This window comes from Pseudoalteromonas sp. SCSIO_11900, assembly GCF_000576475.1.
Classification (GTDB): Bacteria; Pseudomonadota; Gammaproteobacteria; order Enterobacterales; family Alteromonadaceae; genus Pseudoalteromonas; species Pseudoalteromonas tetraodonis.
This window is the reverse complement of sequence record NZ_KK070025.1, coordinates 168,618-226,288: the sequence shown is the minus strand read 5'-3', so window position 1 is coordinate 226,288 and position 57,671 is coordinate 168,618. Positions and strand designations below refer to the sequence as shown.

Genomic DNA, 57,671 nt, shown 5'->3' with positions numbered 1-57,671 from the left:
CTGCCTAGGGGTCATTTACTCTTTGTTGCCTACATGGATGTAGGTAAGGGGCGTGAGCAGGACGCGGAAGCTTTGCTCGGTTTTTACTAATTCTTACATGGATGTAAGCCAGTAGAATAACGCAGGAGCAGTTATCGAGCCCACTAGGTTACAAACCTCGCGCCGCGATTAAATGGCCCCTAGATTGAACAAATTTTAATCCTGAAAGGTCAACAGGCCCTAACATAGTTATTTTCCACAAGGAGCTGGTGCTTGATTACGTATAAACGCTGGTATGTCAAAAATATCAGAAGCTTGAGGTTTAGCTCTTGCAGCTGGCGACTGTTCGGTTTCGCTACTAGGCGCATTATCGAAAGGTTCAACAATTATCTTAGCGCTTGCTCCTGTGGCGATGATCAACAGTTCATAATTCATTGCTAAATTTTCAATTTTAGAAACACCACAAATAACTAACGCGTTTGGGCTGACCCGCTGGCGCACTGTATCGGTAATGAGGTTATAACTACCGAGTGAAATTTCATCTTTGCAATTTACTTGTATTATTACACCCGTACTTGATGACATATCTACCTGATTAACAAGTGGGTTATTGAGTGCACTATCAAGTGCAGTAGTAAGCTCGTTTTCTTCATCGCATTTACCAACACCTAGGACTGCATCACCCTGGCAATCCATAATTTTAGCAAAGTCATTTAAATCAACATTTATAAGCCCTTGAAAACAAAGCATATCGATGAGTGATTTTATCAGTGAGTGGAGTATTTGGTTTGAGTGTTTAAACGCATCAAATAATCCTATATCGTTACCAAGCACTTCAATAAGTTGATCGTTAGGGAGCGTAATAACCGCATTAGCATGCTCTTTAAGCTCATTTAAACCTGCTTGCGCTATATTATTTCTAAACTGTCCTTCACTACTAAATGGCAGTGTAGCAACAAATATAATGGGCTTACCTTGCTCACTAGCAAGCTCTGCAATATACGGGCTAGCGCCAGTCCCAGTACCGCCACCCAACCCTGTTGCACACAGAATTATATCGCAGCCATTAATAAGCATTAAAAGCTGCTCTTTACTCTCTTCCGCCGCTTGCAGCCCAACTTTAGGGTCGGCTCCTGCACCATACCCATGAGTGAGCTCTGCACCTATCAGTACTGCTTCATCACTCTGTGTATGCTCAAGCACTACTTTGTCGGTATTAACGCTGTACAAGTGCGCCTGCTCAGACTCGCGTTGTTCAAAAATACTATTAAGCGTATTACATCCACACCCACCAATGCCAAATACACCAATCGATAAACCATCATTTTGCTGAATTAATTGAAACATAACCACTCCTTAACTTTTAAAGGAGCATAACAAATAGGTGCGTCAAAAATTGACGCACTCAAATTAATTAGCGTTATTGATAGTTACTAGCAGCCGCTTTAAGCTTTGTGGTAATTCTTTTTCTAATGCGCTCAGGTTTAATAACTTCCAGCCAATGAGCACATTTAAATAGCTCATCGGTTAATTGTTCAGTATCAATAGTTTGATAGGTAAATAATACATTTTTTTCATCAATATGTTGCTTGTCAGTCAGCTCACCAAGCTCAATAAACCCTTGATTAACCGCCGAGTCGCTGGGTACTTTCACAACTAACTCAATCGTTTCTTGCTTCATACCTTTATTAATCGCACTGCGTAACGACTTTAACTGCTCAGCAGTTGGCTCTCGTCGTGTTTTTTGCAGGATATGAACATTGCGAATGCGATAAACCGGCATCTGGTAACATTTATCGTGAAGCGACCCCACCATAAACTGCGCCATTAACACGCCGCCTTGCTCAACTAAGTTATAAAAACTCAGCTCAGTAAATTTTAACCAATGTGCCTCATCGTACAGCACTCTATAAAGCTCAGCGCTCACAGCACGCTTATGCTTAATCGCATGCTCAATTTGCGCAACTAATTTGCTATCAATATTCACTTTTAACGACGGTTTTGGCAGAGTTGAAAGCCAGTCAGGCACATGCCCATTAACACGTTTAAGCGCCTGCTCTGCTTTAATATGAACTGAGCGTTTAACATCGCTCGGTATAGATTGCGGTAGTAATTGCTCTAGCAGCAAATAATGCTCTGCAACTTCGGTACTCATTACTCTTGAGTTGCTACTTCGCCACTGCGCATTGATAGACCAGCCATAGGGCTTACTGCGGCTATCTTTTTCAAGCCCAAAGCAACCTTGCTCGTAAAGTGATTGTAGATCGCGTTGCAGCATACGAATTGAAATATCAAAGCCACGTTCAAGCAATTTTTGCTGCAACTGGTGGGTCGAGATAGAGCCAGGCGCTATTGGCACAAACTCTAAAATTAATAAATGGCGGTGTGAATTCATTATGCCTTACTCAATATATAAAGGTGAGATAGAACATCATGGCTTTTTATCTTCCACAAAAAATTAAGATGCTGATTCAACCTAACAAATTACACCCATTAAAATTCCACGCAGTTAGCCTAAAATAGCTGCTTAAAAAAGATTTATTACCCAAATCGGGGCTTCTATTTGCTTTGGCAAAGCACTTAACGCTTAACTCTCATGGCAGTGGTCAAATTCACTTGCTCTACAAGCTTTAATCGCATAATTATTCCGTGTAACCATAATGCTCTGCTAACGCTGTTAACATTTCTTTCTGGTGTTGTTTTATTTGCTCCTTTTGCCAATCATTTTGCTCTTTCAACAGTTTAAACATGGCTTTTAACTTTAAAGAGTCATATTGCGGTTTGGCTTCAAAATCAACCCATTTTTTCTTAACCGCCTGGTTGCTGTATGACGAATTTTCACCAGGGCTTAATAAAACTAAATTACCAAATGCATCTAAAAAGTCTCGCTCCAACACATTTTGATGCTCTTCACGCTGTGGATATACGTGCTCAACAGAATTTTTAGCTGTTATACGATACTTTTTAAACTGCTCTAGCTGCCTATCTGGCTCTTTTTTCCACAAAACATATTCTAGTTTTTGAAACCAATAATGTTCAAAACTGGTTCCTCTCGCTTGGGCAAAATAACCAACTTTTGCTTGCCAAGAATCTACTTCTGGTTGCTGTTGTTTAGCTTGCTTGAAACTGGCTATTTTTTGAGTTTCAGACTCACTAGCCATTGATAAATCGTTATCAATTTTTTCAAGCAGCGCTATAGCTTGCGCATCTTCAGTAATATTACCTTTTATCAAGCCTGCAATAAATGGTGTGATCCAATACTGTGCACTGCGTTCACCGGTAAAGTTACGTACGCTTTGCAGCATAACTAGTTCGTTTAACTCTTTTTGGCTACGATTAATGTACCACTTGCCACTTGATTCGCTTCGTGTCAGGTAGGTTAAACGTAATTGTTCGTCATCATTATCATCACGTTCAACCCATTTAACTACCCAACGATCAAATTGATAACGCACTTGCCACAACGTTTTAATAAACTCTTTAACTTTGTCTTCACTGGCGTTTGTTAATGGCTCAAAGGTTTCTAGTAGCTTATCAGCATGTACACGAGGAATAACATCATTAGTGTCTTCACCTAACTCTACAGCACGGTTAGCCAAATAAATGCGGTAAGCGTGGATAAGTAATAATGGGAAACTAATAATGGGACGACAATATACGGTTTCGGTTTCTAAATCGTAGGTGCCAGCGTCCTGCTCATTGTCAGGTTTGCAGCCTTCATCTTCTTTGCAACTAGTCTCTGTACTTGCTTTTAATTGCTCTGCTAGTTGCATAATAGTTAAGCCCTGTTTTTGCGTAGTGCTGCTAGCATTTTTTACAAATAACGTTTCGTCAAAGAAAGCTAAATGCTCTGCTTTAATATCATTCCACTTTGCGTTAGGAAAAACTTTACGTACATTACGTTCAAAGTAATTTTCCATATGTTCGCATGCTAACCACATGGCATCGAATAAAGGCTTATCTGTAGAAACTTGTTTAAGCAGTTTTGATTTTAATATATCAGCCTGCTCAAGCTGTATCCCGGCAGTATTCATGGTGGCGAATAAGCGGTTTAAATCCATTTGCTTAGGTACAATATTATTTACCCATTGCACATGATTAAAAATGTAATCGCCTAATAAAATGCGATCTTCGTGCTTAAGGGCTTTTACTTGTTGTTCTAATACTTGTAACGCTGCATATATGCGCTTTAAATATGGGTTTTCACCGATGGCTTCTAGCCCAGGGAATACGTAATCATCTAGACCAGCCAAACTACCTAACAATTGTTGAACTTGATCACGAATAGTAAATTGCAGTCTCGGCTGCTTTTTAAATGCCGCAATACCTGCAATGGCGGAATCAACTTTTGCCATTTTAAAAGCAAGCGCAATAAGTATTAACGTGGTGGTGCGTTGCTGGCCATCAATTAGCTCATAAAAGCTATTACCATCTTCATCTTGCTCAATTGAAGTAAGCACTGTACCAATAAAGTAATTAGCTTCTTTAGCCACTCGTGCATCATTAATATCTTTAAAGAGTTTTAATACAGCCTCATCAGGCCAAACATAAGGGCGTTGATAACTCGGTATACTAAATTGATATTCATTCGTTTGAATGTAATTTAATGTCAGCACCTGCGTTTCAACGCGATCTTGTGTCATTTGGCATACCTTGTCTTTAGTGTATTCTTTATTAACAACATTACTAAATGAGTTATCCATGTAGCACTCCATCCATTTTACGCTTGCTTAATACTAAAATATAATCATCTATCTTTGCGGTATAAGTATCAGCAAGCTCTTGTGCAGCAAGGCTAGTAATAACTTTTATTCCAAAATATTCACATACCTTAAATATAAAGCGTTTTTTAACGCTGTTTTTATCAACCGCTAAATTGGCAGGATCAGTTTTAAAACTAAAACGATCTAAATAATCAAAACACATGTTTGGTGTGTAACTAGCTGTAATCCAGTCAAGAACTGGATTATCGCGAACAAACGCTGATATGGAGTTTTCTCTCACTGCTTTTTGGTTGCTTACTCTTAGTGAGTAGATAACTCGAAACAGTTTTTTCGCGGCAATATCCAGTTGCTGTTCGCCAAATTGGCTAATGTAAATAAGCAATGCGGTGTCGTATAATCCTTTAACGTAACTACAACCGTCGAGTTGGCAGATCAGGTTTTGATAAAAATGGAAAAAGCGTGCAAGGGGGCTCCCTACTTGCACGGTATTATTTGCAGTTACCTGATTATTCTTAATAACACTGGTTAAGTACTTGCTTCTTAATTGCTCAAAATAGCTTAAATAATGAATGGTATTTATACCGCTATTTAACGGCTGCCTTAGCTCATAACCTTGTTGCGCTTGTTTGTCTATTTGGCCACCATCAGTTAAGTAAATTCGTTCAAATCGACCAAAAGCAATATCATCACCTTTACCGGTGCTTTCGCCAAGTTCATGTACTACAGCGCTTCTAACTAAATGTGGTTGACGGTGAGAAGGCACACTTCGGTTATACAATTTTTGCCAGTAGCGACCTTTAACTAGTAAGGCAACAACTGGGTTTAAATCGCCCAACGCTTCCCACTTAGCGGCAAACTCATTTTGGTTTTTCCGTGCAATAGCCCTAAGATGATGCGCTTTAATTATGTCTGGACCACTTAACCTTACCCCACCGGTATTCTGAGTTTCAAAAAAACGATAAGCATCATCTTCTGAGCGCGTAACAACAAGCGTCAAATTGATTTTATTTGCATCAAATGTAGCTATTTGGCTAGCATTACTGCTTTTCAGGAATTGCTGTAACCAAGCAAGGTTTTTAATGATTTGTTGTTGCGATTCTGGTGAGTCGTAGCTTAGGTTAAGTTCAAATACATCTAGTTCATTTTGCTGATTAGCCAAACTTTTCACATAGGCAATCAATGCTAAAGTGGTTAAGCGTTGCTGACCATCAATAATATTTAACTGTCCATTCTCTGCTGACTGATGCAAAATCACGCTGCCTAAGTAATACCCATAAGCAGTGTCACTTTGTGCTAAATCACTTAAAAACAGCTGATAATCACTAAGCAGTTTTTTTATTTGCACTTCCCCCCAGCGATAAGGTCGCTGATATTCAGGTATGGCTAACTTACCATGAATTTCAGTTCCATTAGCACTGACAATACTTTTCTTACTGTACAACTGAGCTAAAGTACAACTTGCAACTTCAACCGCCATGTCATCTCCTTGTAGTTAAAAAATTGCCAGATAAAAAATAACCTTATCCAACCTGTCATCACCCTTTCAATTCTAAAACTTATACTCGCAACAAAAACGTTACTAATGTTCAACAATCATCAGCAAAACAAACGAATCATCATCGGCTTTACACCTCTTTATTCGCTTTTACATTTTGCGCTTGCTCAAATATTTCTTTGTATACTTCATCGCGGCTGATTGGTGGGTATTTAAATTTAGCGAGTATTAAAATCAGCTCGACTTTTAGTGATGATTTAATATCGTCGCGGTGATTCCAATCAACAAATTTAACTTTATCGTCTACAATTACTTTTACTGCTTGAGCAAGCTCAATGAGCTTGTCTTCGGGGTAGTCAAAGTCGTATTTAATGGCGAGCATTTTTAAGGCGTCGTAAAAGCCTTTTTCTTCAATATCAATGCCTAGCTCGTCGCCGGCGTTCATTTCGTCGCGTACGCTGTAAATCATATCAACCATACTGTCTGAAAATTCATCAAGTACGCTACTTACCAGTACGTCATCTTCTTTTCGTTCGTTGTAGCGCTGTACCAGCGATTCAAAGCGTTTAGTAAAGTCGATACCTTGGGTTTGGTTTACTTTTTTAAGCTCGCCTATGGCTTTAGCTAGCATTTGTTGCAGTATTTTTATTTTGGTATTGGGGAGTTTTATTTTTTCTATTTTAGCGATGTAGTCGTCATTAAAAATATCAATTTCGCCGCCGTCTTCATTACCGAGTTTAAATACTTCTTTTACGCCGTCGCTTTGTAGGGCCTCGCTTATCATTTCACGTACTTTGGCGTTCATTTGCGCGGTATCGGGCGCTTCGCCTTTGGTTAACTTGTAAATAATAGAACGAATGGCAAGGTAAAAGTGAATGTGGTTTCGCTCGTTTTCGTTTATTTTTTCACTGCCACAACATACATCGTAAGCGGCTTTTAAACGCTTTACTAAATCCATAAAACGCTTTTGGCGTTTTTCGGTAATTAGCGCAAACTCAGCGGCGTGGTTTAAACAGTTTAGCTGGGCAACGGCTTCGCCTGTAAAGTAGGGGCTGCTGTCAAATTTATGAAATAACTCGGCAAGTAACGCCAAGTGGTTTTTTACCTCAATAACCGAGGCGGTAATGTCTTCAAAATTGGTTTCGTCAGTTTTTGAATACTGCGCTAACGCTTTATTCATTTCAGATTTAATACCAATGTAGTCAACCACTAAGCCTTTATCTTTGCCTTCAAACTGGCGGTTAACCCGCGAAATAGTTTGTATTAAGCTGTGCTTTTGCAATGGCTTATCTATGTACATGGTATCTAAAAATGGCACATCAAAACCGGTTAGCCACATATCGACCACTATGGCTATTTTAAAGTTTGAGTTTTTGTTTTTAAATTGCTTATCAAGCTCTTTACGTTCGTCTTTACTGCCAAGTAAATTATATAAGCGTTCAACGTCGTCTTTACCACGGGTCATCACCATTTTTACTTTTTCAGAGGGGGCTGCAATACGGCCCTCGCTAATAGCGCGCTTTCGCTCGGTATCTGATAGTGTTTGCGCGTCTTCGGTATCTACTACATCAAACCACTGTGGGCGTAATTCTTCTAGCTCTTGATACAGCTGATAGGCAATGCCACGCGAGCTACACACAAACATCGCCTTTCCTGCAATGGTAGAACCTTCCTCAACGCGTTTTTCGTAATGTTCAACAAAGTCCCTTGCTAATACACGTATGCGGTCAGGATCGCCTAAAATGCTATTCATGTTAGCGGTGGCTTTTTTACTGTCTTCTATTTGCAGTTCGTTACTGCCTGCATCGGCGCACTCTTTGTAATAAGCTTCAATTTCGGCCAGCTTGCTATTGTTTAAACACACCTTGGCGGCGCGGCCTTCGTACACAATGCGTACGGTTATTTCATCTTTAACCGACTCAGTCATGGTGTACGAGTCAACCACTTCACCAAACACATCAAGCGTGGCGTCTACTGGGGTGCCGGTAAAACCAACATAGGTAGCGTTTGGCAGTGAATCGTGCAGGTATTTAGCAAAACCAAAGGTCTTTTTTACGCCTTTGTCGGTAATGGTAATTTTTTGATCAAGATTTACTTGGCTACGATGCGCCTCATCAGAAATACAAATAACGTTAGTGCGGTCGGTTAATAACTGGGTATCTTCGGTAAATTTATGAATGGTGGTTAAAAATACCCCACCACTGTTACGCCCTTCAAGTAACTCACGTAAGTGAGTACGGCTGGTCACTGTTTTTACCGTATCGTCGCCAATGTAGGTTTTAGCATTGCCAAATTGCTGCGAAAGTTGATCGTCTAAATCGGTTCGGTCGGTAATTAAAATAATGGTGGGGCTTTTAAGCTCAACGCTTTTCATCAACAAGCGTGTTAAAAATTGCATGGTGTAACTTTTACCGCAACCCGTTGCGCCAAAATACGTACCGCCTTTACCATCGCCTTGTGGCTTTAAGTGGCGTTTTATATTTTCGAACAGTTTATTAGCCGCATAATATTGCGGGTAACGCGGCACAATTTTTATCTCTTTTTTGCCTGCGTTTTTATTATCAGAATCCGGGAAAAACACAAAGTTGCGCATTACATCGCGCAAACGCGCTTTATCAAACAAGCCCTGCAATAAGGTATGTAACGAGTTAATCCCCTCTTGCGCGGTTAGCTCTTGCCCCGTTACTTTTCCCCACGAGTAAAAAAACTGATACGGCGCAAATAAGTTACCCATTTTATTGTTTACGCCATCGCTTATAACGCACAAGGTATTAAACACAAATAACTGCGGAATAGCGCGCCTGTAGCGTACCGTTAACTGCTCATACGCTTCAAAAATTGGGGCTTGTTCGCGTATTGCGCTTTTAAATTCAAACACCACTAATGGCAAGCCATTCACATATAAAATGCCATCAGGAATACGCAGTTCAATGTTGTCGTAACTGGTGGGGCTTTCTATTTCTAACTGGGTAACAAACCGGTAAATATTGTCGTCTTGCAGGTAAGTAACGCTGGCTTCACTTACTTTATCTAAAGTAGCCATAGCACTGCCTGCTATTATGCTACTTTTAATACCTTGCTCAACGTTATCGTAATCTAGCAGCTGAACATACAAATCTTTTTGCGCTGCACTGCCTGCAACCCTGCCTCGCTCGCGTGTAAGCAAAAAGCCATCACTCAGCCACTTACAAAAGGTTTTATTACTTTCGTATAAATCACTGGCAGGGAGTTTTTCGAGCTTTGCAATTATTGAGTCTACTTCACCCGTGGTAATATTATTTTTAGCATAACGCTTGGTTAAAAAAGCACGGAGGTCGTCTTTAATTAATACTTCGCTGTTACTACGAGTAAGCTCACCACCTAATAAATGCGGGTAGCCTTGCTCGCCTAATAACTCAACCACCGCTTGTTCTAATTTGGCTTCAGTAAATTTCATCAAACATCCTTATTCTTTTTATTTTGCCTTTAAACGCTCAGCTAAGGTTATTAATCGACTACTTCTTCATCTGTGATTACATCGGGTATTTGTAATTCGCCAGAGATGAGCTTGGGTAGTAGCGTGTCACGGAGTTTTGTTAGCTGAGTCGTAGACTTATAATTCTGAACAATTTTATCTTTAATATCTTCAAAAAAATCAGAAGATTGCTTAAGAATCGAATTTGAAGGCATTAGAATTTCGAAACGATCAATTTCTTTTTTACCCAAGTGCGCAACAGTTGTACCAACTTGAGTATGTTCTTGAAATGCTAAAAGTGGAGCTAATGAGTATTTAATGAATAAATTACTAATATATTTTTTTCTTCCTTTAGCTAAAAATAAGCGCTGGTTTAAAAAACCATCTTCTCCTGACCAGACTGTCGCTCTAAATTCTGCATCCATTCCAACAACAATGTCCCCTGCTTTTATTAGCGTCCGCTTTGGATGTAGTTCATCACTCCAATTTTGTGGAGACCCTGTTTTTAAATCTCGAATACGAATAATAGGATACCCTATAGCATCATTGTTGAATTGCTTAGATTTGAACGGAGCACCGTATACTATATCAATTGATTCATAAATTGACTCCACTTCCCAACCCTTTGGTATCCAGCCTAGTTGTTCGTTGTGCTCGAACTCATTGGGGAAGTGGGCGTGGGTGTTTGCGTGTTGCGCTAATATTGTAGGGTTGGCGTTAAAGTTTGCTTTAACGGGTGTTTCAGCGGCTTTTTCTGATACTTGCACTGCTGATTGTGTTGCGTCTTTTGTTGCTTCTTTTGTAGGTAACTGTGCTTGTAACTCGTGAGCAAGCGCACTGAGTGAGGTTTTTATTTCGGCCGCATTGTGTAAGCTGTTCAGTGCCGCTAAGCGGCGCTGTGCTTTTTGTTTTAACTCGTCAGGCAGACTAGTTTCAAGGTTTTCTAACTTAAAATTAACGCTCGCAAGTAGGTTGTCGAACACGGGATCAAAATCAACAAACCAACTCTTAAATAACGCCTGCGCCATCTGTTCTAAGGTTTGGTTGGTTTGGTTGTTTAAAAATATTTTATCGTCAAGAGATTCAAGGCAATCCGCAATGTTTTTTTGAATTATTAAAGGTGGTTTAGAAACCTCTAATGTTTCAATCATCGTTTTAGTTAAAGCATTTCTCGTAGCCCCTGCACTAGCAAGATTTAATAAAACCTTTTGCATAAATGAGCTTGAAATCACATAACGTAAATACCTCGCATCAAACTCTTTGGGGTTTGGTCTGATAATAGCGACATGTTGATTTACCCTTGCAGGTAAATAGCTCTCTACTGCAAGACATACCCTAGCAACTGAATCACCTGTAATGTTTAATAAAATATCATTTTTTTCGATTACCACATTTTTTAATTTTTTTGCAGCATCTTCATCTATGTAAACAAGTCCTTGAGGTTTAAACCCATCGTTGTAGATGTTTTGACTTCGTATCAAGCATATTTCACCGTACTCTTTATAGACACTACTTCCGCCTCTTGGTGTAGCACCACTACCAATTTTCACACAATAATCACCTAAAGAAACCAATGGCCAATCACTCCCCATAACCCAGCGCCTCCAAGTTTTTACGAATGGCTTTATCAAGCTCATCGCTTTGGCTCATTTGGCTATAAAGGGTTTGGCTGAGCTCGGTCATTTTAGTCTCAAACGGAATACCGTCGTCTGCAATATCGGCAGCACCGACATAGCGCCCTGGGGTCAGTACGTAGTCGTTTGCTTTAATATCAGCAAGGGTGGCTGATTTACAGTAACCGGCGATATCTTCATATTTTTGCTCGTTATCTGTTACAAGCTCTTCGCCGCGCCAAAGGTGGTAGGTTTGGGTAATTTTAGCGATGTCGTCGTTAGTTAGCTCTTTTAAGGTACGGTTAACCATAGAGCCCATTTCGCGGGCGTCTATAAATAGGGTTTCGCCTTGGCGGTCGCGGCGTTTTAGTAGGCCTTTTTCGTTATTACCGCGTTTATCTTTACTTATAAACCATAAACAAACTGGAATTGTTGTGGTGTAAAACAGTTGCCCTGGTAGGGCTATCATACAATCGACTAAGTCGTTTTCGATTATTTTTTGGCGAATATCGCCCTCGCCACTGGTGTTTGAACTCATTGAGCCATTAGCTAGTACAAAGCCTGCGGTGCCATGCTCGCTGAGTTTTGAGATCATATGCATGATCCACGCATAGTTGGCATTACCGGTAGGCGGTGTTGGGTAACCTGCCCAACGGGCATCGTCGACTAATTCGTTATCGGCGCGCCACTGTTTTTGGTTAAACGGTGGGTTTGCCATGATGTAATCGGCTTTTAGGTCGGGGTGTTGATCTTTAAAAAAGGTATCGCCTGCTACATCGCCTAAGTTGCCCGAAATACCGCGCACGGCAAGGTTCATTTTAGCCAGTTTATAAGTGGTGTTAGTGTACTCTTGCCCGTAAATAGACACATTTTTTTGGTTGCCGTTATGGCTATTAATAAACTTAAGCGATTGCACAAACATACCGCCCGAGCCACAACAAGGGTCGTAAATTTTGCCTTCGAATGGCTCTATCATATCGGCAATAAGGGTAACAATTGACTTAGGCGTGTAGAACTCGCCCCCGCCTTTACCTTCAGATGCGGCAAATTTACCTAAAAAGTATTCGTAAACACGACCAACTAAGTCTTCTTCTGTTTTTTCGTTTTGGTTGGCAATGGTGTCGATATTATTAATGGTGTCGATAAGCGCTGAAAGCTTACTGGCATCAAGCCCTAAGCGTGAAAAGTAGTTATCGGGCAATGCACCGGCGAGTGATTTATTGTTTTTTTCAACCGCGTGTAGTGCGGTATCTATTTTAACGGCTATATCGCCTTGCTTAGCGTTGGCTTGAATGTACGACCAGCGTGCGTCTTCTGGTAGGTAAAACACGTTATCCATCGCGTAAAAGTCGACCATGTCGATGTATTCGTCGCCGTACTCGGCAATAATGGCTTTTTTACGCGCTTCAAACTTGTCACTAATAAATTTAAGAAAGATTAAGCTTAAAACAATGTGCTTATATTCGGCTGATTCAACACTGCCACGCAGTTTATTGGCGGCATCCCAAAGGGACTCTTCAAACCCGACTTGTGTTTTTTTTGCGGTTTTTTTTGTAGCAGGCTTTTTTGATGCAGCGTCCATGTGGTCTCTCTTTGCAAGAATATCAATATAATTTATTGGCTTATCATACAGCAAAGGTCGTGGGTTTTTGAGTTTTAATTATAAAATATATGAGGAGGTTTTTATCGATAACAATACGTAATATGCGAGCAGTTTAATTGTTGCGACAGTGTCGCAACTTTAGCTTCGTAACCCGATGAAACATAAAAAACCAATCAACAAACTACCCCGTCAATTTGACATATTTCTCAGCCAGTTCATCTAAGCTCTCACGATGATTAGGGTCGGGCTTTATGCAGTCAATGGGGCATACGCTCACGCAGGTCGGCTTGTCGTAGTGGCCCACACATTCAGTGCATTTTGTAGGGTCTATTTGGTAGATTTTGGCGCCCATATAAATGGCTTCATTTGGGCACTCGGGGTCGCACATGTCACAGTTGATGCATTTGGCGTTTATCAATAAAGCCATATAGTTGAATTCTCTATGTAAAGTTAGTAAAAACCTGGCTTTCAGCCCTGTTACGCTAATCTAGGGGCTGAGATATAACCGACTATTAGCGAAGCTATTTTACAATAAATGGAGATAATTAGTAACACAGTTAGTCACACAACTTTGTGTTTAATTGTGTTTCCAGTTTTTTGGAAATGTCTCTTCTCATACAATTTACCACGTGTGTGTAGGCCAAAGGCCAAAATTAGTTGGAGTCCTTTAAATTAAAGCCTCACGGATAAATTGTTATGAAAAAAAATAACCAAAATAAAGTCACTTTAGAAGAGTTTGAGAACGCTCAGGCAGAATGGAAAAGTGTAAAAGGCATTGGATCGATGTTAGACATTGAAAAGTGTGTGACTTTGCATAAAACCATGAGTCAATATCTTGTTGAGCAACACCAGTTAACCCCAAATAGTAAAAGGCCAGACTTAAGACAGAGCAAGTATTGCAAGGTGCACTACGTTAGAGTGCTCTTCACAAATAAAGCCACACACTTTTTTACTGACTTTCCTAAAAAGTTTGGGTTAAAAAATAGGAAGATTGGTACTTTGCCTCAAATGGACTTTGAATTAGCCAAAGCAAAAGCTTTAGAACTAACGAATACAAACAGAGATTATAATGTTAGCCCTTTAGCTGCATTTGATGCCTATGAAAAAGATTTAGAATTACGCGTATCAGCAGGATCATTAAAGCGAAATTCAGCCAATACCTACATTAGTCGTATCAACATTCTTCGTCCTTATTTTTCTGAAAAGCAAAGGTTTTCCGAGCTTACGTTGACCTCTATGGTTCAAATTATTAACCAGATTATTGAAGATTTCGAAGGTAAGGCTTACGTAAGAGAGCTTGTAGATGAGCTAAAGCGCGTTTGGGATGTTGCTAGCCAACAATTTAATGATGGTGAGAATCATCTATCAGGTCTAAGTAAAAAATACGTTATAAACAAAACGAAAAAGCCACTTCCTTCTAAGGCTCATACCGATAGAAAGTCGATTGCTGAACTTTTTGTAAATATGGGAATGGCACCTAGCGTTAATCAAAAAAACGCTGTTCGTTACATGATCCTTCAAGGTGTTCGACCAATTAATGTTTGCAATGTAAAGCTGGAATACATTGATTGCTTAGAATCGCCTAGCAAGATTACATATCCTGATGGTATTTATGAAGGCGAGGAAGCAGATATGAAAAATGGTGAAGAGTTTGTGATGCCTGTTACCGATACTTTGAAGGAGCTATTGTTAGATCAAATTAAGTGGCATAACGATAATTTCTTTAACTTTAAATCTGAGTGGCTATTTGTACAGCCTTCAGATCCAACAAAACCTTTTTCTAAAAGAAGCCTCGATAAGCTAGTAAAAGACTACAGCCCAATTAATTGTATTAAAGGAAAGATTAGTGCTGACGCTGTAAAAGGAAAATCAGGAGCATTTAATACTATGTGCCGTAAACACCTAAAAACAAACGTTAAGTCTTTGGTATATTTAGCATCAAATAAAACTGATTTAAGCCGCGCCACGTTAATTTCTAAACTTGTTATGCATCACTCGGTAAACGCAACTGATGGAGAATCCAGTGAACTAAAAGATTTTATGGACAATTTGAAGCAGCATTATGATTTCTCAGAAGAAGAGTATGGGTTTGAATTTCTTCTAAAATTAGAAGGCTTTAAGCTTCACCACCAGAGTATATTAGATGATATAGACACTTTGAAAGATACGGGATTAAGAGAGACTGGCCGTCAAGCGAAAGACCGTATGAGAAAGGCTGAAAACGATGAAAAACAACAATTGAGAAGTGAGATCATGAAGATCTTTGGAAAGCCTGACTATGCAAAGTTTATTAACTCGGTATTGCCTGGTGCGACACGCGTTGTTAAAGATATAATTCACACAGAGCAAGGTCGAAAGTTAATACGAGATTTTCTTGATTTGGGAGATAAACAGGCCGCATAGAGCCACATGCAACAAGCCTCAATTAATTGGGGCTTTTAAACTCAAACAGCAAAAAGAAAGCCCCGAAGTCGGGGCTTTTTTCCTATTTATAGCTGCTAAATTATCTAACGTGGCAGGCGTCGCGAAACTTTATGATAGAGTCTGGACAAAACAGTACATTCTTACGTGAAAACTTATAGCACTTTATAAGCTCTTTAAACGGGTGAGATTTACGGTATTCACCTAAAGTTTTTTCACACACACGCAATGCAGCACAAGTTTCTTCGATAGTCATTAATGGTTTCATAAATACTCCAAATATATTAGTAAGTTAATTTAAATATCTCTTCAAAGAAGATAAGAGTATTTTACCGAATTTCACGTTTCCAAAAAAATGTAAACACAACAGCCTTCGTCGCAAGATAAATTTTGGAAGTGAGAAAAAAGGATGCAGCTACTGAATAAATCTTGCATAACCACCCACACACCCGACAAAAACAGGGCGGGTAATAATTTGTTATAAATTCATGTTCAAAAAACAAGCAGCAAACCAGTAAGTTTATGAATTTAAATTGTTTTAATGAGACGGGTATTATTTTGTTAGGTTTATCTTGCACATGAGTTATGTTTCACTGAGAAATCATTGGTTAAAAATTTTAACATGATGAATTTAAAGCGTTTACGTGGGTATTAATTTGTTATGTTTAACGGGTACTATTTTGTTATAAATAACTGAAAAATACCCAACCAATATAACTAAAAAATACCCGCGTAAGTCATTGATAAAAAATGTATTCATTGAAAAATATGATTTCTAAACATAACTGAAAAATACCCGCATAACAAAATAATACCCACTTTATTTTATCAAAATCATGCAGTTAACTCGTAAGTTGTCATTTTTTAGAAACTCCCTCTAGATCTAGATAGAGATATTAGAATTAGATAGAAAGAGAGAGTGATGATTTTTGATCTAAAAATATCATGATGCTAATTTAAGTTAATAGTCTTGTTTTTAAGTAGTACATCAAAAATAACAAACCTATAAACCTCTCTAACGAGTTTTAATTGAAAATTTGATTGTGGTGCCATTGATTTAATTTAAGCATCTCAAAATCCCATTGAGGAGCTTTTATTCGAATTAACGTTGTGCATCTCGAAAATGAACCTTGAAATGCATAACTATGCAAAAACTATTCACTTGGGTAAAAAAAGCCCACTATGTGAGTGGGCAAATGAGAACACTAACTAACGAGGACTTGTGAGTTTTCATACTCATCTTATTGTTCAAATTTTTTGTAGAGCCATTTGGCAACGGTTGGTATGAGCCAAGCTCCTTGCAAACAATATTAACTTTGCAAATAAGGCACATTGAAATAACGTCATACCAGCGCTCGCGTGTTCACAGCACTATACAGACGGCGTTTTAGAATCATAAATACAGCCATCGATTAGATTACTAATACCAGTTTTAGCGCTATGTGAATAATCACAGGCATATTTAAAACTCCGCGTTCATCGACATTGAGATGTCATCACCCCAAGAACAAGCGCCGTGGTCATCATCAAACGTAACGAAGTTATCTTCGATTAGCATAAAACCAGAGCCACAATCAGAGCTAGTATGTTCACTAGCTGACGAAAAATCATCCGATATAGCCGTAATTTCAAAATCATTGTTTATCAACTCAAAATCAGGTGTTTCAATACAGCTACTGTCAATAGGGCAGGTAGACAAGTCTGTATCCAGAATTACGTTAGATTCAAGAGCACTATTGTTTTCAATACCAATTGATATTGGTTCATTAACTTCAAAAGAAGAAAGACTCTCATTTTCAGCTGGAACTGAGCAATGGTCGAACAGAGTTAAACTTAAAAGTGACATGATTTAATCCTTGTGTTTCTGCTGTCACCATTTGACGTTAATGAATTTCATATTGAATGCAAACAAAAAAAGCGCTCAATGGAGCGCTTTAGATTATGGTCGATACTTTTTCTTAAGTTTGAGTTTGAAAATCCTCAGACTAAGTTCCAATAAGCTTGTTAAAAACCAAGCTATGAGGGCATATCCACCTTGAAATGGATACGATTCATGTAGCTCCATACCAACAACTCGTTCAAGAACGATGGTGATTAAAATCACAGTTGATAATATCTTGAAGATCGTTGCCAATTCACTAATGAAAAACAATTTAAGCCTTTGATTTGAAGTCATGCAGTCCTCCTATTGTAATGTCCTGCATGACTAAATAGCTTCTTGAAGGGGAAAGTTTGGCTCTTTGTTTCTAAGGTAGCTGTCTCAATGCTATGGGTAAATTAAGTTGTGCTTAGTATATAAGAAGTTGACTACACCGCGAGAATTTAGCAATCCATGAAAAAATATCGAGTACCAATTGTTTGGAGTTTCAAATTTCCTATCATATTTTGATAACGCACTATTCAGGTAACGCTCAAACTCTGCAACGGATGCTATGTTTTCATCTGGCAAGGTATGAATACTCAAACTTGGATCTTTAACAAGCGAGTCCCATTGTCCCTCTAACCAGCCAATTAAGCCTGAAGGTAATATGACTTTTTCTGCATGAAACTTGATACTGTCAATTTCAGGGAGATTAGGCTGTGCATACTTAATTTTAATTTTTGCCATTGGAAATGCTGGATCTTGAGATATATCACAAGATATAAGCCTTTGACTTAATACATTGTCATAATACGGGTGTAATACTCGCCTATTTCCATCCTTTAAGTTGGTGCGTCTTTTTATATTGCAATCACAAGCGGGCACTAGATTTTTTGAATAAACAGCAAATTCTGGATAATCCTCTTTTGGAAACAAATGATCTAGAGTTCCAGTGCCCAAAGAGCCACACATTGGGCAAACAATAGGTGATGATTCTCTTAGGTCATTTATAAACTTTAAATCTTTAGGTGGCGATTTATAGTTCTTCTTTAAACCATCCGCTAGAGCATCAGTGATGTTGACTGGAGCAACATTAAACGCATTGCCATTGTTTGCATCATAATCTACATATCCATTGAGAATATCTTGCAATTCGTTTTTTAGGTAAGGATAGCTTGTTTCACCTAAGAGGTCGTTGTTGGAATTTGCTGTAGTTTTTTGTCTGTCATCCGTTGCTGGTAAAGGAAGCTTTTTCAAAATTAAGCCTCCATCATGCGCTTCAATCGCATTAAAGCTGATAGTGATATTTCATTACCAAGTTGTTCTTCTATATCAGCAAAGTTCTTGTCTTTCACTTTCTCGTAGAGCTTTTCTGAAAGTCTTATTTCAGTATCTTCCTGAAAGATAAACTGTGAAATAGAATCTACCGTTGCTCCAAATGTTGGTAGCCTTGGTTTGTCGGTCACTAGTCTATTATCTGATAATGAGAGCACTGCTACCTGTTCATTAGGTACTTCACGAACAAAGTAGGCTGAATGAGTAGCGATAAGTGCCTGAGAGCCTGTTTTTTCTAGTAAGAAGTCTAGTAGCCCTATGAAATCAACAATCATGTTAGGGTGCATGTGTGTTTCTGGTTCATCCATTAGTACAAACGTACCGTTTTCAATGAACAAGCAACTCAGTAATGCAAACTTAAAGAAAGTTAACTGACCACTACTAAGCGGATAGAGTCCGTCCCCTCTTTTTAATTTAGGGTCGAGGTTGTGCTCAATACTAGCCCAACGCATCAAGGAATCTTGTTCACCACCGCCATATAAAAAACTACTTACACTTACGGAGCGTTCAGATTTTAATTGCACTCGAATTGCTCTTGGGTCTAAGCCAGCTTCAGCAAGGGCATCTAAAAAAAGCTCTTTTCGCGAATATTCCCCAATCTCATCTTCACTTCTTGCTAATTGTACTAGGCAATCGCCAATATTATGTGTCCCTTTTCGAGTCAGGTTTAACCGTCTATAGTAAAGTTTTTGAGTAGTTCTTCTCTCTGGTGGAAACGTATTCGTTGTTTCTCCAGGTGTCGCTATCGCGATAATGCGGTTAATAAGAGGTCGTTTGCCGTCATCATCAACTAGTGACAAACCTTTATCTTTGTATTGAAGCGCACCACGACAAAATGCCTTTAGAGATTCGCTTTTGCCAACCCCATTTTTGCCAATAAGTACAAATATTCGCTTTGGTATAATACTTTGGTGATTGTATTCTAATGACAGCTGGTGAGGCTCATCAAAGCCATCCAGTTGGAACTTAAGTTCCAACGAATTGGATATCGCACTATCAATTTTTAGTTCTTCACCAATAACAATACTGTTGGCATTATGATAAGCAAAGAACGGTTCCGAGTTACGCATAAAGCCGAGTTTAAACACTTCAGTATCAATGGCTTTTTTTACCCACTTTTCATCAGTCTCTTTATATTGAGAAAGGTCGTTTACTGAGCGCAAAAATAGTTCAACTCCTTCACGGCCAAACTCGTCGTATAGGTCTCGGTAGCTTTGCATGTCAGGTAGCAAGGTAAAAAATGGAGGAAGGTCTTCCGAATAAACAACCTCTTGTTTGGTCTTTTTCAGGTGCTCAGATAAGGTTTCTCTTTTTTCATAAAATAGAGATTCCTCCTCTTCTTCAATATTGTCTGGTGCCATAAAACCAATGAGCATACTCCCTTCCATCGGTCTATGATTTTTAGATATACAAACCTTGAATTCGCACTTAATTTTATACCCGAAGTCGTTCCAAGACGTTTCAGCGGGTGAAATGATCACTTGACCTTCCAGAGGAACATGCTCAGCAGTTTTGTTTAGGCTAAATATAACCTGTAGTAATTCCATTTACTTTCCTTAACTAGGCCAACTCTTCAAGCTTTAAGCTGTCAGCTAAATTACTCTTTATTTCTTTAGAAGAAAGAATCTCGTTATTGAGACGGTCACAAATAGCAAATAAGCTATCTACCATTTCACAAATCTTTTTCTGTTCATTAAAAGGTGGCAATGGAGTAGGTATAGAGCTTACTTGCCCTTGGTTTATTGACGCTTGACCAATCGCTTCTTTAGCAAATGAAGCGATTTCTTTCGTGGCAATCGCGCTCATCATAAATATGTTAAGATACTCAGAAGATAAGTGACTTTTGAAAGGTTTAGCTCGCATGTTCATGCTTTCATACAATAAATCTTCTGAGTGCTCTGGAATAATAGCTGTTTTTCCTACTAGCTCTTTACTGTTGACTCGGTTGATCAACAAGTCATTAGCTTCTAATTTATAAGTCTCAAGCTCTTCTGAAGTTACTTCTACCCTTCGAGCATCGTCAAACACGATTTTACCTTGCTGAATATTATACATTCTCAATGATATGCAGCCGTCATCAGTATAAAATTTACTTGGTTTATACAAACCGTTGGCAAATGATTGAATTAAAGTACCAAACGGAGTCCATTCCCAACTGTCAGGTAAGTCAAAAGGTTTGTCAGCTTCTGTTATAGGCGCAGGTGTTTTTTGTTTTTTTATTTTCTTATCTTTGATTAACTGTTCTTTTTCTTCAGCGATCCTTTCTAACAATGCGGATGCTGGTTCATCGTTAGGGTCTTGTTTTACTAATTTACCTATTACAGCGAGTTGCAGGATCGTTTGTTTTAGTTGGTCGATGCTGTCTTCGGTGGAGAACAAGGTGTCGAAGTGTTCGCTAATACGTTGCCAGCTTTCGTTTAGCTCATCAGCGTCTTTGGCGTTGGTAAGCGTTGCCAATAATGTTTCAACCAATGTTTTATGCGCTTCGATACTTGATTCTGTTTGTGATTCAAGTTGATCACACAAGTCCATAAGTTCTTTAACTTTAGTTATTATTCTTTTTTGTTCACGAATAGGTGGTAAAGGGTAGATAATCGAATTCAGTTTAGCTTGATTTAACTTTGGAACTGTTATTCCAGTAATGTATTCGCTTAAATCTTGTTGAGTTAGGCATATGATCAAATAATCATCTAAAACAACTGTTTTGAAAGTTCTTAAAACATGGGCATGGTTGTTTACCCATGATTTGCCTGATACTTTAAAAGCCGTTGAATCACCAGCGCCCCATTTAGCACCATCTTCACCCACTAAGACTATATCTTCATCGAAGATATATTGATTTATGTAATCTACAATACCTGAAGCGCCGTAATACGGATATTCACCTTCTACCCGATTGTTTTTAGATATTGGTTTTCTCAATTTATCCAATACCTCTACCGTATTACCTAAACGCACGAATTCCCAAGAAGCTGGAGCTTGCACTTTTAATTCATCTTCAGTAATTGTTGGTAACTGCGGCGCTTTCTTTAATTTCCCACTGGAAAGGAGTTGCTTTTTTTCAACTTCAATATTCTGTAACAGCTCACTAGCACTACCATCTTCTGGATCTTGATTCGTGAGTTTGCCTCTGACAGCCAGATCTAAAATCAGACTTTTAAGTCTTCTAATCCCATATAATTCATGCTTATTTGAGCTGCCTCTGCCTGATACAGATTTGGTCTTAATTGCCGATGTCCAAATATCGAGATTTTCAGTAATAACGCTTTCTACAGACATTAAGCTTTACCCTCATCATTTGATGAAAGTGCATCAGCCAGAATACCTTTTAGTTGGTCACGTAGTTGTTGAATCTCTTTTTGTTGCGTTTGATATTGCTCAAGCAGCTCACCTGGATCATGGCTTATTTGCTCACCGACATGTGGGTTTTTAATATCTAAGTTGAAGTTACGTTCAATCACTTCTTCAATTGACACTTTCCAAGCTTGTTCATTTTCAACGCGGCCAGAAAAACCATTACTTTCTTCACCCCACCACTCAATTTCAGTTTCAAATTCTTCAAACTTCATTGGCTTAGTTTTAGAGTAGTTTTTAACGCCTTCTGGATATGGGTGTTCATAGAACCAGATATCTTTTGTTGGCTGGCCTTTAGTGAAAAATAGGATGTTGGTTTTAATACCCGTATACGGGTTAAATACCCCATTCGGTAATCTTAAGATAGTGTGAAGATTACATTCTTCGGTTAATAACTTTTTGATTTTGGTCTTAACACCTTCGCCAAACAATGTGCCGTCTGGTAATACTACTGCTGCACGGCCACCGTCTTTTAACACCTCGACGATTAGCTGTAAGAATAAGTCTGCCGTTTCACGAGTTTGCATTTCCGCAGGGAAGTTTTGTTCAATACCGTCTTCTTCCGTGCCACCGAATGGCGGGTTGGTCACAATAACGTCGAAGTCGCTATCCCAGCTTGAGAGTGGTTTGTTTAAGGTATTGCCATGCTTAACTTGCACAGGTACTTCGATTCCGTGCAGCATCATGTTGGTTGTGGCTAATAAATGCGGTAGCTGTTTCTTTTCAACTCCGTGAATTTGGCTTTGCAGCGTTTTGTGATCAGCACCTGTTTTCACATAGTTATTTTTTACGTGATCCACCGAGCAAGCAAGGAAACCACCCGTACCACAAGCTGGGTCGAACACTTGCTCACCTAACTTAGGATCAATACGGTTTACCATAAAGCGTGTTACCGCACGCGGGGTGTAGAATTCACCTGCATTACCTGCACTTTGCAGGTCTCGCAAGATTTGTTCGTAGATATCACCGAATAAATGGCGCTCTTTAGAATCAGTAAAATCTACTTCATTGAGTTTATTGATGACTTGACGAAGTAACGTACCATTTTTCATGTAGTTAAATGCATCAGAAAATGCTTCTCTAACAACGAAACCACGTGGATTTTTGTCAATTGGCGCTGTGAAGTTTTTTAAAGTTGGAAATAAATCGTCGTTAATAAATTCTAGTAATTCGTCACCTGTGATCCCTTCAGAATTAGCCGCCCAGTTACGCCATAGGTATTGCTCTGGAATTGGCTCACGATAGTCGTCCAATTCAAATTCAAGCTCTTCTTCTTGTGCGTCGAAAATCTTTAAGAAGAGTAACCAGGATAACTGACCTAAACGCTGTGCATCACCATCAACACCTGCATCTTTGCGCATGATGTCTTGAATCGATTTTATAACTGTACTAATTGACATTAAATTGTATTCTCTAATTCTGGGCTTCTTGTACTACTAGCTAACTGAATTCCCTTTTAGCCTTTGTAAGGCGACACTTTAATATTTAGTGTTAGGCTTGTTTTTCAGGTATAGCTTCGTAAATTGCTTTTTCTAATTCGGTAATTGCCGCTTCGTATTGCTTTGCGCCGCCGAAGCCTTTTTTGGCTAGTTCTAACGGGCGGCCAAGCTCCACCACTTTTCCTGTTTTAAGGGCATCTTTACTTTCAATGGCTGTAACGCCTTCATCACTGTACTTGTTTAACAGTTCATCAAGCACAGTTTGGGCTAGGTCGCCATATTTGGTGAAGTAATTGCGCTTTTTAACATTGTTTGCGCGTTCTTTGCGCGTTAGAGGCGGTTGGTCAAAAACAACGTGGCAGATCATATCAAATGGGTCTAATTCTTTCCCTACTTCTTGCTCTAAAACTTCCCAAATAATGCCTTCAGCTGCAAGTTCGTCAATAATAGCTTGTTTGCGCTCGGCTTCATCCCAGCGTTTTACAAACTCATCAAGAGAGCTAAAGGTTTTAGTGAGGGTTTTACGTGTGTAATCTTTAAAAGATTCGGTAACGAGCTTACCGTCTTCATCATAATATTGAACACGTTCACCCAGTTTTTTAACCGAAACGCCGTTGACGTGGTATCTGTTTACCTTTTGTTCTTCTTCGCCCCAATCATCACCACCCATTTCACCTGATGGATAATCGGTTTCAACCTCATCTGAAGATGAATCATAATCGGCATCTGATTCTCCAATTCCGTCAAGTTCATCACCAATGGTTGGTTCAGTATCTTCAATCACATTATCAAAGTCTGATTCGGGATCGTTAATATCGTCAGGTTTTGTTGATATTACTTTTTCTGGAATACCGTCAAATCGTTCGTCGGCAAATAGTTCAGTTGCTTTCTTAAAATCTAAGATTGTAAACCATAACTTGCCAAATCGGTCATCAATACGAGTACCGCGCCCGATAATTTGCTTGAACTTGGTCATGGATTGAATGTTTTGATCGAGTACAACTAGCTTGCAGGTTTTGGCATCAACTCCTGTTGTCATTAATTCAGAGGTAGTAGCAATAACAGGGTACGGCTTTTTAGGGTTAATAAAGTTGTCTAGCTGTGCTTTTCCAATTGCGTCATCGCCTGTGATTTTCATCACATACTTATCGTTTTTAGCCACTTGCTCTGGATTACAGTTTACAAGTGCTCGGCGCATTCGCTCAGCGTGATCTATGTCGTTACAAAACACGATGGTTTTAGACATAGGATCCGTTCGCTTAAGGTAATTGGTGATAGTTTCTGCCACTAACTGCGTGCGCTCATCTATTACCATTGTGCGGTCAAAATCTTTTTGGTTATAGATACGGTCTTCAATTACATGGCCGTTTTTATCGACCATCCCCTTAGTTGGTCGCCAACCTTGTAGATCGACATCTATATCAACACGAACAACTTTATATGGTGCTAAAAAACCATCTTCAATACCTTGTTTTAATGAATATTGATAAACAGGCTCGCCAAAGTAATCGATATTAGAGACTTCATCGGTCTCTTTTGGTGTTGCTGTTAATCCAACTTGGGTTGCTGAGCTGAAGTATTCGAGTATTTCTCGCCAAGCGCTATCTTCTGATGCACTCCCTCTGTGGCACTCATCGATGATGATGAGGTCAAAGAAATCTGGGTCAACTTGCTTGTATGCTTTTTGGCTTTCTTCTGGGCCCGTTAGCGCTTGGTATAGTGCTAAATGAACTTCGTATGCGGGGTCTACCTTTCTCCCAGTGATTTTAGTCATCGCTTGACCAAAGGGCTGAAAGTCATTGATACGAGTTTGATCGACTAATACGTTTCGATCGGCTAAAAACAATATTCGTTTTTTTGCTTTTGCTTTCCATAGTCGCCAAATAATTTGAAAAGCCGTGTAGGTTTTACCTGTGCCTGTTGCCATGACCAATAAAATACGGTCTTGGCCTGATGATACGGCTTCAACTGTTTTGTTTATCGCTTGTAGCTGATAGTAGCGTGGAGATTTTCCCGAACCATCATCATAGTAATCTTGTGTAATTATCGGAAGTTGAGCTGGTTGGTAGCCTTTGTATGTGCAGTATTTATCCCAAAGCTGTGCGGGGGGTGGGAAGTCTTCCAGAGTTATTTCTGACTCTAATTGTGCTGGATTGGTTTTATCGTGAAATACAAAGCCGTCGCCATTACTGGCAAATATAAATGGCACATCTAGTAAATTGGCATAATCTAAACCTTGCTGCATTCCTTTGCCAATCTCGTGTTTATTAGCTTTGGCTTCAATTACAGCTAAAGGGATAGAAGGTTTGTGATAAAGAACAATATCAGCACTTTTTACTGTTTTACGTGCAGCAGCCATACCACGAACGATGACTTTACCGTCTCGCAGTTTCACTTCTTGGCGAATTTGCGTCATATCATCCCAACCTGCTTTTTTAACAGCAGGCATAATGAATTTAGATATGATATCTGTTTCGCTTAGTGCTTTTTTGTTAATTGGACTCATACGAATACCTTTTCAAATCCATTTGTTCGTGAGTAAAAGTGCTTCGCGTATTACCAATAAGAGACTGATGCTTTCTTTTCTTACGAACGGTTTATTTTCATAGTTTTGCTTATAACTATGAAATTGCCCAACTTAAATTTATTACAAATAAACTAACAAAACGATTAAGGTTTGTCACTTAGAAAACAAGCAGATAGCCTTTAATATATTACTCTTGATGTATTGTTCTGCAACTGATTCTAAATTTCAGCAAAAGATTATATATCGCGTATTAGTTTTTAATGTTGAGATGATTGTATAGCCTAAGAATGGGAATAAATTAGCGAAGTGACCAACTACTTTTTCAAACATGAAAAAGTTAATAAAAGCTTGAGCGAAGCTCAACAGCAAATCGCGTAGCATATAGAGCAATGAAATTGCTCTGGATGTGAAGCCGGAGTCAGCATCGCAGATTAAGCGCGTTCGAATTTTGCTTAAGCAAAACTGGTTATCACTGCGAAGCTAAGTGGTAGCCAGCCAAGCCGCAAGGCGGCACCGAATTGGACAGGTGCATTTATGCCTCTCCCCCTGGACAATGGCGGGTGAGAAGGCGCTTAATCAGCGGTAGCTGACTCCGAGTAAATCTAATACCGACAAACGAAGTGCGAAGAGCTAGTGTAGCGACAAGTCGCGTAAACACTGGTGTGTAAGAGATTTACTGAAAGAGCGAAGTTCTTCTCAATTTGGATAAATTGAGTTTGTTAAGCAGATTGCTTAGCAAGGCAAAGCCCTAGCATGATGCAAGGCATATGCTTAGCCTATGCTGATAATTGGCATGGTTTGAACCTTGGTAATTGAGCTTCAATAAAGCAAGGATAAAGCATGAAACAAATCGAAAAATACTTACAACTTCCGTTAGCCTATTTTAAAACATCAGACATTACTAACCCAGCCCAACTCGGTTCTATAAGAGAAGATGCTGTTATTACCTGGATTGGTCGATTCGGTCTGAGCAGTAAAACAGTAGTTCAACAGTTACTGTCATTAACACGTGAAGCGGTTAACAAGCTCATAAATAGAATGAAGAGTAAAGGGCTTTTACATGTTCACCAAACGTTTGGGAATACCGACCAAGCTTTTATAGTTTTAACGAGCGAAGGTATTCGACGCACTGAGTTTTTATTACAGCAAGAATTACATTTAAAGTCAGATGTAAGCCGAATCAATGAACGTAACTTGGTTCATGATCTCAGTATACAGCTTGTGGTGATAAACCTAATTCGTGATAACAAAATAGATGGTTTCACAACTGAGCGCGAGTTAGCATTAATTCTGGAACAGCGTAAGAATGACGATCGTTTGGTAGATAGTATTGTTAGGCTTGCAGAGTCAAAGACCTGTGTCGCTATTGAAATGGAAACATCGAATTCAAAAAACAAAGGAAATGGTGAGCTTCGCAAGCGGATATTAGATAAATACTACCAACAACTTCAGCTAAGTGATGGACTTTATAGCCAAGTATATATGCACAGCCATCGTCAACGGTTCCTCACTCAAATTGAAAAAACGCATCAACGTATTTTTACAACAACTAAGTTTGCCTTCACAGACCAACAAGTTGCTATTTTAAAAAATAACATAAAATTCAAAGCCCATGAGTGCAGCCATATTTATGAGTTAATGTTTAACTCGGATCGAAAACTCACCGACGAAGCAAAGGCTCCAGAAATCAATGTTAAAGGCTATTTAGAAAAATTAGATGAACTGACAGCATTGGCAGAGTCGTCATCAGACACTGTTTTGCGGCTGCGTTTAGATGGATTTAAAGATGCTGGGGTAGTGCTTGGTCTTATTTGATAGCTTATACTCAAATAGCACTTGCCACGAAATATGTTTTGTCTTTTTGCCTGAAGATCAGATATGTGGCAATTAAATTAATACAGGAGTTTTTAAGTTGAACCAAATCAAAATAAATACATGGCAAGAGTGGGAAAATATATGTACTTATTTGGCGTCAGAGAAAGTCAAAAGTGTATTATCTGAAAAGACAGGCTTCATTCATTATGGCTCCTCTGGTCAAAGTCAGTTTGGTGTAGACCTAGTGCCAAATTCATATATTAGTAAAAAGGTTGTTGTTCAATGCAAACTTTTAAATGGAATGTTGACTGAAAATATTGTTAAGGGGGAGCTAAGGAAGACTGATAAATACTCTAACGATATAGATGTCTATTTAATCTATACGACGGGAAAAAGAGATGCTCGGCTTATTGACAAACTAGAGCATGGTTATAAAGGTATTTATCAAAGAGCTAATGGAAAAAAGTTTAATTATTTCATTTTTTATTGGGACGATATGAACCCTCTAGTTGAATGGAGTGACGAAGCCCTTAGGTGTTTTTTTCCTAACTTATTTCAACAACGGCACGACGCGCAACGAGATGCCTACTTAAATTCTTTGAAGTCCTTGAGAGATTACATTCCTACTGTGCTGACAAAAAAAGATTTAGAGTGGCTTGAAAAATGGGATTTTTATAAAGGGTGGATGTATGAGGAAGATATCAACCCATTTTTAGAATTAAAAGATGATGTGTATCAACTAGGTAATGTACTACGAGCACCCAACATCTTCACATGTTCAGATAATGTTTTAAAATTACGAGAAACGCTTCCAGCTGGTTATGAGTTTTTTGGTTCCCTGTCTGATTTTTGTAACGCAATTACGGGACAAATAATATCTAAAGGAATAGATGTGGAAAAACCAATCTTAACTATAACTGATCTCCCTTCATATAGAGGGATTTGTAAAAATTGGAAGTATTATGCAAATACACTATTACAGGTGTACAGGAGACAAATTCTTGGTGAGCAAGTTGGATAGCTAGTAGTTCGGCCTATAATGTCATTGTCCTTGGGAGCAATGCTCCCTTATTTTTGACCTAAGCTTCAGTATTCAAAAATGCTCATAATGAGCAACCCTTCATACTTAACAAGTTACCTCGTGACTTGTCGAACCAATGTAAAAATTCGATATGAGGTTTATCAAATTTTCAATACGTTCGCCGTTACGTTAAAGCATGGCAACGACATAGTGAAAAAGTTAAAGTTTTGGTTCCTGCATTTAACTATAACTAGTACCGTATTAAGAGGAATTCTATTGGAATTTTCTAATTACAAATTGTAAAAAAAGCATCAGTAACATGCGCTTTTGCAATCTAGGTAAATACCTTAAACAGCTATCGGATGCGCAACAATAAGCAAGAACAAGATCTTCGCCTAATTTGTTTTCGGTTGTTAATCTAAAAGTTACTTGAGTGTTCAGGAAAGCGAGCAATGTAGTCGTTTTCATCCTTAATAAATTTTAGCTTTAAGGATGAAAGCTAATTATAGCAATAAGTTATCTGTTATGATAAAAGCTCTCTAAGTAAAGTTCCAAGCGGTTTAAGGTAGGAAAATGACCGAATCGCTTATAGGGTAAGATTGTTATATACAAGTAGTTCATCAGAAAGTAATGCTTATCAAATGAAAATACAAATCAAGAAGTTTAAAAAAATTGAAAATGTCTCTGTCGATTTGGAACCTTTAAATATATTTATTGGGACTAATAACTCAGGAAAAAGTAGCTTTATACAAGGAATTCAATTTGCTGTTTCTAGCTGCCAAACTTTGAAGCTCAAAAAAGGTAATTGGATCAAAAATAAAACAAAGACACTATCACTGGATTCAAGTGAATATTTGTATACACCAACAAATGACATAGCATATTTGTATCATGGTAAACCTTTAGCTGGCGCTAGAAGAAGAGAAGACAGGCGTTGGATTGAGTTTATTTTTAACGATGGCGTTACTTCTACTGTGCAAATATCTCGCGGAAAAAATGGTGGTTTTACAACAATGCTAACAGGTCAAAAACTTGGTGACCAGTTAAGTGAAATTGAAAAACCATATTGTGTTTATGTTCCAGGTATTGCAGGTATTCCAATTTTAGAAAAATATGAAGTTCCAATAGCAGTTAAAAAATCAGCGACTCGTGGAGATAGTAATAACTATCTACGTAATATTTTATACACGATTAGTAATGACACTAAAAAGTGGGAATCGTTTAAAGATTCTGTTAATTCAATTTATGAAAAAATAGACATAAAAGTTGAATTTGATGAACACGCCTCTGAATTTATAAATGTTTATGTAATCAGTGACAATGTCAAATTGCCACTTGATTCGGTTGGAACTGGTTTACTCCAAATTGTACAAATATTTGCCTATATAGAATATTTCGATCCTAAAATTATTTTGTTAGATGAACCTGACTCACATATTCACCCGACTAAGCAAAAACTGCTTTCAAACGAATTGGTTAAACGGACGAGTAAAAACCCTGAATTAAAAGTGGTATTTTCCACTCATTCTAGATATATACTCGAATCACTGGAGGATAAAGCAAATGTAGTTCACTTTCAAAATGGAAATGCCATATCAGGAGTTAAAGGAAGTAATATATTATTAGATATCGGAGCTGCGGACGCGGACTATTTGTTCTCAAAAAAAGAGCTTAAATATATTATTGTAACTGAAGATAAAGTTGATAACGTTTCGGAAAAAAAGGAGTTTCTTAAAAATTTTTTAATTGCTAATGGATTAAACGAAAGTGAGTTTGTATTACATTCATACGAAGGCTGTACGAAGGTAGATTTTGCAAAAATACTGCAAGGATTTGTAAGAAAACAAATTCCTGGTGTCAAAGTAATTGTTCATATAGATAGAGATCAAAAACTAGATACAGATCGCGAGGTAATGAAACTTGCTGAGGACTGTGCTAAAAGAGATTTGCTGTTCTTCATGACTAAATATCAAGAAGTTGAAAATTATTTTTGTGTCCCGTCACATTTGAATCAAATTTATGATGTACCAATTGAAGAAGCAAAGGCCAAGTATTCACTTTTTATCAGCGAGTTAAGAGAAGAGGCTATTCGAAAATTATCTAACTTTATACTTAGAGAAAGGCGTGAGTTAAGCCTAAATAAATCTGATAAGATTGATATTGCGACAGTGAATCAGCTCGCGAATGAATGGTATGAAGCATACAGTGAAGAGTTCACTCCGGGAAAAGAATTACTTGGAAAAATCAAACAATATATTCAAAATGAGTTGAAGAAAAATCCAAATGACCTGTTAAATATATCTGATTCCCTTCGATGTGAAAAATTCCTTACTTTAGTTACAGAGGAAAGTTCATAACACACTTTCAACAGAACAAAAACTGTTGACTAAATTTCGCTCTGCTGCACTTTGTAGCCAACAGTATTGACTACTTAAATGAGCGTTAAAAATCCGCTTTTGGCACATTATTTTATTCTAAGGTTGAGCTAAGGTTTGGAAAGTAATAATTAGTGTTAATAAATTTAAAAAGGGCTGATATTCAGCCCTTAGATAAAATCGATCATTTCCTCAAATTCAGAGAACGCCTCTTCGTTAAAATAACGAGACTTAGATACACCAAAAGTTGATATGAACTCGCTATCAGTAATACTGCCAGCTTGAAGATTTTCATACATCATTTCGCCAAAAACACAGAATATTAGTCCGCGTTCTTTCGGTTCGAAAAACTTTTTCTGAAACTCTTCAGGAAGTTGTTCTAGCAAGCCCTTAGACAATACAAAGCCATTGGTTTTAAATTGTTCATTCTTGTGCTCATAGATGTAATCCAAAGTTTCTGGATTAAAATACCAGCAGACCCTAAAACGATCATCCCAATGACCTGGCGTTCGTGTTTTCCTCGTAAATAAATGAATAAAAGGTGTTTGATCATTTTCTGTCTTGTTACTCATGGGGTAAGTCCTTAGTTGATAAACCTCATGAGTAATTAAGTTCGGCGGCAGGGAATTAAGCCTCTTGGTTGCTGTCGCATTCATCCAAAGCAATGATTAGTTGATGCAAGTTTGTTTTTCTAGAGTCGTAAACTTGGGTCTCAAGGGCTAGTTCAGCGAGTATTTTCGCAATTCTTGCCAGTGCGTCTTTTTCAGCTGGGTGTAGGTGATCAAGTTGATAATCAAACATGCTATACCAGTCAAACTTATATAGGTTTTTACTCGTTAGGTTTTGTGCATCGATTGAGCGCTGAGTTATCGCAATAGCTCGACCAAGTTCTTCATTTAAAAAGCACATATATGAGCCTTTTAGTGGTTTGTTTTTCATAAAGCTGTCTCCTTTTAATTTGCTTCTATTGATATCAAGGAGCAGGCTGAGGAAAATTTATAAAACACTTTGATTCTAAGTTTTTTTCATTAAAGTTAAAAAGCCAAGTAAGAGCTAAGAAGAGTAAATATATGGAATGGGTATTGTTTTTATGCTACCTCATATATGAGGCCATCAAAGTTTACAAAGAGTGTAAACAAAATAAGCAAACGTTTTGGCAGTGGTGTAATACACCATTAGAATTTAAAGACGACTACAAAATGGATGCGTAATGATTGATTTAATGTTTATCGCGGGCGTTGGGGCGGCTACAGTGCTGGTCTTTATATCGGTTTACTATGTGATCAAAAAGACTCTTGAAGCCAAGTATATAAAAGGGAAATAGGACTAAATTTTCTGATAGTGGAACTAGGTACTTCTGAGGTTAAAAATTTAGGAGACCACAATGAACACTAACTTAAAATTAATCGAGCTGACACAACAGCAACCAAGTATTGCTAACGATGAAGACTATATTGCCCTTTATGAAAGCGGTACGGACTATATTTATTACGTTCGCAACTATGTAATGTCGCAAGAATTTATAGTCGTGAGTGTGAGGATATTTGAATTGCTACCCGAAGAGCACAGACCGATCACCAGCGTTTTTGTTCGGTCAAATTTTTATGTGATCAGGCGATTTAAAAGGCTCATCAGAGAGCATTTATTGCAATCGGGGCAATTACAGCACTTTCAGCATTTGTTTGATTGCTCTGTATCAGAGTTTTTTGACTCGTTATAAAATTAAGCCAGCATTTTGCTGGCTTTTATTTTACTAATATATTGAAAAATATAACTTTTCCATTACTATGATTGTTGTAAATCAGTTGTATCATTAATGGAATAATAATGAAAAATATAATAAAGCTTATTTCCCTTCCTTTGTTAATCACCCCCTTGTTTCTGAGTGCTAATGAACTAGAAACCAAATTTACAAATGCACTGGAGATTGAAAAATACTCTACAGATAGAGCTTTCAAAATTTATAATGAATTAGCAGAAAAGGGCTTACCTTCTGCTCAAATGAAGATGATCTTTTATCATTCGAATCCTAGAAGTTCTAAGCTTGACTTTGTTGAAAAACAACCTGAAAAAGCTAAACGTTGGTTAGACAAAGAACTCAAAGCAAATAACCCCGATGCTTATTATGAAAAAGCGATTTTGATTAGCCTAGAGGGATCTATGTATCAATGGGGGACTCCAGAAAAAAAGGCTAATGATAAACGATATATTGAAACTATGATGAGAGCTGCTGAATTGGGAGACCCTGAAGCACAATCGGCAGTTGCTTCTGCTTACATGAAAGGTATTTATGGTCTCGATAAAGATGTTAAAAAAGCAGCCTTGCTATACGAAGCTTCAGCTAATAAAGGTAATACAGATGCCAATATGATGCTTGCAAAGCTGCGCGGGGCTTATGGTAATGAATTTGTTGAGCCTGACTATGAAAAAACATACGAAAATACACTTTTAGCATATAAGGATGACTTGCCAGAGGCGTTTTTGGAGTTAGCAAAAATACATGCTAGAGGTTATCGTATTGAGCGTAGCTTTCTGAAAGCGTTGAACATAATTGAAGAACTTAACAAAAAAATGTCTGCAGGTCTATACGGAGGAACATCTCAAAAGTATGAGGATAGAGCGAAGTTTGTTAGTAGATGGGAGCTGGTCAAAGATTGTGATAACAAAGCTAAAACAGTAGTGTTTCAATCGAACTTACTTTGTGCTAAGAGAAACGAAGTTAGAGCAAAATTAGGTTCAATGGGGCTTAAAGCAATTGAAGAGGATGATAGATATTGGGATGACATTTACGACTCTTCGACTATCTTACCTGGAAGCAAAAAGTTAAGAATAACCTATACATTAGATGGGTATTTTGCCAAAGCTGAATATATTATAGAAAAGTCCTCATATGAGTCTACTTTAACGAAACTTAAGGGCAAGTATGGCTCTTTAAATGAAGATGATTATCATCATTCTAAACAATTCGAAGATAAGATTTATGTTTATCTTAGTAAACCCAAATCTTACAAAAAGTTTATCTCTCTTGAGTATATAAACCCTATATTTAACTCTGATGTTCATTATGTAAAAACTATGAATGAGAGAATAAAAAAGTACAAAGAATCAAAAGCATCACAACATGCAATCTAAAGAAGCACTTTGATAACTTAATTGTTAGATAGCTGTTTAATCTATTAAGCCAGTCGAAAACACAAAGTTTCCCTTCTATGGTCATATATACAATTAACGGCAAACTTAATCACATTTGAGTGCAGCTGTTACCACATAGATTTATGCCCACCTTTAGGTGGGCATTTTCATGTATTTCGGAAACCTTGTTTCCTTTAACCTGTTACCAATGCGTAAATTGATTAGAGGAATAAAATGGTTAAACCAAAGTTCTATGTGCGGTGGGCAGTTAGCTACAGTGACTCAACTTATACCGACATCGTTTCACAGCTTTCAGCAGATGATTTGGAGCAATATTACTGTGAAGATGCTGAAATCGACCTAATGATATTCGAAGATGATCCCGACCACAGTTTTAGCCCAGAAGAGTTGTTTCTTTTTAAACCAGCACATAATTTGTCGATACCCAGCTGGATTAAAAACCGCTTTAAGTTTGAAATAGATGCAAATATGAATATTGTTTATTTTGATTAAAGTATTTAGTGCAGGAAAAGCTGTTTATTGTATTTTGGAAATGTGTTTTTGAATAATATGTTTTAGTTTATTTTGTAATGAGAGTAGTAGTCCCTTGAATAATTTCGAGCACATTGAGAACAAGCAACAGTCTAATTGTCCGCCACCAAGATTTTGTGCATTTTACCTCATAGACGGCCATGTTGAGTTAAGTTTGAGTAGTCGAACTTTAGCTGCCAAACATGACATTTATCTGATCGTTCAAGCGCTGTATGATGAGAATGGACGCTGGATTATTAGTGATGAGCATGATCACTATAAAATACAGAAAAACATGTGGGATTACCTTCATGATTTACCAACTATTGAAGAAATTCCGTTGCGTGAAACGATAAGCAAGCTCAACAATAAAATTGAAGATAAATATGGATTAACCATAGCGTCATCATCGGAAATTCAATTCCTAGCTCTGCGCGAAAATGACAACCCTTGTGTCGATCCAGAGTATTTAGCAACACAAAAGTATCGAGATACCAATCTTAATAGAGCGGCCAAGGAAGAAGGTTATGTTGTAACAGGTTATAAAACTGAAACTCAATGGATAGATAGCTTAAACAACACCGCTGAGCGATTTATACCTGGGGCTGTTGCTGTTGATGCTAAAGGCAATAAGTGGGTAGCAACTGGCTATTACCCTGTGAATACTAAAGGTTTAAATTGGCGACTTGTTTACCAATTCTCTGACGATGTTCATTATAAAGACGTTGAACTGGGAATTTATGATATCGATGCGATAACTCTCGTTGATGTAAACGGTAACGTTATCTGATTTAGGGTGGAAGTAATTGCTATCTAGCTACTATTGAGTATATTTGTTACTTACTAATAGTTAGTATTTCGCTATAACAAAGCTGAGGTGAGGAAAGCGTTGTGACACTAGGTATCTATATTCTTCTCGCGTTCATTATTACTATTGTTTGTGTTTGTCATGCATATTATTTACTGACAAAAAAGAGTGTGGACGCTATGAATTCAATCAGCAACGATGAGAAAGTAAGCTCTGAGGGGTGAAAATGTCTATTGAAATGCTCTGGTTTATTCCCGCACTAATCTTAACCTTCACGGTTTTATGCTCTATACATGACGTTAAAAAGAACGAAAAAACTGATTAAGTTTAACCTATTTAGGTATGCTTTAATGAATAACCTTTAACTTGAACTGTCAGATTTGAATAATAGAACTCAAACAAACCTGACAGTCGCATATGTGCCACTTTGAGTCGTTCAGTTTAATTCTTTGCTCAACTAATAAAAACTAATTAACAGACGTTTTACCTAATTCATTTAGGTCAGTGGCTTAGCTCTCCAATTGACCAACTGCGGTATTGTACTAGCAGTTATACTTCTAACTAACACTACTCATAACTCATTTTTTCGAAAATATCTGTTGCCACCGCCACATAACAAATTTATTATATAATAAATTCATTATGGAGCATTTCGTGAAAGTTCTCTTTTTATGCACTGAAAACTCAGCTAGGTCTATCATGGCTGAGGCGTTGCTAAAACATCATGGTAAAGGTGAGTACGAGGTTTATAGTGCTGGTACTGAGCCAAATAGTGTTGATAGTCGTACCTTGTCAGCTATCGAGCACTTTGGGTTACCTACCGATGGATTACACTCAAAACACCTTGATGAAGTTAGCAATATCCATTTCGATTTTGTTATTACCCTGTGTGATAAAGCGGCAAAAGAGTGTGATAGCCGAGTCAATGGTACTAACTGCCTTGCTTGGGATTTCCCTGAGCCTCGTTCTCGTAGAGATGCCAACCCGTTTGAAAAAACGCTACAAGAGCTAAATGAACGGATCAAAATGTTTTTGCTGATACAAGAAAAGCAAAAGCCAGCGCCAATAACGCCAACTACTTTTTACAAAGCTCTGGCTGATGATATTCGCTTGAAAACGCTTTTAATCATTGCGGTTGAGGGTGAAGCGTGTGTCTGTGAGTTGATGACTGCATTAGATGAAGAGAGCCAGCCCAAAGTGTCCCGTCACCTAGCACAGCTTCGAAAAACAGGCATTTTATCTGACAGAAAGCATCAGCAATGGGTGTTTTATTCGATCAATCCAACATTGCCAGCGTGGATGAAGCAAACCATCACCTCAACGGTCGTGAATGAGCCTATTTTTATCGAACAAGAGCTAGCCAGATTAAACTCGATGGGTGACCGTCCTACGCGTGTGGCAAGCTGCTGTAATTAAGGAATGTAACTATGGGGATTTTTGAACGTTATTTATCTGTTTGGGTGGCGATATCAATTGCTGCTGGTGTGGCGCTGGGGATTGTTTACCCACCTCTTTTTGAAGCTATTGCAAAGCTTGAAGTTGCCCATGTAAATGTAGTTGTTGCTGTTTTCATTTGGGTAATGATCTACCCAATGATGGTGCAAGTGGATTTTTCAACCATTAAGGAAGTAGGGAAGAATCCGCAAGGCTTGGTATTAACTTTGGTGGTCAACTGGCTTATTAAACCATTTTCAATGGCTGCTTTAGGTTGGTTGTTCTTCGAAGGCTTATTTGCCGATTTTGTATCACCAGAAACAGCGCAAGAATACATCGCTGGTATGATTTTACTGGGGGTTGCACCTTGTACGGCAATGGTGTTTGTCTGGTCGCAATTAACCAAAGGTGATGCGAACTATACCTTAGTTCAGGTGTCGGTGAACGACATCATCATGATTTTTGCATTCGCTCCCATTGCGGGGTTATTGCTTGGTGTAACAGACATTCATGTACCTTGGGGCACCTTGTTTATCTCGGTGATTTTGTATGTATTGCTCCCTTTAATCGCGGGAATCCTGACTAGAAAACACTTAAACAGCTCAGGTCGCGATGAAGCAGCTATCACAAGTTTGCTAGAGAAGTTAAAACCGTTTTCTGTTATCGGTTTACTGGCAACAGTCGTTTTGCTGTTTGGCTTTCAAGCTAACACCATTATTGAGCAACCACTTAATATCTTGCTAATCGCCATTCCGCTTATCCTGCAAACCTATGGCATTTTCATTATTGCCTATTTTATCGCGGTCAGACTCAAGCTTAAGCACAACATTGCTGCACCTTCTTGTTTGATTGGTACATCTAACTTCTTTGAATTGGCAGTGGCAGTAGCTATTTCCCTTTTCGGCTTACATTCAGGCGCTGCATTGGCGACCGTGGTTGGGGTTCTGGTTGAAGTTCCAGTTATGTTGTCTCTCGTATCGATTGTGAACAGAACAAAACATTGGTTTAACGAATAATTAAGAGGCTTTTTATGCACACTCATCCATATGACATACTAACACTTGATAATGGCGCAAGCTTTATCTTTACTCCTTGCCCCGGAACAAAAGACGTTGATTTAACAACATCGGTTACACAATTGAAAGATGCTGGAGCACAAGCGATTGTGACGCTGATGTACGATGCAGAAATGAACAAGAATGAAGCCGAAGACCTTCCTCAAGTGTGTGATGCACAAGGTATTAAATGGTTTCAGTTACCTATTTTAGATGACGATGCACCAAATGAAGATTTTGCAGCAGCGTTCAAATCAAACCTTGATGACATGCTATCTATCTTACGCAATCAAGGCACCATTGCCGTGCATTGTAAAGGCGGCTCTGGTCGCACAGGCTTAGTCATTGGACTACTGATGTTTGAACTAGGTTACGACAAGGCAGACATTATTAAACAAGTGCAGAAAATGCGCCCTAAAGCGCTCTCACACCCAGTACAACTTTCTTTTTTCAATGAGTTTCAAATAGTAGGAGCTTAACAATGGCAATTAAAATTGGTATTAACGGTTTTGGCCGCATGGGTCGCTTAACACTTAGAGCTGCTTTTGGTTGGCAAGACATTGAGTTTGTGCAAATCAACGATCCTGCTGGCAATGCAGAAACGCTAGCACATTTATTAAAGTACGATTCTGTGCATGGTACTTGGTCACATGATGTAACCCATGATGACAATAACGTGATAATTTATGGTCAAGCCATTCGTGTAACGCAAAACAAAGCAATTAATGATACGGATTGGTCTGAATGTGATTTGGTCATTGAAGCGTCAGGCAAGATGAAGAAAACTGAGTTGCTACAAGCCTACTTAGACCAAGGAGTAAAAAAAGTCGTTGTAACAGCACCCGTAAAAGAAGAAGGTGTACTTAATGTGGTTATGGGGGTTAACGACCATCTATATGATGTTGAACAGCACTCAATCGTAACGGCAGCGTCTTGCACCACAAACTGCTTAGCACCAGTGGTGAAAGTGTTACTGGATAAAATCGGCATCAAACATGGCTCGATGACGACTATCCACGACATTACCAACACTCAAACGATTCTAGATGCTCCGCATAAAGATTTACGTAGAGCGCGTGCCTGTGGCATGAGCTTAATCCCAACCACTACAGGTTCGGCAACGGCGATTACTCATATTTTCCCAGAGTTGAAAGGTAAGCTGAATGGTCATGCGGTACGTGTGCCTCTTGCGAATGCTTCAATTACTGATTGTGTATTTGAGGTTGAGCGTCCAACAACGGAAGCTGAAATTAACGCTTGGATGAAAGAAGCGGCTGAGGGCGAATTAAAAGGCATTCTTGGTTATGAAGAAAAGCCACTTGTGTCTATCGATTATAAAACCGACCCACGTTCTAGCGTTGTCGATGCATTATCAACAATGGTCGTTAATGGCACTCAGGTGAAGCTGTACACATGGTATGACAACGAGTGGGGTTACGCTAATAGAACGGCTGAACTTGCTCGTAAAGTCGGATCATCAATTAAAGGGTAATGTAACACTATGAAGCGCTTGACATCATTATCAGACGATATTAAGCAATACCTTGTTGTCACAGGTAACTACTGGGCATTTACCTTAACAGATGGCGCACTACGCATGTTGGTAGTGCTTCATTTCCACGCGTTAGGCTATAGTCCGCTTAGCATTGCGATGTTGTTCTTGTTTTATGAAATATTTGGCGTTGTCACTAATTTAGTTGGCGGCTTCTTAGGTGCCCGTTTAGGGCTAAATAAAACCATGAACATTGGCTTGGCTATCCAAATTATCGCTTTACTGATGTTAGCTGTTCCTGCTGAATGGTTAACAGTCGTGTATGTGATGATTGCACAAGCGCTTTCAGGCATTGCCAAAGACTTAAACAAAATGAGCGCTAAAAGCTCAATTAAGATGTTAGTTGCTGCTGGACAAGAAGGCACATTGTTTAAATGGGTTGCGGTATTAACAGGCTCTAAGAATGCCCTGAAAGGCGTTGGCTTTTTCTTAGGAGGCTTACTATTAACTTTGCTTTCCTTCAACGGCGCAATGTTGTTAATGGCAGGTGTTTTGGCTCTTGTTTGGTGTTACAGCCTTTATGCTTTGAAAAACGACTTAGGGAAAGCCAAGAATAAGCCTAAGTTCACTGATATCTTCTCAAAAAGTCGTTCTATTAATATCTTATCGGCTGCACGACTCTTCCTGTTTGGTGCTCGTGATGTGTGGTTTGTGGTTGCACTACCTGTATTCTTATCACAAGCCTTTGAATGGGATCATTGGACGGTAGGCGGCTTCCTAGCCCTTTGGGTGATTGGGTACGGTATTGTGCAATCAATGGCTCCTAAGTTAATAAACTTCAAAGATAGCGTTTCTCCTGCCACTGAAACCGTAAAATGGGCGAGCTTATTGGCACTGGTGACATTAGGTATTGCCTTATCGTTATACTTTAGCTGGGAAGTTAAAACACTGCTCATTGCTGGTTTAATGGTATTTGGCGTACTGTTTGCCATTAACTCTTCACTGCACAGTTACTTGATTGTTAGCATGGCTGATGCCGATGGCGTTTCGTTAGATGTTGGCTTTTACTACATGGCAAATGCAATGGGGCGTTTAATTGGCACAGTGTTGTCAGGCTGGGTTTTCCAGCTATACGGGTTAGCTGCTTGCTTGGGTATTTCGTTTGCTTTTATTAGTTTAGCGGCACTTATTTCTGCCAAGTTACCAGCCACAGGAAGAACCAAGTAAACAATTTGCATTAAGGCTTTCCCCTGACACTAAGCAGTCAGGGGAATGAATTATTTACCAGTGCAACAACTATTCCCCTCTTGAATAGGAGGACACTTTACTGTTCCGTAAGAACAATAAACGCAACAATCTCCCTTTAACGGCTTAAGCAATGTTTTACAGCTTTCGCATTCGTAATACCACTGACAAGCGTTTGTAGGCATAGTCTCAACCTTACTAAACCCGCACTCTGGACAGGTTATCTTTGATTCTAACTCTATACCTTGCATACTGGCTCCTTAACGGGCTTAACCATATCCAACACTGACATGACAACCATCCAAATGATCCCAAAATAAAATAAGTAAGTGCTCCAGTCGTATTGCCACAATGGATAAAGGGTTAACAATACTGCAATTGGGCCAATGACACTTAAAATGCCTCTTACCACATGCTTATGTTGATACCAATTATAGAAATTAACTAATAACGCTAGTGAAGCAAACAAGGGCAATAAGGTGTTAACAGCAATTCCTTCAAAGTGTGATAGGAAACCCAATCCAAGAGCTGATGCTAATGAGCCGAGCGCAGGAAAACACGCTGTGCAGCTTAGCGCGGCTAGCCAAACGCCACCAGAGCCGATTTTATCGAGAATTTTATTAATCATAATTACCTCTATTTTTGAGGTATTTTAAACTCCGTACATGGGTACGGAGTCAATGACTACTTAAGCGAATTGATAATTGGGCAGGTTTTTGGATCTTGATTGGCTTTGCATGAGTCTGTCATATCTTGAATTACTTTTTCCAACCTCTTTAAATCACTGATCTTATCTCGAATCAGTTGCAGCTTTTGTAAGCCCAACGATTCGACTTCAGCGCAATTACTGCTTAAAGACATCAGTGATTCTATCTCTTTTAGGGTAAATCCTAATGCTTTAGCTTTGAGAATAAACTTGAGTTGACTGGCATGAGTTTCGCCATACATTCGATAACCTGATTCTGGTTTTGGTGGCTGTTCTATTAAACCTTGGCGCTCATAAAAGCGGATAGTTTCAACACAGATATCTAAATATTTTGCCAGTTTTCCAATGGTTCTCATAAACACACTCTTTCGAAGAAGAGACATCATTATACAATTAATGCGGGTTGGCTAAACGTTCTTAAGGTGCAATTAATTGCCTAACCTCAATTTTAGGGCATGAACGGGTTCGCTAAGCGTCCGCTTTGTAGAATTAAGTCCAGATATCCAGATAACTCTGACTGTCTCTTATTCGCTCATACCTGCCTGTCAGGTATGAGCTACTGAAACTTAGATTTGAGCTTCAAAATATTTTAATACAGCTTTCCAATTTGGGTAGTCGCTCTGCCCAAAATAAATTAGCTTGCCCTCAAAATGCTCTTGCCCACGTCCACTGCTATGATCATCAATTAGAACGTCACCTTTGAGCAGCCCTTTATTGCTGCAAATTATTAGTTTAGGAGTCATTTCATACCCAAATTTATCCTCAATCCATAATCTTTTCTCTGAGTATGACAAAGGATTTTTTGTGGATGGGGCTGTTAAAATATACAAATCAATATCTTTTCGAGACCTTAGCTGTTCTATAGCGGTTAATGCACCTTCTAAAGGTTCTAGGCTTCTAAAAAAACCAGGTTCACTTTGTGGATATGGGGTCGCTAGCGATTGAGCTTTTTTCTCGCGGATCTTAGCTGAGTAATCACAAAGAACATCATCCATATCGACGTAAACAGTCAGCATTATTTCTCCAAGTTTTATCAAGCGTACTTAGGTTTTAGTATATGGAATTTTATTTATATAAGTAATTAATAAATAGTTATTTTTAACTACGACGAAACGTTGGGTGTATAACGAAAACTATCACTTGTGAATACCTATTTTGTAACTAGGTTAGAGAATGTCCAAAACGCTTTCACTTTTTCCTTATTTAATATTCCGCATTGTTCGTAATAGTGTAAATAAGCAATATTATGACTGAGTTTCTGCCGCAATAGTGCTTATTTTCATTATTGTGAATGAACAATATTCCTGCTTTCAACTACGACCTTAAGGTGGAGAAATACCGAAATACTATCTACCATGCTTGATAAACAACCCCCTATTTTGGTGTCATCGCAGTTGCTTTGGTGTCATCTTAGTTACTTTGGTGTCATCGTAGTTACTTTGGTGTCGTCGTAGTTACTTTGGTGACGTCGTAGTTACTTTGGTGTCGTCGCAGTTAGATCTAGTTTTTGGTGTTGTCGTAATTAAATCTATTTGGGAGCCGCAGAGGTAATTTCAGTTGTCCTATACTGCTTTATTTCCAATGCTTTGTACCCATTTAATAAACCAGCATACAAATTAACACTTAACAATTAATTTCTTATGGTTTGTGTTTCAGGGGGGAGAAAGAAGCGGTTAGCACCTCTATTTTAAAAGTTATCAACTACGACCTTGAGGTGGGTAAATATCGAAATACTATCTACCATGCTTGATAAACAAACTCCTATTTTGGTGTCGTCGCAGTTGCTTTGGCGTCGTCGTAGTTACTTTGGCGTCGTCGTAGTTACTTTGGTGTCATCGTAGTTACTTTGGTGTCGTCGCAGTTACTTTGGTGTCGTCGCAGTTACTTTGGTGTCGTCGCAGTTACTTTGGTGTCGTCGTATTTACTTTGGTGTCGTCGTATTTACTTTGGTGTCGTCGTAGTTACTTTGGTGTCGTCGTAGTTACTTTGGTGTCGTCGTAGTTATTTTGGTGTCGTCGTAGTTACTTTGGTCTCGTCGTAGTTACTTTGGTGTCGTCGTAGTTATTTTGGTGTCGTCGTAGTTACTTTGGTGTTTGGGCGTTTAGTTTATTTTTTAAACACAATTTTTGAAATAATAAAAATAACTGTGAAACCTATTTTTCAACTACGACTATGCTGTGGGGAAAAATCGAAGCTCAATAACATGGGCTCTACCTTAGCGGATATAACCCATGTTTGAGTTTGAAAACTGTGTGACTCTTTTAGCCAAACTGTGTTACTTTAAGTTCCCTGCTATAAATGAGCAGTCACACAACTAGTCACACACTCAAGGTAACTTGTTGATTATTGTAAAATAACAGAATCCTGCCTTACATATCACAGTTAATGCATTTGCTGTTTATTAATAAAGCCATAATTAAACTCTCTATTATGAAACAGCTTGTTTGAAAGGGTTGCGGGTGTCTTGGTTTTCATCCAAGTTACGCATCAGTATGGCGTGCTCTAAGTCGATGTTGTCAGGTACGGGAATTTTTACAATGTGGCCTGAACCTTTGGCATCAGTAATGCTTTCGCCTTTTTTGTTTTCCATACATTCAAGCACAAAGCTAATATTACCTTTCGGCGTCATTAATTCTAATGAATGGCCAACACAAAATTTATTTTTTACATCTATTTCAACCAAACCAGTGGCATTACGCCCAAGTACCTCACCTACAAATTGCTGCTTGGTAGAAACTGAATGGCCGTATTCGTAATTTTGATAATCTTGATGGGCGTGGCGTTTTAAAAAACCTTCGGTATAACCGCGGTGAGCAAGGTTCTCAAGAGTTTTAAATAAGTCTGCATCGAATGGTTTACCTGCAACCGCATCGTCAATCGCTTTGCGATACACCTGAGCGGTACGCGCAACATAATAAAATGACTTAGTACGCCCTTCTATTTTAAGGCTATGCACCCCCATTTTTGTTAGCTGCTCTACGTATTGCACGGCGCGTAAGTCTTTTGAGTTCATGATATAAGTGCCGTGCTCGTCTTCAAATGCAGGCATATATTCACCCGGGCGACCTTGCTCTTCTAGCATAAATACATCGTTACTTGGCGCGCCTTCACCTAACGTAGGTATAACCGTTTTAGGGTCAATTTTATGTACCATTTCGCCGGTTTCGTTCTCAGTGCCGGGTTTAACATCGTACTCCCAACGACACGCATTAGTGCAGGTGCCTTGGTTAGGATCGCGCTTATTAATATAGCCTGAGAGTAAACAACGCCCTGAATAAGCCATACACAGCGCGCCATGAACAAATACTTCTAGTTCTGTTTCTGGGCACAGTGTGCGTATTTCGCTGATTTCTTCAAGCGATAGCTCGCGAGACAAAATCACCCGCTCAATACCTTGTTTGGCCCAAAACTGTACGCTTGCGTAGTTCACTGCATTGGCTTGAACCGACAAATGAATTGGCATATCGGGCCATTTTTCACGCACTAACATAATTAATCCAGGATCTGACATGATCAGCGCATCGGGTTTCATGGCAATAACAGGTTCTATATCACGTAAATACGATTTTACTTTCGCATTGTGTGGGGCAATATTAGACACTACATAAAACTTTTTATTTAGCGCATGTGCTTCGTTAATCCCTATTTGTAATGTATCTAAATCGAATTCATTATTGCGAACCCTCAAACTGTAACGAGGTTGACCGGCATAAACCGCGTCGGCACCATAGGCAAAGGCATAACGCATGTTTTTTAAGCTGCCTGCAGGGCAAAGTAATTCAGGAATAAACGGGATTGAGGAAGAAACAGCTGACATGTGCGCTCCATACATCGAACCGAGTTCAAGTCGGTTGCATGAATAATTATACCAACCCGCAATAATACTTAATCATTTTACGGGGCTAAACGTGTCGCTACCTTCGTTAAAAAAATCTCATTTACGACTGCATGGATGCAGAAGGTAGAGCAATGCAGGAGCAATTGCCGAGAACAACTAAATAGCAATTTTTTTGCCTAGCTATCAACTCGTTTTTTCAGCCTCAAAATAGACCACTTAATTAAGCGAATTGGTATTAAGGAAAATAAACCGTGCAAGTATAATGAGGGGGCAAAAGAGAAACCTTGATCAAGATCATCAAAATTTCTCTTGTGCGCTAATAAATGAAGAGCAGCAGATTTAAGTTATTTTTTACTGCTTAATTGGTTCGAAAATTGACTAACCGCATCAACAACTTGTTGCGCGCCTTTTTTAATATCACTCATTACATCACCAGATTCTTTGGAGAGCGCTAGGCCTTGTTGCGCTTTATTTTTACCTTGCTCTATTACAGCCACCGTTGATTGGGTTAAATTTTGGTTTTGTTGTACAACATCCACTATTTCTTCAGTCGCTTTACTGGTTCTTGAGGCAAGTAAACGCACTTCATCAGCCACCACCGCAAACCCACGGCCTTGCTCGCCGGCGCGCGCGGCCTCAATAGCCGCATTAAGTGCCAATAAATTAGTTTGATCAGCAATACTGCTAATGCTCTGCACTATGCTCGCGATAAGTTGCGATTGTTTATCTAATGCTGAAATTTCTTGAGCAGCTTGCTCCATTTGCTCCGACAATTCGTTCATAACCTGCACTGTTTTTTGTACCACTTCAGCACCTTTGTCCGTGTTGTTATCGGTTTCGATAGACGTGCCATGCGCAATACTCGCCGCTTGCTCTGTAGCCAGTTCTCTTTTTACTTGATCAGTGATCACTGTGGCAAATTTAACTATTTTATAAAGCTCATTTGCTTCATTAAAAATAGGATTATATGAAGCCTCTAACCAAACTACATTGCCGTGTTTATCAATACGTTTAAATCTGCTCGCAATAAACTCGCCATTACGCAAACGTTGCCAGAAGGCCTGATACTCTTTACTACTCGCTACTTGCTCATCACAAAACATACTATGATGCTTGCCCACCACGTCTTGCTTTGAATAACCCATACTTTTTAAAAAGTTGTCATTAACACGCAGCACCATACCTTGAGTATCAAACTCTATAACCGCCGTTGAACGATGCAAGGCTTTAATTAAATCTTCGTTTTCTCTTGAGCTTTCAATTATTTGTGTAAGCACAGTGCAATGCAGGGTTAAATACTCAAGCTGGCCTTGCTCGTTTTTTATAGGATGTAAAATGCAGCGTAACCAGTCTCGTTGCCCGTTTTGGTGTAGCAACTGAATAGCACCTACATAGTGCTCACGCTTACTTATTGCTTGTTTAAATAAATTAAAATCAGGATTATTCTGTGCATTTTCAGGAATAAAGTTAATAATATTCTGGTTAAGCAACTGACTATTTGAATAGCTGAATGTACGTTCAAAATTCTTATTTTGTCTTATAACATGACCTTGCATATCAAGCTCTAAAACTAGCATTTCACTGTCTAAGCTTTGTCTAACCTGCTCTCTAACTAAAAGTTTGTTTTGTAAATCAGCAACTTGATTTTTTAAAGATTGGTTAAAAAACATATGGTTATCCTAGTATTGAGATGTATGAACTATACATTGAGCGTTTATTGTAATTATTATTAACAACTAAAACCATTTGTTAACATAGACGTAAATATAGCGGAAGTATTTAAAACTAATATACGTAATAGCATGGTTATAAGCTCAAAACTAAACGCCCTTAAATCAAAATAACATGGTTGATATAATAAATTAGGTTTTTTTCGTTAAAACGCGTATAATTCGCGCCCGTTAATATTCACACTTTCACTTAAAAATTATTGGAGCACAAAGATGGCTTTAGAGCGTACTTTTTCAATCATAAAACCTGATGCAGTTGCTAAAAACCACATCGGCGCAATCTACAACCGTTTCGAAACTGCGGGTCTTAAAATCGTTGCAGCTAAAATGGTTCACCTTTCACAAGAGAAAGCTGAAGGTTTCTACGCTGAGCACAGCGAGCGCCCTTTCTTTGGTGCTTTAGTATCTTTCATGACTTCTGGCCCAGTAATGGTTACCGTTCTTGAAGGCGAAAACGCTGTTCTTAAAAACCGTGAAATCATGGGTGCTACTAACCCAGCTGAAGCGCTAGCGGGTACTTTACGTGCAGACTACGCTGATAGCATCGACGAAAATGCGGTTCACGGTTCAGACGCTGTTGAATCTGCTGCTCGCGAAATCGCGTACTTCTTCGCTGACGAAGAACTTTGCCCACGTACTCGTTAATTCGAGTTCACAGCTAACCCTGTGATGCAAAGTATGAAAAGGGCTTTCGAGCCCTTTTTTAGTCATTACGTAAAGTATTAATCGTTTAGTTATGATGTTTTACTTAATGATTATAGTGGGTGAATTGTGTACAATTCGCCCTTGTAAATTTTTACCATCACCGCCACCGATTGAGGTTGTTACATGACCGAGCAAAAAAAGATTAACTTATTAGATTTAAACCGAGATGCAATGCGAGAGTTATTTGTATCATTCGGTGAAAAGCCATTTCGTGGCGATCAGGTGATGAAATGGATTTATCATTTTGGCGTAGATAATTTCGACGAAATGAGCAACGTAAACAAAAAGCTAAAAGAAAAGCTTAAAAACGAGTGTGAAATCGTTGCACCCGAAATTTCAGTTCGCCAGCAAGCCAGCGACGGTACTATTAAATATGCATTAGTACTAGAAGGCGGCCAAGAAGTAGAAGCAGTTTGGATCCCAGAAAAAGATCGCGCCACCTTATGTGTATCGTCTCAAGTAGGTTGCGCCCTTGAATGTACGTTTTGCTCAACGGCACAACAAGGCTTTAACCGTAACTTAAAAGTGTCGGAAATTATTGGCCAAGTATGGCGTGTAGCCAAAGACATTGGCCTTGATGGCAACAGTGAAAAACGCCCTGTCACTAACGTCGTTATGATGGGGATGGGCGAGCCATTACTTAACGTCAAAAACGTCGTACCAGCGATGGAACTGATGATGGACGACTGGGGCTTTGGTTTATCTAAGCGCCGCGTAACATTAAGTACCTCGGGTGTAGTACCTGCCCTTGATTTATTGAAAGAAAAAATCGACGTAGCACTGGCTATTTCACTTCACGCCCCTGATAACGCACTGCGTGATATTTTGGTACCCATTAATAAAAAGTACCCAATTGAAGAATTTTTAGCGGCCTGTCGTCGTTATATTGATGGCTCTAAAGCCAATAAAGACGTGACTATTGAATACGTTATGCTTAATGGCGTTAACGACAGTACCGACCAAGCACATGAGCTGGTTAAAACGTTAAAAGGGACGCCATCTAAGGTAAACCTTATTCCGTTTAACCCGTTCCCGGGTAATGAGTATACGCGTTCAAGCAACAGCCGAATTGACCGTTTTTCAAAGGTATTACAAGCTGCGGGGATTACCTGTATTGTTCGTCGTACACGAGGGGACGACATTGACGCTGCCTGTGGTCAATTAGCTGGCGATGTGGTTGATAGAACAAAACGTATGGCTAAAAAGAAAATGCGTGATGACAATGCAATTGCAGTAAATATTCATCAAGCCTAAACGTTATAAAAGACTCTGGTGCCTTTGTGATAAATCGTTTATTTTAAATAAATGATGCAACACAAAGGCTTTGCGGTAAGATAGAGGCTATGGAAATAAATAAAGAGACAAGGTAATGCGATCTTTACTTGCTTTAGCACTATCAACACTACTTTTAAGCGGTTGTGTTACTGAAAATAGTTACAACGGCAGTGACAAACCCGTCGTCGAAAATAAAATAAACAACGCAGGCGCAGCGCGTACCCGCATTGCTTTGGCATTACAATATTTAAACACCGGCAATAATTCCCAAGCAAAATATAACCTTGAGCGTGCGAGCGAATATGCACCAAACCTCCCCGAAGTTCATTATTCTTTAGCTTATTACTACCAACAAGTTGGCGAAAATGCATTAGCCGACAAAGCCTATCAAAAAGCGTTGACGATTAAGCCTGACGATCCGAATACCCTAAATAACTACGGTACGTTTTTATGTAGTATTGATGAGTATGATCGCGCTACCGATCAATTTTTAAAAGCGATTGAAATTCCAAGTTATATTCGTGTAGCACAAAGCTATGAAAATTTAGCCTTATGCGCCATTGAGTTTAATGACTTTACAAATGCAGAAAGCTACTTTCAACAAGCGCTAAACCACAGCTCGCAGCGTACATCGACCCTAATTAGCTTAGCCGCCCTTTTTTATGCTAAAAGTGACTTACATAAAGCCAGCGACGTTTTAAAGCACCATGACGATACTGGCCGTGTGTCTGCACGGGCTTTATTACTTAGTTATTTAATTAAACAGCGTATGGGTAGAATAGAAGATGCTGAAAAAATTGCAGCTACTATTTTGCAAACATACCCAAATAGTATTCAAGCTAACGCCATTCGTGACAACCAATTAAGGCAAACAGAGTTTGAAGTGCTGCGCGAAAAGTACCGCCAAGCACAACTTGATGAATTACAAGAAAGCAGTAATAACAATCAAATTATTGTGGAGCCAAAAATAAAAATTATTCGTAAAAAAAGTCCAACATCTGCAGTAAGCTCTGATGATTCAGTAAAGTAAGCTGCAAAAATACAACAAAGACACAAATACCTTTTTAAATTAGGGTCTGTTGACCTTTCAAGGTTAAATTTGCAGCAGCCTGTTTGGTATTTAGGCAAGGCAGAGCTTATGTGGTGTGGTTATTCCCCATAAATAGGCGATAACGTAGTATCAATGCCAAACAGGCGCTGCCCGAAGGGTTCTGCCTAGGGGCAATTAACTCTTTGTTGCTCGGTTTTTACTTAGCCCACTAGGTTACAAACCTCGCGCCGCGATTAAATTGCCCCTAGTTTGAACAAATATTAATCCGCAAAGGTCAACAGACCCTAGTAAAATAAGAGTAAAAACGAGTGTATCGGTTGATATCGCTCGTTTTGCTGTAAACCAATTTAGCATTTCAGTGTGATTCAATGCTAAACTGCTATATGTTAGGTGCATTAAAGGGCTTTAAAAATAAAAACAGCAAAAATTTTAAAAGGACTATAGTAACGTTTTTATAAAACCGCAGCTGATGATACCCTTTAAAAGCGTGCATTCCAGTAGCAAGAATAAACGAACACTAAAAAATAAAAACAAAGTCTTACTCTGGTTATTAAGCCAAAACATTAACTTTTACTCGTGGATCCAGACTCATACATATTATGAATGAAGATAATACACAACCGCAGAGCGACGGACCCTCTGTAGGACAAATGCTAAAATCGCATAGAGAAAATGCAAATATCAGCCTTGCTGAAATCGCCTCGCTATTAAAGCTAACAGAATCACAAGTTGAGCATATTGAAAGCGACGAGTATCATTTACTCGGTGCAAAAACGTTCGTTAAAGGCTATATAAAAAATTATTGCCGCACACTAAGCATAGATAGCAGCGCTATTTTAGCCATGCTGCCTGCTTTTAGCACATCAGATAAGCTAGTAGATATGCAAAGCTTTTCAAGGCGCACAGAAAAAGAAGCGCATGACAGTCGACTGATGACGGTAAGCTATTTAATACTAGCCATTGTTATTGGTTCATCAGCTGTATGGTGGTGGCAAAATGCAACGCCTATTGATGAACAAACTAACACTATTAATGCTAATAACTCGCTTATTTCGGAGCAACAAGAAAACACAAAACTGTTAGCTGAAGCCGCCGACGAGGCACTTTTAAATGACAGTGAATCTGCAGAAGAAGTGAGTTCAGCATTACAAAATGAGCAACAAAAAATTCAAGCCGCGCCAGTTAATGATGCACAGAGCACCAGTGAACCAAAAAACAGTGATTTAAGCACCATTTTTATGATGTTTAACGATGAGAGCTGGGTAGAAATTCACGATGCCAATGATGAAAAAATTGCTTTTGGTGTAAAAAAAGCAGGCTACGAAATGACCCTAACCGGAGTAGCGCCTTTTTCAGTGGTATTAGGCAAGCATGATGTTGTTCGTATTACCCTAAATGGTGAGCCAGTTGATATTTCGGCCTTTCCTAAAAACCGTTTAGCTAAATTTAAATTACCCTTAGCAGAGTAGTCGCTATGTTTTCAGAATCTCCTATAAAACGCAGAAAATCCACCCGCATAAATGTGGGTAATGTTCCTATTGGTGATGGTGCACCAATTGCCGTGCAGTCAATGACTAACACAGACACAATGGACATTGATGCCACAGTAGCTCAAATTCAAGCGATTCAAGATGCCGGTGCTGACATAGTGCGTGTATCTGTACCAACTATGGATGCCGCTGAAGCATTTAAAAGTATTAAAGAGCAGGTATCGATACCGCTGGTTGCTGATATTCACTTTGACTACCGCATTGCATTAAAAGTAGCAAAGTATGGCGTTGATTGTTTACGTATCAACCCAGGCAACATTGGCAGTGAAGAGCGTATTAGAGCGGTTGTCGACTCAGCCCGTGAGCACAATATTCCAATTCGTATTGGCGTAAATGGTGGATCACTTGAGCGCGACCTACAAGAAAAATACGGCGAGCCAACACCTGAAGCCTTACTTGAATCGGCTATGCGCCATGTAGATATATTACGTCGCTTAGACTTTGACCAATTTAAAATTTCGGTGAAAGCGTCAGACGTATTTTTAGCGGTTGGCGCGTATCGCTTGCTCGCAAAAGAAATCGACCAGCCACTGCATTTAGGGATTACTGAAGCAGGCGGCATGCGCTCTGGTTCAGTTAAATCGGCTGTTGGTTTAGGCATGCTATTGGCTGAAGGTATTGGTGACACACTGCGTGTATCACTCGCAGCGGATCCAGTTCAAGAAATAAAAGTAGGCTTTGATATATTAAAATCATTGCGTATTCGCTCTCGCGGCATTAATTTTATTGCTTGCCCTAGCTGTTCGCGCCAAGAGTTTGATGTAGTGAGCACCATGAATCAACTTGAAGAGCGTTTAGAAGATATTATTGAGCCAGTTTCAGTGTCAGTCATTGGCTGTGTGGTTAACGGGCCAGGTGAAGCATTAGTGAGTGATATTGGCCTTGCCGGCGCAAACCGACGCTCAGGTTTATACATTAATGGTGAGCGACAAAAAGCACGCATTGATAACAACAATATTGTTGATCAACTCGAAGGCTATGTACGCGATTTCATTGAACACAAGCAAAAGCAAACTCCTATTGATATAAAAATCGTAGAGTGATGCGTTGTTACAGGCACTATGTATTTTATTGACCTTTTTTAATCGCGGCATTCACAACGTAGTATAAATTACGTACACCCCGCTGCGCTCGCAATTACCTTATAGTTAGGGTTATAATGCAGGGTCGATTTTTTAGTTTTACGTGGTTGCAGCCTAGGGCTGCACATAAACAGATTTAGGATTTATCAGTGGCAAAACAAATTCAGGCAGTTCGCGGTATGAACGATTGCCTGCCAGGCGATACGCAAGTTTGGCAGAAAGTAGAACACATTTTACGCGAGACCGTATCATCGTTTGGTTATCAAGAAATTCGTTTTCCAATTGTAGAATCAACCGACCTATTTAAACGCTCTATTGGTGAAGTAACCGATATAGTAGAAAAAGAAATGTACACCTTTGCCGATCGTAACGGCGACAATTTAACTCTGCGCCCTGAAGGGACTGCAGTGTGTGTACGTGCAGGTAACGAAAATGGCCTGTTATACAATCAAGAACAACGCCTTTGGTACATGGGTCCTATGTTTCGCCATGAACGCCCACAAAAAGGTCGCTACCGTCAATTTCATCAATTTGGTTTAGAGACTTTTGGTATTGCCAGCGCCGATATTGACGCCGAAGTTATTTTACTCACGGCGCAACTTTGGGAAGCATTTGGCATTACTGATCATGTGCGTTTAGAGCTTAATTCATTAGGTTCAAACGAAGCGCGCGCACAGTACCGCGATGCCTTAATCGCCTTTTTAGAACAACATACCGATGTCCTAGATGAAGATTCAAAACGTCGTATGTACTCTAACCCACTGCGCGTTTTGGATACTAAAAACCCAGATATTCAGGCAATCTTAGTCGATGCACCAAAGCTATCTGAACATTTAGATGCTGAATCAAAAGAACATTTTGAAAATTTATGTGAACGATTAGATGCCGCAGGCGTCAAATACACGGTTAATGAAAAGCTGGTACGTGGCTTAGATTACTATAACCGCACGGTATTTGAATGGGTAACCGACAGTTTAGGTGCACAAGGTACTGTATGTGCCGGTGGTCGTTATGATGGCTTAGTAGAACAATTAGGCGGTAAATCAACCCCTGCGGTAGGTTTTGCAATGGGTTTAGAGCGCCTAGTTTTACTGCTTCAAGCACTTGAGTGTGTAGGTGACATACGTCGTAGTGCTGATGTATATTTAGCAGCTATGGGCGATAAAGCCAGCATTCAAGCCCCTATTATTGCATCTACGTTACGTCGTGATGTACCTGGATTACGCGTTATGGTGCACGCTGGCGGTGGTAACTTTAAAAAACAACTTAAACGTGCTGATAAAAGCGATGCGCTCGTCGCAGTCATTATCGGTGAAGATGAATTAGAGCAAGGCGTTGTGACTATTAAATACTTACGTGAACGTAAAGAACAAGTCACACTAGAATTAGAACAAGCTAAAACGCTACTTGCAGAACTGGTTAATAGCTAAAATTATATAAAGCGTAAGTAGTTAAGCGCTTTAACAGAGGTAAGCATGGAAATTTATTCAACAGAAGAACAACAAGCAGAAGCGATTAAGCGCTTTTTTCGTGAAAACGGCCTTTCACTAGCATTAGGCGTTATTGTTGGTTTAGGTGGTTTATATGGCTGGAAAGCATATAACCAAAATCAAATAACGACTGCAGAGCAAGCATCTGATGCTTACACTAAACTTGTCGAAGGCGACAGCGTATTAGCGTCTGCTGATGCATTTATCAGTGAAAACAAAGACACTCATTACGCAACTTTAGCGGCATTTGTTGCAGCAAAAGAAGCGGTAGATACACAAAAATTAGATGTAGCAAATGAAAAACTAAGCTGGATTGTAACTAACGTTGATAACGCAGAGCTTAAAGCCATTGCAACGACACGTTTAGCGCGTGTGCAAATTGCTCAACAGCAATACGATGATGCATTAAGCACATTAAATGCCCCTTTTCCTGAAGCATTTAACGCAAATGTGGCTGAATTAAAAGGTGACATTTACATTCAGCAAGGCAATAAAGAGCAAGCACGCGTAGCCTATCAAGCTGCTGTTGATGCCGGTGGATTAACGAGTAATCCCCTTTTACAAATTAAGTTAGATGACCTAGCAGTAACTAGCCCAGCGGCATAAGGTTTTAGGCATGAGAAAAATAACAACAGCAACGCTCGCCCTATGTATGGCAACCCTAATGGGATGCTCTTCAAGCGATGACGAAGAAGAGCTGGTGCTTCCAGAAATAGCCAATCAATTCGAAACTGACATAGTATGGCAAGAATCTATTGGTAGCGGTGTAGAGCATTACTTTTCACGCTTATCACCCGCTGTTTATAAAGAGACAGTGTATGTTGCTAGCCGTGAAGGCCAAGTAGAAGCCTTATCACTTGCCAATGGCGATACCCAATGGGAAACCGACGTTCGTCAAGATTTATCGTTTTGGCCTTGGAGCGATAACGAAAATGCAAAATTATCAGGTGGAATATTACAAGCTTATGGTAAAATCTATTTAGGTTCAGAACATGGCTATGTCATTGCACTTGACCGTGAGACTGGTAAAGAAGTTTGGCGTAAAAAAGTACCTGGCGAATCACTCTCTAAACCCGCTGCAGGCGATGGCTTAATCTTTGTTAATTTAGCCTCAGGTAAGTTACTTGCGCTTCACCCAGATACTGGTGAAGAACGCTGGAGCTTTGAGCAAGAAGTGCCACCGCTGACTTTACGCGGTCAAAGTTCACCTACTGTGGCTAACGGTGGTGTATTGGTTGGCCTTGAAACAGGTAAGCTCAGTGTTTTAATTTCTGAGAGTGGCTACTCGGCATGGAGTGCAGAAATTGCAGTGCCAAAAGGCGCATCAGAGTTTGAACGTTTAGTTGATGTAGATACGCAGCCGATCATTAGCGGTCCATTTGCTTATGCTATTGCATACAATGGTAACTTATCAGCAGTAGATATTCGTTCAGGTAATGTTGTATGGAAACGTGAATACAGCAGCTACCGTGAAATTAGCATGGATTTGCAAACAATTTACGTTGTTGATAGTAACGGCGTTGTTTATGCACTTGATAAAGATTCGGGCATTGAACGTTGGAGCCAACCCGCTCTACGTGGCTGGTACTTAACAGGCCCAGCAGTTGCCGGTAATTATTTAGCGTTAGGTGACCAAGAAGGTAATTTACATTGGTTAAATAAAGAAACTGGCGAGCTAGTATCTCGTGAAGACTTTGACAGCTCAGGTTTTTTTGTTGAGCCCGTTGTCGCTGACGATAAATTGATTTTATACACCCGCGATGGTGAAGTTAGCGCGGTAAAAATACCGAACTAACTGTCTACTATTAGTGTAAGGCACTAATAGTTAAATATTTTTTGTAAGGCTTCGCACTGCGAAGCCTTTTGTTGTTTTTTAAAGAGGTAGTTTATGCTTCCCGTGATCGCTCTTGTAGGGCGACCCAATGTGGGCAAATCCACATTATTTAACCGTTTAACACGTACTCGTGATGCACTCGTTGCCGACTTTCCTGGCTTAACGCGTGATAGAAAATATGGCCAAGCAAATTACGATGGCTTTGAATTTATCGTGGTAGATACGGGCGGTATTGATGGCTCAGAAGAAGGTATCGAAACCGAAATGGCTGATCAGTCATTACTAGCCATTGAAGAAGCGGATATTGTTTTATTTTTAGTTGATGCTCGCGTGGGTATGACAGTGGCTGATCAAGCTATTGCTAACCACTTACGTAAGCAAGAAAAAAAGTGCTTTGTGGTAGCCAATAAAACAGACGGCATTGATGCCGACTCAAACTGTGCTGAGTTTTACCAACTTTCACTTGGTGAAGTTCATCATATCGCTGCCGCACATGGCCGTGGTATTACTTTACTGCTTGAGCAAACTCTTCAGCCTGTTATTGCTGAGCTTGCCGCTCTTGATGAAGATGTAGCCGATGACGATGAAGAACTTATCGACTTATATCAAGAAGGTGAAGAAGATGACACCGATCACCAAGCATTTGCCGATAAACCGGTAAAGCTGGCAATTATTGGTCGTCCAAATGTAGGTAAGTCAACCCTTACTAACCGCATACTAGGTGAAGACCGTGTTATTGTATACGACATGCCAGGTACAACCCGCGACTCAATTTACATTCCGATGACCCGTAACGACAAAGAATATATTCTTATCGATACCGCTGGTGTGCGTAAACGTAAAAAAGTAAGTGACTTGGTTGAGAAATTCTCAGTCATTAAAACACTACAAGCAATTGAAGATTGTAACGTTGTGCTACTAGTGATTGATGCTCGCGATGGCATTTCTGATCAAGACTTAAGCCTGTTAGGTTTTGCGCTTAACTCAGGACGCTCATTGGTTATTGCCGTGAATAAGTGGGATGGCCTAGATAACTACGTTAAAGATCGTATTAAAACTGAGCTTGATCGTCGCTTAGGCTTCATTGATTTTGCCCGCCTACACTTTATCTCTGCTCTGCATGGTACCGGTGTTGGTCATTTATTTGAATCAGTTGACGAAGCGTATGAGTCGGCAACTAAGCGAATTAGTACTGCTATGTTGCGTCGTATTATGGACATGGCACAGGCCGACCACCAGCCGCCACTTGTTCGTGGACGTCGTGTTAAGCTTAAGTATGCGCATGCTGGGGGCTACAACCCGCCACGTATCGTTATTCATGGTAACCAAGTACATGACCTACCTGATAGCTACAAACGCTACTTAATGAACTACTACCGTAAAGCACTTAAGATTATGGGTACGCCAATCAAAATTGAGTTTAGAGAAGGCGATAACCCATTTGCAGGGCGTACTAATAAAGTAACCCTGTCACAAAAACGTAAAATTCGCGCGTTTAGTAAAGAAAACCGCAATAAAAGCTAGGTGCTAGGTGCTAGGTGCTAGGTGCTAGGTGCTAGGTGCTAGGTGCTAGGTGCTAGGTCAAAATTAAATAGCGTACAATAAAAGTACGCTATTTTTTTATCTAAAATAAAGTAACAGTACTCGTAAAAGGGTTATTTGACATCAAAGTGCAAAGCGTATGGTTGCCCCACATA

Annotated in this window: 45 protein-coding genes and 1 pseudogene; 22 read left to right on the top strand and 24 right to left on the bottom strand. The window is 39.2% G+C overall.

The features are described 5' to 3' along the window. Positions 1-228: 228 nt before the first annotated feature. The 8 genes from BG00_RS15255 to BG00_RS17530 all read right to left on the bottom strand — a co-directional run bounded on the left by BG00_RS15255 (position 229) and on the right by BG00_RS17530 (position 13,295). Complete coding sequence (locus tag BG00_RS15255; protein WP_036983743.1) at positions 229-1,326, bottom strand: cell division protein FtsZ; 1,098 nt, start codon at positions 1,324-1,326, stop codon at positions 229-231. 73 nt (positions 1,327-1,399) lie between these two features. Further along, positions 1,400-2,374 carry a helix-turn-helix transcriptional regulator gene (locus BG00_RS15250; RefSeq protein ID WP_036983742.1) on the bottom strand — a complete coding sequence of 325 codons (975 nt, stop codon included), beginning with the start codon at positions 2,372-2,374 and terminating at the stop codon, positions 1,400-1,402. A gap of 247 nt (positions 2,375-2,621) precedes the next feature. Next, positions 2,622-4,682, bottom strand: a complete 2,061-nt coding sequence (locus BG00_RS15245; protein ID WP_081762929.1) for a DUF262 domain-containing protein — start codon at positions 4,680-4,682, stop codon at positions 2,622-2,624. After that, positions 4,675-6,180: a DUF262 domain-containing protein gene (locus tag BG00_RS15240; RefSeq protein ID WP_036983741.1), complete on the bottom strand. Its 1,506-nt coding sequence runs from the start codon at positions 6,178-6,180 to the stop codon at positions 4,675-4,677. Before BG00_RS15240 ends, BG00_RS15245 begins: the two co-directional genes overlap by 8 nt. Before the next feature lie 148 nt (positions 6,181-6,328). Beyond that, positions 6,329-9,634, bottom strand: a complete 3,306-nt coding sequence (locus tag BG00_RS15235) for a type I restriction endonuclease subunit R (protein ID WP_036983740.1) — start codon at positions 9,632-9,634, stop codon at positions 6,329-6,331. A 50-nt stretch (positions 9,635-9,684) separates the two neighbouring features. Then, on the bottom strand, positions 9,685-11,244 hold the full coding sequence (locus BG00_RS17825) for a restriction endonuclease subunit S (protein ID WP_036983739.1): 1,560 nt from the start codon (positions 11,242-11,244) through the stop codon (positions 9,685-9,687). Beyond that, entirely contained in the window at positions 11,234-12,847 is a 1,614-nt protein-coding gene (locus BG00_RS15225) for a type I restriction-modification system subunit M (RefSeq protein ID WP_036983737.1), read from the bottom strand. Before BG00_RS15225 ends, BG00_RS17825 begins: the two co-directional genes overlap by 11 nt. A 202-nt stretch (positions 12,848-13,049) precedes the next feature. After that, positions 13,050-13,295, bottom strand: a complete 246-nt coding sequence (locus BG00_RS17530) for a YfhL family 4Fe-4S dicluster ferredoxin (protein WP_081762928.1) — start codon at positions 13,293-13,295, stop codon at positions 13,050-13,052. A 269-nt stretch (positions 13,296-13,564) separates the two neighbouring features. Here BG00_RS17530 and BG00_RS15215 point away from each other — a divergent pair, with 269 nt between their 5' ends. Beyond that, positions 13,565-15,271 carry a hypothetical protein gene (locus BG00_RS15215; RefSeq protein ID WP_036983734.1) on the top strand — a complete coding sequence of 569 codons (1,707 nt, stop codon included), beginning with the start codon at positions 13,565-13,567 and terminating at the stop codon, positions 15,269-15,271. Positions 15,272-15,371: 100 nt separating this feature from the next. Here BG00_RS15215 and BG00_RS17725 read toward each other — a convergent pair whose 3' ends face one another. The 8 genes from BG00_RS17725 to hsdR form a co-directional block, all read right to left on the bottom strand. Then, on the bottom strand, positions 15,372-15,557 hold the full coding sequence (locus BG00_RS17725) for a helix-turn-helix domain-containing protein (RefSeq protein ID WP_150111322.1): 186 nt from the start codon (positions 15,555-15,557) through the stop codon (positions 15,372-15,374). A 1,194-nt stretch (positions 15,558-16,751) separates the two neighbouring features. Further along, positions 16,752-17,135 (bottom strand): hypothetical protein, encoded by a 384-nt coding sequence (locus BG00_RS15205; RefSeq protein ID WP_036983732.1) that lies wholly within the window; start codon positions 17,133-17,135, stop codon positions 16,752-16,754. Positions 17,136-17,228: 93 nt separating this feature from the next. Further along, complete coding sequence (locus BG00_RS15200) at positions 17,229-17,465, bottom strand: hypothetical protein (RefSeq protein ID WP_036972360.1); 237 nt, start codon at positions 17,463-17,465, stop codon at positions 17,229-17,231. A gap of 90 nt (positions 17,466-17,555) precedes the next feature. Next, a complete protein-coding gene (locus tag BG00_RS15195; protein WP_036983731.1) occupies positions 17,556-18,407 on the bottom strand; it encodes a hypothetical protein in 852 nt (283 codons plus the stop codon). A 2-nt stretch (positions 18,408-18,409) separates the two neighbouring features. Then, positions 18,410-20,032, bottom strand: a complete 1,623-nt coding sequence (locus BG00_RS15190) for an AAA family ATPase (protein WP_036983730.1) — start codon at positions 20,030-20,032, stop codon at positions 18,410-18,412. 13 nt (positions 20,033-20,045) lie between these two features. Beyond that, positions 20,046-21,764 carry a restriction endonuclease subunit S gene (locus BG00_RS15185; RefSeq protein WP_036983729.1) on the bottom strand — a complete coding sequence of 573 codons (1,719 nt, stop codon included), beginning with the start codon at positions 21,762-21,764 and terminating at the stop codon, positions 20,046-20,048. Further along, complete coding sequence (locus BG00_RS15180) at positions 21,764-23,239, bottom strand: N-6 DNA methylase (protein ID WP_036983727.1); 1,476 nt, start codon at positions 23,237-23,239, stop codon at positions 21,764-21,766. Before BG00_RS15180 ends, BG00_RS15185 begins: the two co-directional genes overlap by 1 nt. Before the next feature lie 91 nt (positions 23,240-23,330). Further along, a complete protein-coding gene (gene hsdR / locus BG00_RS15175) occupies positions 23,331-25,784 on the bottom strand; it encodes an EcoAI/FtnUII family type I restriction enzme subunit R (RefSeq protein ID WP_036983726.1) in 2,454 nt (817 codons plus the stop codon). Between the two features lie 861 nt (positions 25,785-26,645). Between hsdR and BG00_RS15170 the strand changes: the two genes are divergently transcribed. The 3 genes from BG00_RS15170 to BG00_RS15160 all read left to right on the top strand — a co-directional run bounded on the left by BG00_RS15170 (position 26,646) and on the right by BG00_RS15160 (position 30,998). Next, the gene (locus BG00_RS15170) at positions 26,646-27,620 is read left to right on the top strand and encodes a hypothetical protein (RefSeq protein ID WP_036983725.1); all 975 of its coding nucleotides are present in this window, start codon (positions 26,646-26,648) and stop codon (positions 27,618-27,620) included. 97 nt (positions 27,621-27,717) lie between these two features. After that, complete coding sequence (locus tag BG00_RS15165; RefSeq protein WP_036983724.1) at positions 27,718-28,641, top strand: hypothetical protein; 924 nt, start codon at positions 27,718-27,720, stop codon at positions 28,639-28,641. Positions 28,642-29,282: 641 nt separating this feature from the next. Beyond that, positions 29,283-30,998 (top strand): ATP-dependent nuclease, encoded by a 1,716-nt coding sequence (locus BG00_RS15160; RefSeq protein WP_036983723.1) that lies wholly within the window; start codon positions 29,283-29,285, stop codon positions 30,996-30,998. 188 nt (positions 30,999-31,186) lie between these two features. Here BG00_RS15160 and BG00_RS15155 read toward each other — a convergent pair whose 3' ends face one another. Both BG00_RS15155 and BG00_RS15150 read right to left on the bottom strand, forming a co-directional pair. Further along, a complete protein-coding gene (locus BG00_RS15155; RefSeq protein WP_036983722.1) occupies positions 31,187-31,588 on the bottom strand; it encodes a hypothetical protein in 402 nt (133 codons plus the stop codon). A 55-nt stretch (positions 31,589-31,643) separates the two neighbouring features. Then, positions 31,644-31,955 carry a hypothetical protein gene (locus BG00_RS15150; protein WP_036983721.1) on the bottom strand — a complete coding sequence of 104 codons (312 nt, stop codon included), beginning with the start codon at positions 31,953-31,955 and terminating at the stop codon, positions 31,644-31,646. Between the two features lie 445 nt (positions 31,956-32,400). Between BG00_RS15150 and BG00_RS15145 the strand changes: the two genes are divergently transcribed. The 9 genes from BG00_RS15145 to arsJ all read left to right on the top strand — a co-directional run bounded on the left by BG00_RS15145 (position 32,401) and on the right by arsJ (position 40,695). Next, a complete protein-coding gene (locus BG00_RS15145; protein ID WP_036983720.1) occupies positions 32,401-32,736 on the top strand; it encodes a hypothetical protein in 336 nt (111 codons plus the stop codon). Between the two features lie 107 nt (positions 32,737-32,843). Then, on the top strand, positions 32,844-34,148 hold the full coding sequence (locus BG00_RS15140; RefSeq protein ID WP_036983719.1) for a tetratricopeptide repeat protein: 1,305 nt from the start codon (positions 32,844-32,846) through the stop codon (positions 34,146-34,148). 234 nt (positions 34,149-34,382) lie between these two features. Beyond that, positions 34,383-34,661 carry a hypothetical protein gene (locus tag BG00_RS15135; RefSeq protein ID WP_036983718.1) on the top strand — a complete coding sequence of 93 codons (279 nt, stop codon included), beginning with the start codon at positions 34,383-34,385 and terminating at the stop codon, positions 34,659-34,661. A gap of 94 nt (positions 34,662-34,755) precedes the next feature. Beyond that, complete coding sequence (locus BG00_RS15130) at positions 34,756-35,469, top strand: hypothetical protein (RefSeq protein WP_036983717.1); 714 nt, start codon at positions 34,756-34,758, stop codon at positions 35,467-35,469. Positions 35,470-36,129: 660 nt separating this feature from the next. Then, on the top strand, positions 36,130-36,903 hold the full coding sequence (locus BG00_RS15125) for a metalloregulator ArsR/SmtB family transcription factor (protein WP_190276284.1): 774 nt from the start codon (positions 36,130-36,132) through the stop codon (positions 36,901-36,903). Between the two features lie 11 nt (positions 36,904-36,914). Beyond that, positions 36,915-37,937, top strand: coding sequence for an ACR3 family arsenite efflux transporter (gene arsB / locus BG00_RS15120; RefSeq protein ID WP_028835005.1), 1,023 nt, complete (start codon positions 36,915-36,917; stop codon positions 37,935-37,937). A 14-nt stretch (positions 37,938-37,951) separates the two neighbouring features. Next, positions 37,952-38,455 (top strand): cyclin-dependent kinase inhibitor 3 family protein, encoded by a 504-nt coding sequence (locus BG00_RS15115; RefSeq protein WP_016898911.1) that lies wholly within the window; start codon positions 37,952-37,954, stop codon positions 38,453-38,455. A gap of 2 nt (positions 38,456-38,457) precedes the next feature. Then, positions 38,458-39,468, top strand: coding sequence for an ArsJ-associated glyceraldehyde-3-phosphate dehydrogenase (locus tag BG00_RS15110; protein ID WP_036983715.1), 1,011 nt, complete (start codon positions 38,458-38,460; stop codon positions 39,466-39,468). A 9-nt stretch (positions 39,469-39,477) separates the two neighbouring features. Continuing rightward, the gene (gene arsJ / locus BG00_RS15105; RefSeq protein ID WP_036983714.1) at positions 39,478-40,695 is read left to right on the top strand and encodes an organoarsenical effux MFS transporter ArsJ; all 1,218 of its coding nucleotides are present in this window, start codon (positions 39,478-39,480) and stop codon (positions 40,693-40,695) included. Positions 40,696-40,745: 50 nt separating this feature from the next. Here arsJ and BG00_RS18280 read toward each other — a convergent pair whose 3' ends face one another. The 6 genes from BG00_RS18280 to BG00_RS15080 form a co-directional block, all read right to left on the bottom strand. Continuing rightward, a complete protein-coding gene (locus BG00_RS18280; RefSeq protein WP_081762927.1) occupies positions 40,746-40,964 on the bottom strand; it encodes a GDCCVxC domain-containing (seleno)protein in 219 nt (72 codons plus the stop codon). Continuing rightward, on the bottom strand, positions 40,952-41,341 hold the full coding sequence (gene merC, locus BG00_RS15100) for an organomercurial transporter MerC (RefSeq protein ID WP_036983713.1): 390 nt from the start codon (positions 41,339-41,341) through the stop codon (positions 40,952-40,954). The genes BG00_RS18280 and merC overlap by 13 nt, the downstream gene beginning before the upstream one ends. 56 nt (positions 41,342-41,397) lie before the next feature. Then, positions 41,398-41,775 carry a MerR family transcriptional regulator gene (locus BG00_RS15095; protein ID WP_036983712.1) on the bottom strand — a complete coding sequence of 126 codons (378 nt, stop codon included), beginning with the start codon at positions 41,773-41,775 and terminating at the stop codon, positions 41,398-41,400. A gap of 210 nt (positions 41,776-41,985) precedes the next feature. Next, positions 41,986-42,435: a 5' nucleotidase, NT5C type gene (locus BG00_RS15090; protein WP_036983711.1), complete on the bottom strand. Its 450-nt coding sequence runs from the start codon at positions 42,433-42,435 to the stop codon at positions 41,986-41,988. Between the two features lie 1,412 nt (positions 42,436-43,847). Beyond that, positions 43,848-45,236: a prephenate-dependent tRNA uridine(34) hydroxylase TrhP gene (trhP, locus tag BG00_RS15085; protein ID WP_036983710.1), complete on the bottom strand. Its 1,389-nt coding sequence runs from the start codon at positions 45,234-45,236 to the stop codon at positions 43,848-43,850. 365 nt (positions 45,237-45,601) lie between these two features. After that, a complete protein-coding gene (locus BG00_RS15080; RefSeq protein ID WP_036983709.1) occupies positions 45,602-46,927 on the bottom strand; it encodes a methyl-accepting chemotaxis protein in 1,326 nt (441 codons plus the stop codon). 273 nt (positions 46,928-47,200) lie between these two features. Between BG00_RS15080 and ndk the strand changes: the two genes are divergently transcribed. From ndk to der, 9 genes and pseudogenes are all read left to right on the top strand, one after another. Continuing rightward, entirely contained in the window at positions 47,201-47,632 is a 432-nt protein-coding gene (gene ndk, locus BG00_RS15075; protein WP_036983708.1) for a nucleoside-diphosphate kinase, read from the top strand. Positions 47,633-47,815: 183 nt separating this feature from the next. Beyond that, positions 47,816-48,946, top strand: coding sequence for a dual-specificity RNA methyltransferase RlmN (locus BG00_RS15070; protein WP_010389431.1), 1,131 nt, complete (start codon positions 47,816-47,818; stop codon positions 48,944-48,946). A 115-nt stretch (positions 48,947-49,061) separates the two neighbouring features. Further along, a pseudogene (gene pilW / locus BG00_RS15065) lies at positions 49,062-49,967 on the top strand (type IV pilus biogenesis/stability protein PilW); the annotation flags it as partial. A gap of 650 nt (positions 49,968-50,617) precedes the next feature. Then, the gene (locus BG00_RS15060) at positions 50,618-51,487 is read left to right on the top strand and encodes a RodZ domain-containing protein (RefSeq protein ID WP_036983706.1); all 870 of its coding nucleotides are present in this window, start codon (positions 50,618-50,620) and stop codon (positions 51,485-51,487) included. Between the two features lie 5 nt (positions 51,488-51,492). Then, complete coding sequence (gene ispG / locus BG00_RS15055) at positions 51,493-52,611, top strand: flavodoxin-dependent (E)-4-hydroxy-3-methylbut-2-enyl-diphosphate synthase (protein WP_036983705.1); 1,119 nt, start codon at positions 51,493-51,495, stop codon at positions 52,609-52,611. 188 nt (positions 52,612-52,799) lie between these two features. After that, positions 52,800-54,080 carry a histidine--tRNA ligase gene (gene hisS / locus BG00_RS15050; RefSeq protein WP_036983703.1) on the top strand — a complete coding sequence of 427 codons (1,281 nt, stop codon included), beginning with the start codon at positions 52,800-52,802 and terminating at the stop codon, positions 54,078-54,080. Between the two features lie 45 nt (positions 54,081-54,125). Then, a complete protein-coding gene (locus tag BG00_RS15045) occupies positions 54,126-54,746 on the top strand; it encodes a YfgM family protein (RefSeq protein WP_036983702.1) in 621 nt (206 codons plus the stop codon). A gap of 10 nt (positions 54,747-54,756) precedes the next feature. Next, positions 54,757-55,935, top strand: coding sequence for an outer membrane protein assembly factor BamB (bamB, locus tag BG00_RS15040; protein WP_036983701.1), 1,179 nt, complete (start codon positions 54,757-54,759; stop codon positions 55,933-55,935). Between the two features lie 93 nt (positions 55,936-56,028). Continuing rightward, positions 56,029-57,498 carry a ribosome biogenesis GTPase Der gene (gene der, locus BG00_RS15035; protein WP_036983700.1) on the top strand — a complete coding sequence of 490 codons (1,470 nt, stop codon included), beginning with the start codon at positions 56,029-56,031 and terminating at the stop codon, positions 57,496-57,498. The last annotated feature ends 173 nt before the right edge of the window (positions 57,499-57,671 follow it).

Bases quoted from the DNA above. Each gene is read 5' to 3' on its own strand.
- BG00_RS15255 (WP_036983743.1), bottom strand. From the start codon at position 1,326: ATGTTTCAATTAATTCAGCAAAATGATGGTTTATCGATTGGTGTATTT.
- BG00_RS15250 (WP_036983742.1), bottom strand. From the start codon at position 2,374: ATGAATTCACACCGCCATTTATTAATTTTAGAGTTTGTGCCAATAGCG.
- BG00_RS15245 (WP_081762929.1), bottom strand. From the start codon at position 4,682: ATGGATAACTCATTTAGTAATGTTGTTAATAAAGAATACACTAAAGAC.
- BG00_RS15240 (WP_036983741.1), bottom strand. From the start codon at position 6,180: ATGGCGGTTGAAGTTGCAAGTTGTACTTTAGCTCAGTTGTACAGTAAG.
- BG00_RS15235 (WP_036983740.1), bottom strand. From the start codon at position 9,634: ATGAAATTTACTGAAGCCAAATTAGAACAAGCGGTGGTTGAGTTATTA.
- BG00_RS17825 (WP_036983739.1), bottom strand. From the start codon at position 11,244: ATGGGGAGTGATTGGCCATTGGTTTCTTTAGGTGATTATTGTGTGAAA.
- BG00_RS15225 (WP_036983737.1), bottom strand. From the start codon at position 12,847: ATGGACGCTGCATCAAAAAAGCCTGCTACAAAAAAAACCGCAAAAAAA.
- BG00_RS17530 (WP_081762928.1), bottom strand. From the start codon at position 13,295: ATGGCTTTATTGATAAACGCCAAATGCATCAACTGTGACATGTGCGAC.
- BG00_RS15215 (WP_036983734.1), top strand. From the start codon at position 13,565: ATGAAAAAAAATAACCAAAATAAAGTCACTTTAGAAGAGTTTGAGAAC.
- BG00_RS17725 (WP_150111322.1), bottom strand. From the start codon at position 15,557: ATGAAACCATTAATGACTATCGAAGAAACTTGTGCTGCATTGCGTGTG.
- BG00_RS15205 (WP_036983732.1), bottom strand. From the start codon at position 17,135: ATGTCACTTTTAAGTTTAACTCTGTTCGACCATTGCTCAGTTCCAGCT.
- BG00_RS15200 (WP_036972360.1), bottom strand. From the start codon at position 17,465: ATGACTTCAAATCAAAGGCTTAAATTGTTTTTCATTAGTGAATTGGCA.
- BG00_RS15190 (WP_036983730.1), bottom strand. From the start codon at position 20,032: ATGGAATTACTACAGGTTATATTTAGCCTAAACAAAACTGCTGAGCAT.
- BG00_RS15185 (WP_036983729.1), bottom strand. From the start codon at position 21,764: ATGTCTGTAGAAAGCGTTATTACTGAAAATCTCGATATTTGGACATCG.
- BG00_RS15180 (WP_036983727.1), bottom strand. From the start codon at position 23,239: ATGTCAATTAGTACAGTTATAAAATCGATTCAAGACATCATGCGCAAA.
- hsdR (WP_036983726.1), bottom strand. From the start codon at position 25,784: ATGAGTCCAATTAACAAAAAAGCACTAAGCGAAACAGATATCATATCT.
- BG00_RS15170 (WP_036983725.1), top strand. From the start codon at position 26,646: ATGAAACAAATCGAAAAATACTTACAACTTCCGTTAGCCTATTTTAAA.
- BG00_RS15160 (WP_036983723.1), top strand. From the start codon at position 29,283: ATGAAAATACAAATCAAGAAGTTTAAAAAAATTGAAAATGTCTCTGTC.
- BG00_RS15155 (WP_036983722.1), bottom strand. From the start codon at position 31,588: ATGAGTAACAAGACAGAAAATGATCAAACACCTTTTATTCATTTATTT.
- BG00_RS15150 (WP_036983721.1), bottom strand. From the start codon at position 31,955: ATGAAAAACAAACCACTAAAAGGCTCATATATGTGCTTTTTAAATGAA.
- BG00_RS15145 (WP_036983720.1), top strand. From the start codon at position 32,401: ATGAACACTAACTTAAAATTAATCGAGCTGACACAACAGCAACCAAGT.
- BG00_RS15140 (WP_036983719.1), top strand. From the start codon at position 32,844: ATGAAAAATATAATAAAGCTTATTTCCCTTCCTTTGTTAATCACCCCC.
- BG00_RS15135 (WP_036983718.1), top strand. From the start codon at position 34,383: ATGGTTAAACCAAAGTTCTATGTGCGGTGGGCAGTTAGCTACAGTGAC.
- BG00_RS15125 (WP_190276284.1), top strand. From the start codon at position 36,130: ATGGAGCATTTCGTGAAAGTTCTCTTTTTATGCACTGAAAACTCAGCT.
- arsB (WP_028835005.1), top strand. From the start codon at position 36,915: ATGGGGATTTTTGAACGTTATTTATCTGTTTGGGTGGCGATATCAATT.
- BG00_RS15115 (WP_016898911.1), top strand. From the start codon at position 37,952: ATGCACACTCATCCATATGACATACTAACACTTGATAATGGCGCAAGC.
- BG00_RS15110 (WP_036983715.1), top strand. From the start codon at position 38,458: ATGGCAATTAAAATTGGTATTAACGGTTTTGGCCGCATGGGTCGCTTA.
- arsJ (WP_036983714.1), top strand. From the start codon at position 39,478: ATGAAGCGCTTGACATCATTATCAGACGATATTAAGCAATACCTTGTT.
- BG00_RS18280 (WP_081762927.1), bottom strand. From the start codon at position 40,964: ATGCAAGGTATAGAGTTAGAATCAAAGATAACCTGTCCAGAGTGCGGG.
- merC (WP_036983713.1), bottom strand. From the start codon at position 41,341: ATGATTAATAAAATTCTCGATAAAATCGGCTCTGGTGGCGTTTGGCTA.
- BG00_RS15095 (WP_036983712.1), bottom strand. From the start codon at position 41,775: ATGAGAACCATTGGAAAACTGGCAAAATATTTAGATATCTGTGTTGAA.
- BG00_RS15090 (WP_036983711.1), bottom strand. From the start codon at position 42,435: ATGCTGACTGTTTACGTCGATATGGATGATGTTCTTTGTGATTACTCA.
- trhP (WP_036983710.1), bottom strand. From the start codon at position 45,236: ATGTCAGCTGTTTCTTCCTCAATCCCGTTTATTCCTGAATTACTTTGC.
- BG00_RS15080 (WP_036983709.1), bottom strand. From the start codon at position 46,927: ATGTTTTTTAACCAATCTTTAAAAAATCAAGTTGCTGATTTACAAAAC.
- ndk (WP_036983708.1), top strand. From the start codon at position 47,201: ATGGCTTTAGAGCGTACTTTTTCAATCATAAAACCTGATGCAGTTGCT.
- BG00_RS15070 (WP_010389431.1), top strand. From the start codon at position 47,816: ATGACCGAGCAAAAAAAGATTAACTTATTAGATTTAAACCGAGATGCA.
- BG00_RS15060 (WP_036983706.1), top strand. From the start codon at position 50,618: ATGAATGAAGATAATACACAACCGCAGAGCGACGGACCCTCTGTAGGA.
- ispG (WP_036983705.1), top strand. From the start codon at position 51,493: ATGTTTTCAGAATCTCCTATAAAACGCAGAAAATCCACCCGCATAAAT.
- BG00_RS15045 (WP_036983702.1), top strand. From the start codon at position 54,126: ATGGAAATTTATTCAACAGAAGAACAACAAGCAGAAGCGATTAAGCGC.
- bamB (WP_036983701.1), top strand. From the start codon at position 54,757: ATGAGAAAAATAACAACAGCAACGCTCGCCCTATGTATGGCAACCCTA.
- der (WP_036983700.1), top strand. From the start codon at position 56,029: ATGCTTCCCGTGATCGCTCTTGTAGGGCGACCCAATGTGGGCAAATCC.